At 36.4% G+C, this 57,671-nt stretch carries 58 protein-coding genes, 2 tRNA genes, 3 pseudogenes and 1 riboswitch (1 of these 64 running past the window's edge); of the genes and pseudogenes, 30 read left to right on the forward strand and 33 right to left on the reverse strand.

Features of this window, described 5'->3' with window-relative positions; genetic code table 11:
* Positions 1 to 112: 112 nt before the first annotated feature.
* A pseudogene (gene cas12k / locus H6G44_RS06230) lies at positions 113 to 733 on the forward strand (type V CRISPR-associated protein Cas12k); the annotation flags it as partial.
* A 720-nt stretch (positions 734 to 1,453) separates the two neighbouring features.
* Here the strand turns inward: cas12k and H6G44_RS06235 are convergent.
* A tRNA-Thr gene (locus H6G44_RS06235) sits at positions 1,454 to 1,525 on the reverse strand.
* A 32-nt stretch (positions 1,526 to 1,557) separates the two neighbouring features.
* Here H6G44_RS06235 and H6G44_RS06240 point away from each other — a divergent pair.
* Entirely contained in the window at positions 1,558 to 1,821 is a 264-nt protein-coding gene (locus tag H6G44_RS06240; RefSeq protein WP_190385478.1) for a DUF3493 domain-containing protein, read from the forward strand.
* A gap of 109 nt (positions 1,822 to 1,930) precedes the next feature.
* Here H6G44_RS06240 and H6G44_RS06245 read toward each other — a convergent pair whose 3' ends face one another.
* The 4 genes and pseudogenes from H6G44_RS06245 to H6G44_RS06260 form a co-directional block, all read right to left on the reverse strand.
* Positions 1,931 to 3,106, reverse strand: coding sequence for a DUF1565 domain-containing protein (locus H6G44_RS06245; RefSeq protein WP_190385477.1), 1,176 nt, complete (start codon positions 3,104 to 3,106; stop codon positions 1,931 to 1,933).
* Between the two features lie 219 nt (positions 3,107 to 3,325).
* Positions 3,326 to 3,970: a universal stress protein gene (locus H6G44_RS06250; RefSeq protein WP_190385485.1), complete on the reverse strand. Its 645-nt coding sequence runs from the start codon at positions 3,968 to 3,970 to the stop codon at positions 3,326 to 3,328.
* Between the two features lie 159 nt (positions 3,971 to 4,129).
* A riboswitch (cyclic di-AMP (ydaO/yuaA leader) is annotated at positions 4,130 to 4,242 on the reverse strand.
* A 352-nt stretch (positions 4,243 to 4,594) separates the two neighbouring features.
* Positions 4,595 to 5,017, reverse strand: coding sequence for a hypothetical protein (locus H6G44_RS06255; protein ID WP_190385476.1), 423 nt, complete (start codon positions 5,015 to 5,017; stop codon positions 4,595 to 4,597).
* Positions 5,018 to 5,200: 183 nt separating this feature from the next.
* Positions 5,201 to 6,301: pseudogene (locus H6G44_RS06260) on the reverse strand (nickel-dependent hydrogenase large subunit); the annotation flags it as partial.
* Between the two features lie 117 nt (positions 6,302 to 6,418).
* On the opposite strand from H6G44_RS06260, the gene H6G44_RS06265 reads away from it, so the two are divergent.
* The 6 genes from H6G44_RS06265 to H6G44_RS06290 all read left to right on the forward strand — a co-directional run bounded on the left by H6G44_RS06265 (position 6,419) and on the right by H6G44_RS06290 (position 11,003).
* On the forward strand, positions 6,419 to 7,915 hold the full coding sequence (locus H6G44_RS06265) for a site-specific integrase (RefSeq protein WP_190385475.1): 1,497 nt from the start codon (positions 6,419 to 6,421) through the stop codon (positions 7,913 to 7,915).
* A gap of 183 nt (positions 7,916 to 8,098) precedes the next feature.
* A complete protein-coding gene (locus tag H6G44_RS06270; RefSeq protein WP_242031648.1) occupies positions 8,099 to 8,779 on the forward strand; it encodes an acyl carrier protein in 681 nt (226 codons plus the stop codon).
* A gap of 520 nt (positions 8,780 to 9,299) precedes the next feature.
* Positions 9,300 to 9,851, forward strand: coding sequence for a DUF6036 family nucleotidyltransferase (locus tag H6G44_RS06275; RefSeq protein WP_190385474.1), 552 nt, complete (start codon positions 9,300 to 9,302; stop codon positions 9,849 to 9,851).
* On the forward strand, positions 9,848 to 10,153 hold the full coding sequence (locus H6G44_RS06280; protein WP_190385473.1) for a hypothetical protein: 306 nt from the start codon (positions 9,848 to 9,850) through the stop codon (positions 10,151 to 10,153). Before H6G44_RS06275 ends, H6G44_RS06280 begins: the two co-directional genes overlap by 4 nt.
* Before the next feature lie 198 nt (positions 10,154 to 10,351).
* The gene (locus H6G44_RS06285) at positions 10,352 to 10,591 is read left to right on the forward strand and encodes a hypothetical protein (protein WP_190385472.1); all 240 of its coding nucleotides are present in this window, start codon (positions 10,352 to 10,354) and stop codon (positions 10,589 to 10,591) included.
* Complete coding sequence (locus H6G44_RS06290) at positions 10,578 to 11,003, forward strand: type II toxin-antitoxin system VapC family toxin (RefSeq protein ID WP_190385471.1); 426 nt, start codon at positions 10,578 to 10,580, stop codon at positions 11,001 to 11,003. Before H6G44_RS06285 ends, H6G44_RS06290 begins: the two co-directional genes overlap by 14 nt.
* 438 nt (positions 11,004 to 11,441) lie before the next feature.
* Here H6G44_RS06290 and H6G44_RS06295 read toward each other — a convergent pair.
* From H6G44_RS06295 to H6G44_RS06310, 4 genes and pseudogenes are all read right to left on the reverse strand, one after another.
* Positions 11,442 to 11,954 (reverse strand): annotated as a pseudogene (locus H6G44_RS06295) (nickel-dependent hydrogenase large subunit); the annotation flags it as partial.
* A gap of 151 nt (positions 11,955 to 12,105) precedes the next feature.
* On the reverse strand, positions 12,106 to 13,068 hold the full coding sequence (locus H6G44_RS06300) for a hydrogenase small subunit (RefSeq protein ID WP_190385469.1): 963 nt from the start codon (positions 13,066 to 13,068) through the stop codon (positions 12,106 to 12,108).
* 232 nt (positions 13,069 to 13,300) lie between these two features.
* Positions 13,301 to 13,504, reverse strand: coding sequence for an RNA-binding S4 domain-containing protein (locus H6G44_RS06305; protein ID WP_190385468.1), 204 nt, complete (start codon positions 13,502 to 13,504; stop codon positions 13,301 to 13,303).
* A gap of 70 nt (positions 13,505 to 13,574) precedes the next feature.
* A complete protein-coding gene (locus tag H6G44_RS06310) occupies positions 13,575 to 14,036 on the reverse strand; it encodes a nitrate reductase associated protein (RefSeq protein ID WP_190385467.1) in 462 nt (153 codons plus the stop codon).
* Positions 14,037 to 14,137: 101 nt separating this feature from the next.
* On the opposite strand from H6G44_RS06310, the gene H6G44_RS06315 reads away from it, so the two are divergent.
* The 7 genes from H6G44_RS06315 to H6G44_RS06345 all read left to right on the forward strand — a co-directional run bounded on the left by H6G44_RS06315 (position 14,138) and on the right by H6G44_RS06345 (position 20,850).
* Positions 14,138 to 14,743 carry a molybdenum cofactor guanylyltransferase gene (locus H6G44_RS06315; protein WP_190385466.1) on the forward strand — a complete coding sequence of 202 codons (606 nt, stop codon included), beginning with the start codon at positions 14,138 to 14,140 and terminating at the stop codon, positions 14,741 to 14,743.
* A gap of 352 nt (positions 14,744 to 15,095) precedes the next feature.
* Entirely contained in the window at positions 15,096 to 16,064 is a 969-nt protein-coding gene (locus H6G44_RS06320; protein WP_190385465.1) for a hypothetical protein, read from the forward strand.
* A gap of 10 nt (positions 16,065 to 16,074) precedes the next feature.
* Positions 16,075 to 16,338, forward strand: coding sequence for a hypothetical protein (locus H6G44_RS06325; protein ID WP_190385464.1), 264 nt, complete (start codon positions 16,075 to 16,077; stop codon positions 16,336 to 16,338).
* Positions 16,339 to 16,346: 8 nt separating this feature from the next.
* Entirely contained in the window at positions 16,347 to 16,571 is a 225-nt protein-coding gene (locus tag H6G44_RS06330; protein ID WP_190385463.1) for a hypothetical protein, read from the forward strand.
* Positions 16,572 to 16,845: 274 nt separating this feature from the next.
* Positions 16,846 to 20,088, forward strand: a complete 3,243-nt coding sequence (locus tag H6G44_RS06335; protein ID WP_190385462.1) for a type ISP restriction/modification enzyme — start codon at positions 16,846 to 16,848, stop codon at positions 20,086 to 20,088.
* 83 nt (positions 20,089 to 20,171) lie between these two features.
* On the forward strand, positions 20,172 to 20,486 hold the full coding sequence (locus H6G44_RS06340; protein ID WP_168632511.1) for a hypothetical protein: 315 nt from the start codon (positions 20,172 to 20,174) through the stop codon (positions 20,484 to 20,486).
* Positions 20,461 to 20,850, forward strand: coding sequence for a toxin-antitoxin system TumE family protein (locus tag H6G44_RS06345; protein WP_190385461.1), 390 nt, complete (start codon positions 20,461 to 20,463; stop codon positions 20,848 to 20,850). The genes H6G44_RS06340 and H6G44_RS06345 overlap by 26 nt, the downstream gene beginning before the upstream one ends.
* Positions 20,851 to 21,028: 178 nt before the next feature.
* Here the strand turns inward: H6G44_RS06345 and cysK are convergent, their stop codons facing one another.
* Positions 21,029 to 21,970: a cysteine synthase A gene (gene cysK / locus H6G44_RS06350; RefSeq protein ID WP_190385460.1), complete on the reverse strand. Its 942-nt coding sequence runs from the start codon at positions 21,968 to 21,970 to the stop codon at positions 21,029 to 21,031.
* Between the two features lie 915 nt (positions 21,971 to 22,885).
* Between cysK and H6G44_RS06355 the strand changes: the two genes are divergently transcribed.
* From H6G44_RS06355 to H6G44_RS06385, 7 genes are all read left to right on the forward strand, one after another.
* Positions 22,886 to 23,314, forward strand: a complete 429-nt coding sequence (locus H6G44_RS06355) for a hypothetical protein (protein ID WP_190385459.1) — start codon at positions 22,886 to 22,888, stop codon at positions 23,312 to 23,314.
* A 37-nt stretch (positions 23,315 to 23,351) separates the two neighbouring features.
* A complete protein-coding gene (locus H6G44_RS06360; protein WP_028083565.1) occupies positions 23,352 to 23,615 on the forward strand; it encodes a hypothetical protein in 264 nt (87 codons plus the stop codon).
* Between the two features lie 2 nt (positions 23,616 to 23,617).
* Positions 23,618 to 23,929 carry a hypothetical protein gene (locus H6G44_RS06365; protein WP_190385458.1) on the forward strand — a complete coding sequence of 104 codons (312 nt, stop codon included), beginning with the start codon at positions 23,618 to 23,620 and terminating at the stop codon, positions 23,927 to 23,929.
* A gap of 124 nt (positions 23,930 to 24,053) precedes the next feature.
* Complete coding sequence (locus H6G44_RS06370; RefSeq protein WP_190385457.1) at positions 24,054 to 24,389, forward strand: hypothetical protein; 336 nt, start codon at positions 24,054 to 24,056, stop codon at positions 24,387 to 24,389.
* 18 nt (positions 24,390 to 24,407) lie between these two features.
* A complete protein-coding gene (locus H6G44_RS06375; protein ID WP_190385456.1) occupies positions 24,408 to 25,406 on the forward strand; it encodes an LLM class flavin-dependent oxidoreductase in 999 nt (332 codons plus the stop codon).
* On the forward strand, positions 25,399 to 25,770 hold the full coding sequence (locus tag H6G44_RS06380) for a hypothetical protein (protein WP_028083569.1): 372 nt from the start codon (positions 25,399 to 25,401) through the stop codon (positions 25,768 to 25,770). Before H6G44_RS06375 ends, H6G44_RS06380 begins: the two co-directional genes overlap by 8 nt.
* 108 nt (positions 25,771 to 25,878) lie before the next feature.
* On the forward strand, positions 25,879 to 26,487 hold the full coding sequence (locus H6G44_RS06385) for a class I SAM-dependent methyltransferase (RefSeq protein ID WP_190385455.1): 609 nt from the start codon (positions 25,879 to 25,881) through the stop codon (positions 26,485 to 26,487).
* Between the two features lie 78 nt (positions 26,488 to 26,565).
* On the opposite strand, the gene H6G44_RS06390 is transcribed toward H6G44_RS06385, so the two are convergent.
* Positions 26,566 to 27,024 carry a hypothetical protein gene (locus H6G44_RS06390; RefSeq protein ID WP_190385454.1) on the reverse strand — a complete coding sequence of 153 codons (459 nt, stop codon included), beginning with the start codon at positions 27,022 to 27,024 and terminating at the stop codon, positions 26,566 to 26,568.
* Positions 27,025 to 27,381: 357 nt separating this feature from the next.
* On the opposite strand from H6G44_RS06390, the gene H6G44_RS06395 reads away from it, so the two are divergent.
* The 3 genes from H6G44_RS06395 to H6G44_RS06405 all read left to right on the forward strand — a co-directional run bounded on the left by H6G44_RS06395 (position 27,382) and on the right by H6G44_RS06405 (position 28,780).
* The gene (locus tag H6G44_RS06395) at positions 27,382 to 27,939 is read left to right on the forward strand and encodes a hypothetical protein (protein WP_190385453.1); all 558 of its coding nucleotides are present in this window, start codon (positions 27,382 to 27,384) and stop codon (positions 27,937 to 27,939) included.
* A 164-nt stretch (positions 27,940 to 28,103) separates the two neighbouring features.
* Positions 28,104 to 28,340, forward strand: a complete 237-nt coding sequence (locus H6G44_RS06400) for a type II toxin-antitoxin system Phd/YefM family antitoxin (protein WP_028083571.1) — start codon at positions 28,104 to 28,106, stop codon at positions 28,338 to 28,340.
* Complete coding sequence (locus tag H6G44_RS06405) at positions 28,337 to 28,780, forward strand: type II toxin-antitoxin system VapC family toxin (protein ID WP_190385452.1); 444 nt, start codon at positions 28,337 to 28,339, stop codon at positions 28,778 to 28,780. Before H6G44_RS06400 ends, H6G44_RS06405 begins: the two co-directional genes overlap by 4 nt.
* Before the next feature lie 439 nt (positions 28,781 to 29,219).
* Here H6G44_RS06405 and hypB read toward each other — a convergent pair whose 3' ends face one another.
* The 10 genes from hypB to H6G44_RS06455 all read right to left on the reverse strand — a co-directional run bounded on the left by hypB (position 29,220) and on the right by H6G44_RS06455 (position 37,722).
* Complete coding sequence (gene hypB, locus H6G44_RS06410) at positions 29,220 to 30,023, reverse strand: hydrogenase nickel incorporation protein HypB (RefSeq protein WP_190385451.1); 804 nt, start codon at positions 30,021 to 30,023, stop codon at positions 29,220 to 29,222.
* A complete protein-coding gene (gene hypA / locus H6G44_RS06415) occupies positions 30,014 to 30,355 on the reverse strand; it encodes a hydrogenase maturation nickel metallochaperone HypA (RefSeq protein WP_190385483.1) in 342 nt (113 codons plus the stop codon). The genes hypB and hypA overlap by 10 nt, the downstream gene beginning before the upstream one ends.
* Before the next feature lie 110 nt (positions 30,356 to 30,465).
* Positions 30,466 to 30,813 (reverse strand): type II toxin-antitoxin system RelE family toxin, encoded by a 348-nt coding sequence (locus H6G44_RS06420; RefSeq protein ID WP_231395417.1) that lies wholly within the window; start codon positions 30,811 to 30,813, stop codon positions 30,466 to 30,468.
* Positions 30,785 to 31,048, reverse strand: coding sequence for a type II toxin-antitoxin system Phd/YefM family antitoxin (locus H6G44_RS06425; protein ID WP_137909070.1), 264 nt, complete (start codon positions 31,046 to 31,048; stop codon positions 30,785 to 30,787). Before H6G44_RS06425 ends, H6G44_RS06420 begins: the two co-directional genes overlap by 29 nt.
* 183 nt (positions 31,049 to 31,231) lie before the next feature.
* Positions 31,232 to 32,326: a hydrogenase expression/formation protein HypE gene (gene hypE, locus H6G44_RS06430; protein ID WP_190385450.1), complete on the reverse strand. Its 1,095-nt coding sequence runs from the start codon at positions 32,324 to 32,326 to the stop codon at positions 31,232 to 31,234.
* Positions 32,327 to 32,404: 78 nt separating this feature from the next.
* Positions 32,405 to 32,620, reverse strand: a complete 216-nt coding sequence (locus H6G44_RS06435; protein ID WP_028089727.1) for a tautomerase family protein — start codon at positions 32,618 to 32,620, stop codon at positions 32,405 to 32,407.
* A 24-nt stretch (positions 32,621 to 32,644) separates the two neighbouring features.
* Positions 32,645 to 33,796 (reverse strand): hydrogenase formation protein HypD, encoded by a 1,152-nt coding sequence (gene hypD, locus H6G44_RS06440; RefSeq protein WP_190385449.1) that lies wholly within the window; start codon positions 33,794 to 33,796, stop codon positions 32,645 to 32,647.
* Between the two features lie 57 nt (positions 33,797 to 33,853).
* A complete protein-coding gene (locus H6G44_RS06445; RefSeq protein WP_190385448.1) occupies positions 33,854 to 34,102 on the reverse strand; it encodes a HypC/HybG/HupF family hydrogenase formation chaperone in 249 nt (82 codons plus the stop codon).
* A 58-nt stretch (positions 34,103 to 34,160) separates the two neighbouring features.
* Positions 34,161 to 36,512 carry a carbamoyltransferase HypF gene (gene hypF / locus H6G44_RS06450; RefSeq protein WP_190385447.1) on the reverse strand — a complete coding sequence of 784 codons (2,352 nt, stop codon included), beginning with the start codon at positions 36,510 to 36,512 and terminating at the stop codon, positions 34,161 to 34,163.
* Between the two features lie 40 nt (positions 36,513 to 36,552).
* Positions 36,553 to 37,722, reverse strand: a complete 1,170-nt coding sequence (locus H6G44_RS06455; RefSeq protein ID WP_190385446.1) for a hypothetical protein — start codon at positions 37,720 to 37,722, stop codon at positions 36,553 to 36,555.
* A gap of 442 nt (positions 37,723 to 38,164) precedes the next feature.
* On the opposite strand from H6G44_RS06455, the gene H6G44_RS06460 reads away from it, so the two are divergent.
* Together H6G44_RS06460 and H6G44_RS06465 are read left to right on the forward strand one after the other, a co-directional pair.
* Complete coding sequence (locus H6G44_RS06460; protein ID WP_190385445.1) at positions 38,165 to 38,407, forward strand: helix-turn-helix domain-containing protein; 243 nt, start codon at positions 38,165 to 38,167, stop codon at positions 38,405 to 38,407.
* Between the two features lie 50 nt (positions 38,408 to 38,457).
* The gene (locus H6G44_RS06465; protein WP_190385444.1) at positions 38,458 to 39,444 is read left to right on the forward strand and encodes a DNA-methyltransferase; all 987 of its coding nucleotides are present in this window, start codon (positions 38,458 to 38,460) and stop codon (positions 39,442 to 39,444) included.
* A gap of 8 nt (positions 39,445 to 39,452) precedes the next feature.
* Here the strand turns inward: H6G44_RS06465 and H6G44_RS06470 are convergent, their stop codons facing one another.
* The gene (locus H6G44_RS06470; protein ID WP_190385443.1) at positions 39,453 to 40,046 is read right to left on the reverse strand and encodes a restriction endonuclease; all 594 of its coding nucleotides are present in this window, start codon (positions 40,044 to 40,046) and stop codon (positions 39,453 to 39,455) included.
* A 74-nt stretch (positions 40,047 to 40,120) separates the two neighbouring features.
* On the opposite strand from H6G44_RS06470, the gene H6G44_RS06475 reads away from it, so the two are divergent.
* Positions 40,121 to 41,581, forward strand: a complete 1,461-nt coding sequence (locus tag H6G44_RS06475) for an aminotransferase class I/II-fold pyridoxal phosphate-dependent enzyme (RefSeq protein WP_190385442.1) — start codon at positions 40,121 to 40,123, stop codon at positions 41,579 to 41,581.
* Between the two features lie 34 nt (positions 41,582 to 41,615).
* On the opposite strand, the gene dusB is transcribed toward H6G44_RS06475, so the two are convergent.
* From dusB to purL, 3 genes are all read right to left on the reverse strand, one after another.
* Positions 41,616 to 42,659 carry a tRNA dihydrouridine synthase DusB gene (gene dusB, locus H6G44_RS06480; RefSeq protein WP_190385441.1) on the reverse strand — a complete coding sequence of 348 codons (1,044 nt, stop codon included), beginning with the start codon at positions 42,657 to 42,659 and terminating at the stop codon, positions 41,616 to 41,618.
* A 160-nt stretch (positions 42,660 to 42,819) separates the two neighbouring features.
* A complete protein-coding gene (gene purF, locus H6G44_RS06485) occupies positions 42,820 to 44,319 on the reverse strand; it encodes an amidophosphoribosyltransferase (protein WP_190385440.1) in 1,500 nt (499 codons plus the stop codon).
* A gap of 207 nt (positions 44,320 to 44,526) precedes the next feature.
* Positions 44,527 to 46,890, reverse strand: coding sequence for a phosphoribosylformylglycinamidine synthase subunit PurL (gene purL / locus H6G44_RS06490; protein WP_190385439.1), 2,364 nt, complete (start codon positions 46,888 to 46,890; stop codon positions 44,527 to 44,529).
* A gap of 533 nt (positions 46,891 to 47,423) precedes the next feature.
* Here purL and cobN point away from each other — a divergent pair.
* Positions 47,424 to 51,203 carry a cobaltochelatase subunit CobN gene (gene cobN / locus H6G44_RS06495; RefSeq protein WP_190385438.1) on the forward strand — a complete coding sequence of 1,260 codons (3,780 nt, stop codon included), beginning with the start codon at positions 47,424 to 47,426 and terminating at the stop codon, positions 51,201 to 51,203.
* Between the two features lie 163 nt (positions 51,204 to 51,366).
* On the opposite strand, the gene H6G44_RS06500 is transcribed toward cobN, so the two are convergent.
* The 4 genes from H6G44_RS06500 to lipA all read right to left on the reverse strand — a co-directional run bounded on the left by H6G44_RS06500 (position 51,367) and on the right by lipA (position 55,606).
* Positions 51,367 to 51,822 carry a Fur family transcriptional regulator gene (locus H6G44_RS06500; RefSeq protein WP_190385437.1) on the reverse strand — a complete coding sequence of 152 codons (456 nt, stop codon included), beginning with the start codon at positions 51,820 to 51,822 and terminating at the stop codon, positions 51,367 to 51,369.
* 135 nt (positions 51,823 to 51,957) lie between these two features.
* Positions 51,958 to 53,190, reverse strand: coding sequence for an RNA polymerase sigma factor SigC (gene sigC, locus H6G44_RS06505; protein ID WP_190385482.1), 1,233 nt, complete (start codon positions 53,188 to 53,190; stop codon positions 51,958 to 51,960).
* A 539-nt stretch (positions 53,191 to 53,729) separates the two neighbouring features.
* Positions 53,730 to 54,695, reverse strand: a complete 966-nt coding sequence (locus H6G44_RS06510) for an NAD(P)H-dependent glycerol-3-phosphate dehydrogenase (RefSeq protein WP_311138952.1) — start codon at positions 54,693 to 54,695, stop codon at positions 53,730 to 53,732.
* Between the two features lie 41 nt (positions 54,696 to 54,736).
* Complete coding sequence (lipA, locus tag H6G44_RS06515; protein ID WP_190385436.1) at positions 54,737 to 55,606, reverse strand: lipoyl synthase; 870 nt, start codon at positions 55,604 to 55,606, stop codon at positions 54,737 to 54,739.
* Positions 55,607 to 55,731: 125 nt separating this feature from the next.
* On the opposite strand from lipA, the gene H6G44_RS06520 reads away from it, so the two are divergent.
* Positions 55,732 to 55,805, forward strand: a tRNA-Pro gene (locus H6G44_RS06520).
* 127 nt (positions 55,806 to 55,932) lie between these two features.
* Here the strand turns inward: H6G44_RS06520 and H6G44_RS06525 are convergent.
* From H6G44_RS06525 to H6G44_RS06540, 4 genes are all read right to left on the reverse strand, one after another.
* Positions 55,933 to 56,544 (reverse strand): PIN domain-containing protein, encoded by a 612-nt coding sequence (locus tag H6G44_RS06525; protein WP_190385435.1) that lies wholly within the window; start codon positions 56,542 to 56,544, stop codon positions 55,933 to 55,935.
* 15 nt (positions 56,545 to 56,559) lie between these two features.
* Entirely contained in the window at positions 56,560 to 57,012 is a 453-nt protein-coding gene (locus H6G44_RS06530; RefSeq protein WP_190385434.1) for a hypothetical protein, read from the reverse strand.
* A 145-nt stretch (positions 57,013 to 57,157) separates the two neighbouring features.
* Positions 57,158 to 57,457, reverse strand: coding sequence for a type II toxin-antitoxin system RelE/ParE family toxin (locus H6G44_RS06535; protein WP_190385433.1), 300 nt, complete (start codon positions 57,455 to 57,457; stop codon positions 57,158 to 57,160).
* On the reverse strand, positions 57,454 to 57,671 hold the 3' portion of the coding sequence (locus H6G44_RS06540; protein ID WP_190385432.1) for a ribbon-helix-helix domain-containing protein. The gene runs 49 nt beyond the window's last position; only the last 218 of its 267 coding nucleotides appear in the window; its start codon lies beyond the right edge, outside the window — the gene reads right to left on this strand; it ends in the stop codon at positions 57,454 to 57,456. Before H6G44_RS06540 ends, H6G44_RS06535 begins: the two co-directional genes overlap by 4 nt.

The raw sequence follows: 57,671 nt of genomic DNA on the forward strand, positions 1-57,671 counted from the left end.
GGTTAATGCTATTACTGATGAAAATGCTCTCAATTGGTTTAATCATTGTGGATTGTTTTTTGACCCTATTTAGATAGCTATTCTTGTACTGGACTTGATATCAAACTGCTGTAATAACCCCTTCCCTCGTCCAAGTCAACCTTTATATAAAGGACAATCTCATATTTTAGTTGGTGTCAGCTTGGGTTTAGAAAAACCTGTGACAGTTGCCATTGTAGACGGAACAACGGGCAAGGTTTTGACATATCGCAACATCAAACAACTACTTGGTGAAAATTACAAACTACTCAACAGACAGCGACAACAAAAACATCTGTTATCCCACGAACGCCATATCGCTCAAAGGATGTCAGCACCAAATCAATTTGGCGATTCAGAGTTAGGAGAGTATATAGATAGATTACTAGCAAAAGAAATTATTGCAGTTGCCCAAACATATAAAGCTGGCAGTATTGTTATCCCAAAATTGGGAGATATGCGAGAGCAAATTCAGACTGAAATTTAATCTAAAGCTGAACAAAAATCAGATATAATAGAAGTTCAAAAAAAATATGCCAAACAATACCGAGTTAGTGTCCATCAATGGAGCTACGGTAGATTAATAGCCAACATTCAAAGTCAGACAAATAAAGCAGGAATCGCTATAGAGGAGGGAGAACAACCAACTCGAGCGAGTCCACAGGAAAAAGCCAAAGAATTAGCGATAAACGCCTATCAATCCCGAAAAGCCTGATTGACAAAATACCGAACCTTGATAATAGAATAGGAAATAACAATAGCGCCGCAGTTCATGTTTTTTATAAACCTCTGTTCTGTGACAAATGCGGGTTAGGTTGACTGTTGTGAGACAGTCGTGCTTTCTGACCCTGGTATCTGCCCACCTTGATGCTGCTGTTCCCAGTGAACAGGAATAAGGTGCGCCCCCAGTAATAGAGGTGCGGGTTTACCGCAGTGGTGGCTACCGAATCACCTCCGAGCAAGGAGGAATCCACCTTAATTATTTATTTTTGGCGAACCAAAGCGAGGTCAAAAACCCTGGGGTTCTGCCAAAAGTCCAAATCCCTTGTCTAGTCTGTATTCCAGATGTTGAGATGCTTTGATAATCCTCCCTTTAAAGGGAAATTAAGAGCAAATTTAGGACATCCGCCAAAATTGCTTTTGGAAGTGTCACTAGATAAGGGTTTGGTCGGGTGGAGTTTCAACACCCCTCCCGGAGTCGGGCGGGTTGAAATGCGTTAGTGCAAAAATACAAGAAAATATTTAGGTGGGTTGAAAGATCAGTAGGTCGTGAGTTTAACTCTGAAAACACTATATAAATACAGTGTTGCTTGTGACAGTTAGGGACAATTAATTTGTTAACAGTGACACGAATTAGTTAAAAATGACATTAATCTGTTAACAGTGACAAATAAATTGTTAATGTACAAAAGACAACAACTGTTATATTACTTAAAGCCGATGATGAGATTTGAACTCACGACCTACTGATTACGAATCAGTTGCTCTACCCCTGAGCCACATCGGCCTACACCGCTAAACATTATAACATAATTATCGATGATAAAACCAAATTCTCAAAATAATCTCAAACCTCAACAATATAACCGTTTAAAAACAGAATTGGCCGCACCCTATCGGGGGTTAAGGCAATTTATATATATCAGCGTTGGTGCTTCGGGCTTTATTGGCGCATTTATTTTCTTTTTCCAACTCCTAGCCGGCCGCGATATTGAACAAGCCCTGCCTAATTTCGCCATTCAACTAGGAGTAATTGGGTTAATGGTTTTTCTCTGGAAATGGGAAAACAGAAAGCGTAAATAACGCAGGAGAGGCAAAAGAATGGATAATATTCTTCCCTATTTTCTATGCACTTAAATGGATTTGTGGACTATTCCAAACAATCCCTTTTAAGCAAATACCTGGCTGTTATTTAAAGACTATTTTTTAGTTTTCCAGTATTTACAGGCTTTTTCGTATTTACAGGCTTTTTTATATTTACTGTAGTACCAGTATTGCCAATTTTTGGGGTATTGCTAGTATTACCAGTATTACCAATTTTTCCTGTATGATTATCGGCAGGTGTAATCACTGCGAGAGGGGCAAAATCTATAGCGCCAGCAATCTTCTTCTCGTTAATATCGTTACCAATAGCCGTAATCCTACCCTTAGTCGAATTATTTACCTCATAACGGGCATTATCACGGATAATATTACCACCAGGATTGATGCTAGTACCGAGGTCAGGAGCAGCATTAACGGTAGCAACTATACCATCTTGCTTATTATTGCGAATTGTGTTTTTACGGAGTACGGGTTTTGCTGTTCCCGAAATATATAAACCACTTTTATTTTGAGTGATGTTATTAGCCTCTAATAAAGGTGTGGAACTACCGCCAATTGCTACACCAAAACCAGTATCTTGAAATAAGTTACCACGAATCAAACCTTGTGCTAATTTAGTTACGGAAATTCCCTGACCCCCGTTTTTGAGAAAGATGTTATTTTCAATTTGGGGATTAGCAGTACCAGTCAGAAAAACTCCCTCTCTGTTGTTGTTAATAAAAGTACTATTTTTGATCACAGGGTTACTAGATTCTACCCATATAGCTGTCCCCATTTTATTAGCATTGGTAAAAGTTAAACCTGTAATAAAAGTATTATCACGAGCTAATATTGTAATATTCTGTCTTGCCCAGGTGCGACTCATATAATAACCACCACCGATAATTAAAGTTCCCTCACCCTTGTTAGTTTCATTACCTTGAAGTGTTACACCTGAGTTGAGGACAAGGGGAAATTGTTCACCGCTATCTTTACTATAATTCCCAGGAGCAAGCTGAATTACTGTACCTGGTTGAGCTTGAGCAAGGGCAAAGGTAATTGTTTTATAGGGTGCTGCTGTAGTCCCAGTGCCAGACTTATCTTGTCCAGTGGTGGAATTAACGTAAATGATAGTGGTTGTAGCTGGGACTTGGGCTGTTAAAGTCGGGGTAGTGCCAGCTTGAAGTTGACTAGGTACAAAAGTATAACTACCGGCAGTTAGTGGTAAAGCTGTAAGACTAGCTTGCCAGGATAAACGAGAAATGTAAAAACTTTGATTTTTCATAGGAGTCTCTTTAGGACTAAGAGGGAAGCGACAACAACCGCGATTAAACTAGTTTTTTCAATGAGCAACAAATTTACATCTGTAAAACCCATGATGATTAACATTCAGTTAAAATTGTCTGGGAATTAATTCCCAGACCAGTTAAAAAGCTAACTTAAAGTATAAGTAACTTTCCATAATTAAAAATTAATTTCCCATTACCGATATTGAAAACGGAGATTATTTATCAATAGAATGGGGAATACCTAAAACTGGACAAGGGAAGTTTTTACCTAGGGTTTTAATGATCGGATGATTGGCAGATTGGCAGCCTAAAAAAAGAATATCAGCTACTTCTAATTTAACAACTTTCTTGAGTTCTTGAGCAAGGTTGCCAAACCGTAGATGAGATTTAAAATAACCTTGCCATTCTTCAGCTAAAGTTTTCGCTTGCCAAATAATTCTGTCTGCTTCCTGGATAGAGGTTCTAGATTTTGTTTCTAACTGTGGTAAAATTGCTGTTGCTTTTGGGGGATTTAATCGTAATAGAACTGGTTTTGATATATTGCTTAGTTGGTGTTCTAATTGAGTTTTATTATCAGCAAAGTTGGATCTATCATCAGGTTGATAATTGCAATTTTCTTCTACTACATAAACGGCTTGAACTGTAATTTGATAGTTAGTAGCTAAACTCGTTTGGTGAGCAATCCAACAAGCAATATCTAGGGCTGTATGACTTTCAGGTGAACCATTATAGCCGACAATAAAGTTAGCTGATTTGCTATGAGAAACTCTTTGAGAAAATGATTTTTGAGTTTCTGGTAGTAATAGCATTTGTTCGATTAGATCATCACACCCGATAGTGCTTTGTAACCGTGCTAATATTGGCTGAATTTTCACAGTTTTAACTTCTCTCTCTTAAAACAGTTAATCAATGAGAAGCGGGGACGACAATTCTAAATTTTAGATTTATCTGCAATCTAAAATCCAGAATTTATTAAGGAAGACCCAATCATAACTGTATATTACAGCCAAGATTTTGGGATTTCCTTCCATTGCTGACGGAGTTAGCTGACGGGCTAAGACTGGAAGGTGTCTCTCATAAGATTAGCCCCAAATACTTGGTTCCTCCGCTTCAAATTCAGTTTTGATGAATTTGAATTAAGCTACCCACTAAAAATATAGTGACAGTATGGCACTAAGGTTAAATAAAGTCAAGTTTAAGAATATTGAGGATATGCTTGTATTCAAGAGCTTAATTAATAATTTCCCTAATTTATCCTAATATTTAATGATTTAAAGTATTTTAATCTAGCGATAATTGGTGATTAAATATCAGTATTCAGCTAGAAAAGTAGTATCAAGCTGGGTATTCCCCTATTCCCTGGTCTCAACTTCTCGACAAGTACCTAAGAGTCATTTTTTGTGATTATTCCTTAAATTCTCTGACAAAGGTTATAATTTTTAACTTTCACATTTTTATAGGTGGGAATTGCCCACCCTATAAATCTATAAACTTACACCATGTTTTTTGGCAATTTCCACAAGTTGCTGATATTGATGTTGTGATGCTTTTGCTAAAATTGTATCTGCTTCTTCTGGATTAGTACCATCTTTAGGAATTAAATACTTAACATAAAGAGAAACAAAATCAACAACCGCAGCTAAACCTATTAATTCGTGTTTATCGGCTTGTTTTCCAGCAATTACAGCCACTAAACCGGCTCGAATTGGGTCGGGTCTGACTTTCATAAATTGATCAACTAATTGTTTAGAATAATCTGCTGGTGCTAGATTCTTTAACTTACTTTGATCAGGTTTAAACTCTAATCCTGCGGCTGTTGACTGCTCTAACATACACCATTCTATAAATTCTTGGAGTACGGCTTCAGGAAGTTGAGGAAGATATTGATGTAGTTCTAAATTAGACACAATTAGTTACCAATTTTAGTATTTTTTAATTCCTAATTGATAATTCTTCATCTGATAATTAGGAATTATCAATTATTCCTTAAAATTCAGACTAACTCACTGATTTGGGAACTTTTGTACGGTAAATAACAATTATATAGAACCCTGACTTATGGGAGAAGTCGGAGTTCTAGATTATATAAATTAAGCCGTTCTAAACCGTGCTAATTCTTCCCCAGTTTTCGCGTCATGGGCATGAACTGTACAGACCAAACATGAATCAAAAGAACGGGCTACATGACCGACTTCTACAGGGTCTTTTGGGTCTTGAATTGGCGTTCCAATTAATGCTTTTTCGATTGGTCCGAGTTGTCCTTTTCCGTCACGGGGTCCAATATTCCAAGTACCAGGAGCGATAACTTGATAATTTTTAATTTTGCCTTTTTCGATTTCTACCCAGTGACACAATGCACCTCTAGCAGCTTCCGTTGCACCCCAACCTTTACCATCTTTTTCTTCAGGTTTAATATACCAAGGATCGTTTAATTTGAACTCTCTTAAACAACGTTCAGCTTGACGATATAGTTTAACTATTTCGTGGACTCTTCCTAATTGACGAAGATGAACACTTGCACCTCCCATTTTCTTAAATGTATCCAGAATAAATGGGTCATAATGTTGCCAAGATTCTCCATGATTTCCTCCTGCAACTAATTGACGCGCTAGGGGTCCGGCTTCTAATCGTCCTAAGTCTTGGTGGAGGACTGCACTTGACCAAGAATATGCCCCATTAAAGTCTTTTTGATTGTGATTAATTGGCTTTGTTGTGCGATCGCTTGGATGCCAATTTTCTGTACCTTCATCATACCAAGAATGGGTTAAATTCTCACGAGCAAATGATTGATTCATTAAGCTATGAGTATCAGTAAAACTATCATAAACACCGCTTTTCATAATCACAGCAGCGTTACGTCCTTCAATGGTGGGTTTATTGTATTTATCCTCATGGGGAATATAACCCCAAGTCACATATTTACCCACACCAGCACCATATCTATCCAAACCGATATCTAACCCCATTCTCCAATATAAACCCAAGTCCGATTCTCGATGTTTAACATCTTCATTTAACCACTTTTGAAAGTCCTCATAAGATTGAATTTCTTCATATCTTTCTAAAGAACATCCTAACCAAATTGGTTCTAACCAATTGGTGCGGAAATATTCCAAAATTGCCCAGGCGCGGGTAATATCAGTTAAAGTTGGGGCGCACATTACTCCACCAGGCACCATATAACTGCTATGACAACAGGTGATATATTAAAAATGTTCCTGAGTAACTTATTTTTAAAGTAATTTTGCTCGGTAATAACATTTTATTTTCATGATTTTAGCTTTGATAAATAAGGGAATATTTAGGGAATGAGTGGACAATATCAGAGTAATTGCGAGGGTATATATTCCACATCTACACAGGAATATATAAATGCAGACTCAACCGACTTATTCGCCGATATATTTGCATATTTTGAACCGCAGAACACCACAGACAGCAGCTATAGAGGAACAATGACGAAAATAAAAGCAACAGAATTACAGTATCAAGCAGTTTTTGAACAGAAGTTAATTGCAGCTAATAGTAATTTAAAAAGAGAGAGAATAAAAGTTAGTATTAAACAAACTGGCAATTCTCTCCAATTACGAGCTACCTTACCCTTAAAACCAGGGGATAGTAGTATAGGTAAACAGAAAAAACAGTATGATATATCTTTAGGAATACCCGCAAATTTAGAGGGATTAAAAACAGCCATTGAAGAAAGTTATGAATTAGGTAAATTAATTGCTCGTCATACTTTCGAGTGGAATGAGAAGTATTTAGGAATTAAATCGAGAGAGAAACAAGAGATCAAAACAATTGGCGAATTATTAGATAAATTTAATGAAAAATATTATCAAACCCGTCAGAAAACTATCACCAGTGAAAATACTTTTGCTAACTATATATCTGTCATTAAAAGAAACTTGACTCTCACCAATTTAGCCACAAAAGAAAATTTTGAGGAAGTTATTAATTCATTTCAGGGTAATAAAAAAAATGAACTAATAGCGGTAACTTCGGTTTTGATTAAAACTTTTAATTTAGGATTTCAATTGGATGTAAAACGAGATCATGTCACTCCTGCTTATCGAGAAATACCCGATGATGATAAAATCATATCTGGTTTTTACCTCTTTGAAAAATTCGCCCTCAACCGCAAAAATACAAACATTACTGATGAAATAGATACTTGGGAAATGTGGCGTTGGGTATATGGAATGTTAGCCACTTATGGGTTAAGACCAAGGGAATTATTTGTCCAACCGGATATTAATTGGTGGATGTCTGCCCAAAATATAGACCATACTTGGAAAGTGAATAAAAATACTAAAACTGGATATAGAGAAGTTATTCCTTTTGTGACTGAATGGATAGAATTATTTGATTTAAAAAATCCTAAACCGTTAAATATTTTAGAAAGAAAAGTTGAAAAAATTGCCTCTGTACAAAATATTAATTGGATGCGAAGAGATATATCCAGATGGTTTAGAAAGGTGGGAATTGAGTTTCAACCCTATGATTTACGCCATGGTTGTGCAATTCGAGCGCATCTTCAGGGAATAGCGATAAAAGCCGCAGCAGATAATTTAGGTCATACTGTTGATGAACATACAAAAACCTATCAAAGATGGTTTGGGATTGAAAACCGGAAAAAAGCCTTTGGTGAGGTAATTAGTCAAAGGTCGTTAATTGAGTTGCAGAAGAATGAAATTTTGGCGTTAAGGATGGAGAATGAAAGGTTAAGGTTGGAGGTGGAAAGGTGGAAATTGTCGGAGAATAAAAATCCAGAGGATTGGGAACAGGTTTATCACCAAGGTTAAAATACCTACAATCCAGGATAATTTGTAATTATTTGAACTTGTTCTTGATATTTAGGACTTACACACAAGTCACGGAAGAATAAACCACGAAGGAACGAAGGACACGAAGCAAAGAGAGTTTCAAAGAGATTTTGCGTAAGTCCTGATATTATGGGTATGGATAAATCTACAGGAGATTAGCTGATGAGTGGATCTGATAAGAGTTACGAACTAGAAATACTGAAGATGATAGTCAACAAGCACTTAGACAAAAGCACATTATTTAATAAGGAAAATATTAATGAATCTGAGACTAAGCGTGACCAATTTGTGTGGGATACAGCAACAAAAATTTATCAACAAAGTGGACATAAAGTTGAACTGAGTTTAGTACGAGATATAGTTGATTCTCGAATTAGGGCTATAAAGAATCAAATTGCCGAAGAAGCCCGTCTTATTGCTGCTGCTGAAGCTGAAAAAGCTCAACAATTTCTTTCCAAAGTGACTGATGTACTAGGCAAGTTCGGAGGTGATGAGCGCAAAGCAAAAGTTTTTGTTAGAGTTCGGGAACTAATTAGTGAACAGTTATCTGTAGAAGAGAGAGAAGTAACTTTAGACAGCCATCTATCGAACCATCTTAATGCAGATGAATTCGATGTAGGGGAGATTATGATGGCATTAGAAGAAGAGTTTGACATCGAGATTCCTAACGAGGTTGCTGAAAAATCATTGGGCATAAGCATAAATATCTTTTCTGGTGGTTCATGGTCATGGTGGAGTTCATCAAGTTCATCTCCCTCTTCATTTATCTATCAGGCAGGTGAGCAATGTATAGTCAGAAATTTTGTAGAAGTAATATGTGAAGTATGTGAAGAACTCAAATAAGTGCGATCGCTGATCTTGTAGGGTGCGTTAACGGAGTGTAACGCACCTTATGTATGATTATTTACTGATTCTCCGTGCGTTAGGCTGTCGCTAACACACCCTACTGCTAATCGTCCCAATATTCTTAAGTGCGTAAGCGTTGCGCTCCGCAGGAATAACCAATCCTGTAGGGTGCGTTAATGAAATGTAACGCACCTTATTACATTTTCATCTTTGAGAAAAGCGATTACTAGATCGCGCTAGTGCGATAGCGAAGCGCTGCTGCAAGCAGTTCGCTCAAAATCCATTATCTTGTGCTTCCTTAACTGGGATTAACTGCGATCTCATCGGTAAGCGATTCCTAGGTCGCGCTAGTGCGATAGCGAAGCGCTGCTGCAAGCAGTTCGCTCAAAATCCATTATCTTGTGCTTCCTTAACTGTGATTAACTGCGATCATTAATATTGATAATATTGATTTGGTGCGATTCCTAGGTCGCGCTTCGCTATCGCTCAATATCCAAACAAATAAATCAATAAAAATATGCGTGCAAACATTGACACTCAAAAGTTAGAACGTCTGATGCAACTCTTAGGTAGAGAAGCCCAGGGTTCAGGCTGCATCTACTTTACAGGAGGAGCTAGTGCGCTACTAATTGGATGGCGTAACTCCACAGTTGATGTTGATATTCGTCTAGATCCTGAACCGCCAGGTATTTTTCAGGCTATTGCCAAACTCAAACAAGAATTAAACATTAATATCGAATTAGCATCTCCCCAGGATTTCTTACCACCTCTTCCAGGATGGCGTGATAGAAGCGTATTCATTGGCAAACGAGGCCAAATTTCGTTTTATCACTATGATTTTACTGCCCAAGCTCTTGCTAAACTATCCAGGGGATTTGACCGTGATATTAAAGATATTGAAGCCATGTACAAACAGAAATTATTCTCTTTGAATGATTTACGGAATAGTTTTGAAGCAATTACACCGGAAATAATCAGATTTCCCTCTCTAAACCCTGATATCCTTAGAAGTAGAATTGAAGAATTTATTGAACTTTGTGAAAATAACCTGGAGGAAAATCAATCATGAATCTTAATGAATTACCTGGTGCAGAAACAATATTACCTGGACTTAATGATCTTCACAATGGTGAGTCCAATACAATAGGAGCATTATTAATTGCAATTGCCTCAACACGGTTATCTCAAGCCGGTTTAGATATCCCTAAAGATCACCTAGCACCAGAACCAGAGTTAACTTTATATGCTAATCTCCAAGATAAACAAGAGGATGCTTACATTTACTATAATGCTTTGCTTAATCAACTAAATAGCTTTTGCAATGCTCTGGAACTAAGTTATAAATATAAACCGTCTAATTTCACTGTTTAACATCTTTGAGAAAAGCGATTCCTACGGAGTTCGCTATCGCTCAAAATCCATTGTCTTGTGCTTCGTTAACTACTATTTATTAATTGCGATAGCGTAAGCGCTGGTCAGTTCGCTAATATTGGGTTAGTGCGTAAGCGTTGCGCTCCGCAGGAATCGTTTTTTGCTAAACTATAATCAGAGAAACAGCAAAATTAGATTATGAACTTAGATACAATTCAACAAGATATTGCGTCTCTTCCTCCCGATGCACAACAAATCATAGTGAAACTCGTAGAAGTCCTGAAAAAACGCTACCTTCAGAATCAACAGGAATCCTCAGAAAATTCCTGGCAAGACTGGTCAGACTTTATCGGTTGCATAGAAGCTGAAACAGACCTCTCTAAAAACTATAAAAACTACTTAGACCGTGAACTTAATCAAAAATATGATCATAGTTGATACAGGCTTTTGGTTAGCTCTTGCCAATAAAAAAGATCCAGTTCATATAGCCGCCAAAAAACGATTTCAAGATTTAGCTAATCAGCAATTTATTACAACCTGGTGTGTCGTCACGGAAACTTGCTATCTATTACAAAAAAGAGTAGGAGTAGATGCTCCAAAAATCTTTATTAATAAAATTTCTACAGGAAAACTACAAATCTTTGATCTCAAACAACATCATTGCCAGCGTATTGAAGAACTAATGGAAAAATATAAAGATTTACCGATGGATTTAGCCGATGCTTTTCTCGTTATTCTGGCAGAAAAATTAGGTCATGGCCAAATTTTATCAGTTGATTATCGAGACTTCAACACCTATCGTTGGAAAAATACAGAACCGTTCGATAACCTCTTTAATAAATTTTTATGATTTAGTGCGATAGCGAAGCGCGACCTAGGAATCGCTCAATTTCCATTATCTTATGCTTCCTTAACTTAATATTGGGTTAATGCGATAGCGTAAGCGCTGACTTGTCAGTTCGCTCAATATCCAAATAAATCAATATTTCTATACTCAAGCAAATCTGTAAATATTTTAACTTTTAAATTACCTTTTACGTATTTATATTGAGAAAAAGCCGGGTTTATATTTCAACAGAAAGAAAAAATTATACTTGACTACTTGCCTTTAACTTCCTGAACAGCGATTAAGGGAAAAATTAGGTAACGTCTGAAAACACCAAATAACTACAATAAATGGACTTATGATATGGCTGGGGTGGATTTATGGCCTCATTTAAGGAAAAACCAGGGAATAATTAAATCTATTCTGAAAAATCCTGACTATATCAGCAATTCCCCAATTTATTACCATATAACTGCTGTGCGGCCATTGTCCACCTAATAAAGCGTAGATTTCTACAGGTTTTCCAGAAATTGTAATACCGATTTCATAGGATTTACCTGTGAAGGCAGCAAAACGCCGACAAGCTTCATCATAAAAGTGACTGCGGCGATAATTTTTATTAGTTAAATCAATGGCAAATAAGCCGTAAAAATAGCGAGGAATACTTTGGATTGTTTCGACAATTTGCCCTAAGTTTCTCGCTAAAATTGCATTTCTAGGAACTTCTGTTCCCCAAGCTGTATCTAACGCCCAAGAGGCAGAACTAAGGTGAGAACCGCCACAAATTCCACAAATTCTAGGAGTAACAATTAAGCCGGCTTGAGGGTCTTTTCCGCGTAAAATTATTTCAAAGCCGCGAAAAAGTTCAGCATGAGTCCAGGCGTTTGTGACATATCCATTTTCAATTTCAACGCGTACATCTAAATCACCCTCGACTCTACCAACGGGTGAAATATCTAAGGTTTGAATTGGCATATTTGTCCTTTGTTAGTTGTTAGTTGTCAATTGTCCGTTGTCCGTTGTCCGTTGTCCGTTGTTATAAGATTCATAATTGAAGGGTAGAGACAAAAAATAACTGTGAACAGTTACCTCTCTTAACTACTGACCACTGACAAAGGACAACTGACTAAACTGTAAAAAAGTCTTCCTCTGCCCATTTTGGGGCTGCGTCTTTAGCTACAACGGTAAGCACTGCGTAATCTTTATGGTTAACTCCGGGGGGTATTTCTTTGGGTACTCCCATGACGGTTTGAGTTTTAAAAACTGTTCCGGGTTCAAGGTCAAAAAAGGGAAATTCGGGTTCTGTACAGCCTAAACAGGGCATTCCAGCGCGGGTTTTGGAGGAGACGCGGTTCCAAAGAATACGGTTGCAGGAGGCATGAGTCATAGGACCACGACAACCTAAGTCGTAAAATAGACAACCTTTCCGTTGTCCAAATTCGGAGGTTGAAGCTTTGTATGCAAAGTGAATATTGCGGGTACAACCGGTTTCAGCGTAGGTATTAAAGAAGGTTTGGGGACGGTGCAGTTCATCAAGAACTATATCATCAATTCGTCCCGTGGCGATCGCTACTAATATCTGCGTTATCCAGTCGGGGTGTGCGGGACAACCGGGAATATTAATTATTGGTAAACCACCTTGACTGACAAAATCTTTACCTAAAAAACCGCCTTTTTCCCGTTTCAGAAATTGCAGTCCTTTGGAGTCGCTGGGGTTGGGTGACATTGCGGGAATTCCTCCCCAGGTCGCACAGTCTCCTACTGCGACAATGAATTTAGCGACTTTGGCTAAATCGTTTAACCAATCTTTAGTAGGACGGTCTGCAAATCGGTTCCATTCTCCTGTACCATTAGGGGCGTTAACTACACTACCTTCAAATACCAAAATATCCAAAGGTGTTTTTCCTAAAATACAGTCCCATAAAAGGGTTTGGACGTTATCACCTAATTCTACACCCAAGGAAGGATGCCAGAGTATTTTCATACCAAAATCAGCAATTAAATCACAAGCTGTTGGTTCTTCGGCATTAAGAAATGACATGGTGTCACCCGAACAAGCACCACCTTGTAACCAAAGTACATTAGTCATTAGCTATGTCTTTCTATATATGTTGAAAATGCACAATTAAGGAAGTTTTTGAGGGGTATAATTTACCCTTTTCAGAGGATTTACTTGTAGAGAAGACCTATTGATCAATATTCATTATTTTAAACTAAGGTGTTATTTTAATCAATTAACTTTTTTTAAATAAAACTTAAGAATTAGCCTAATTAGATGTTAGGGTAAACAGAAAATCAGGGTAGCATAATAGAGATCAGTATTAATCAATGGTATCTGATAGTATTTCCCCAACTTTTAAAGTTTTTCCTCCTACTGTTACTTCATCATCATCAACTAATTTCCGTCCTCTCCGTGTTTCAATTATTCCATTAACTTTCACTTCACCATCAATAATCATCCATTTAGCTTGACCACCGGTGGAGGATATTCCCGAAAACTTCAAAAACTGATCTAATTTAATCATTTGTTTTTACCAACTACTCAAAAAGTATCATCTATAGCAAAAAGTATCATCTATAGCAATATATCAGAATTTAGGATTTTGGCAACAATTTAAACTCTTGTAAAGCCGATAAAAAGTTTTTATTTTCATGACTAGGACGACTTAGTTTAATTAAGGCAAACCGCTGTAAAATGCTTAGGTCTTTCCATGCTTCAATTGTGATTATTACACCCATTTCTTGAGCTTTTTCGTGAATACTCTGAGGAATAGTGGTAATATTTACCCATGCTGGATCAGGTTCAATTGGTAATTCAGCTACAGGTTTACCAGTCAGTTGTAATACTAACTCTTGAATATAACACCTGTAGTTATCAATTTGCATATCTGTATCGCAAGGTAATGATACTAAATTTTGACGTGATTCTTGATTCATTTGATTCCATTCCGCTAATTTTAGCTTAATACCGCAAGTATCTAATTTATAGCGTACTTGCATAGGAATACAACGCCAAGAATCCACAAAATCCGCTTCAAATTCAAAAAAATCTGCCATAAAATTGATGTTATTTATTTATAAAAAGTAGATTTATGTAGTTATTGTAAATCATTTATGAGAAAATAAAGTTAAATTTTATTAACTAGAATCCAAATATTATGAATATTGATTTCCAGTATCATGTTACTACTATTATTTTAGCTGGTGGTAAAAGCACTCGCATGGGTAGAGATAAAGCCTTAATTTCGATTCAAGGTGTACCCATGTTACAATTAATTTGTACTATTGCAGAGGCTTGTACTGATCAAATTTATATTGTTACTCCTTGGCCAGAACGTTATCAAGAATTACTCACACCTAAAAGTCAATTTATTCGAGAAGTTCCTTTATCTGGGGAAACTGGAAATGAATCTCGCACCCATGGACCCCTTGTAGGTTTTATGCAAGGTTTAGCAGCAGTAGAAACAAATTGGGTACTTTTATTGGCTTGTGATTTACCAAATTTACGACTAGAAATTTTACAAAATTGGATTTGTCAATTAGATACAATTCCCGAAAATAAAATAGCAGCTTTGGTACAAAATAATCAAATTTGGCAACCTTTATGTGGTTTTTATCGTCGTCGTTGTTTACCGGAATTAAGGGAATATATTGAAGGGGGTGGACGTTCTTTTCAACAGTGGTTAATGTCTTATTCTGTGGAAATCTTGGTTTTGGAAGATCCGGAAATGCTATTTAATTTTAATAGTCCTGATTCTGTTTAAATTTAAACTCTGTAGATATGATGATTTTTTAAACTAACCACTCCAGTCACAGAGGACACGGAGGAAGTCATAACTGATTTAAAATTTCTATGAAGATAAGTAATTTTCCTCTAGGGTTTTTCTAGAGGTTGTTTTATAGTAAATAGTAATTAGTAATAAAAATTGACTCAATTATATTTCCGGTAGTAATACCTATTAATTGAAATGATTTTATCTAATTATCTAGAGATAGAATATTTCCAGATTGACAATTAAAATTTCTGTAATTTAGCTTGGTTTATGGTGTCACATTTATGGAATCTAGAGGCTGATAATTTAATTCTTTTGTTCAAGTGGTTAGAGTACAGAAATTATGACTTCTAGTATTACAGATTCATTTGTAAAAGCTGCTATTGCGGCTATATCTTCCGAGTCAGCAACAACAGCAGAAAAAATCCAAATGCTGATGGAAATTGCTACGGGTTTACAAAAAAAGCCGAAAACATCTCAAGATTTACGCCATGCAATTGGGCTATTTGACCGTGCATATCAAATGTGTGGGGAGGAATATGTTTTACTGAAAGCACGGGCTAAGGTGGGCAAGGCAGGGGCATTACAGATGATTCCTAATGGGGATTCCCAGATATTGCAAGAAGCGCGGGCAGATTATGAGGAAGCTTTACCCATTTTACAACAATTGGCAACAGCGGAAGAAGTGGCAGCAGCCCAAATGAATTTGGGTTTGGTTTTACAGTCTTTAGTTCCCGAAAATTTAGCGCGGATAAGTGAGAGTATTCATTTTTATCATGAGGCTTTGCGGGTGTTTACTTGGGAAAAGTATCCCCAAGAATATGCGATTTTATATAATAATATAGCGATCGCTTATCTGTCTATGCCTATGTCATCAGAACGGGAATCTTTATGTCAAGGTTTAGCAATTCAGTCTTTTGAAATCGCTCTCAAACATATTAACATAATTGATCATCCTAGAGAATATGCAATGTTGCAAAATAATTTAGGAAATGCTTTACAATATTTAGTAAGTTCCCATCCTATTGAAAATAATTTACGGGCTATTTTAGCTTATGATGAAGCTTTAAAAGTTCGTAATCTTCAATATACACCGTTAGAATATGCTAATACAATTTCTAACAAAGCTAATGTTCTTTTCAATTTACCCGACGACCTCGAAAAACCAGAATTAGGGAATCTAAAAAATCTCTTACAAGCGCGAGAATACTATCAAGAAGCTTGGCAAATATTTACAGAACATCAGCAATTGGAACAAGCGGAAATAGTAGGTAAAGCACTAGAAGATTTAACCGTAGAAATTCAAGTATAGGAGAATAATTATGTTTGATTTTGTCAATGATCCAGAATTTATCAAGTTTCTGTATAGTCTAAATACAGAATTAAATTTCACCACAGGATTTACCTGGTTAATCATTGCTGTAATTTTATCAATGATTGGTGGTGCAATTGGGGGAATTATCCTTGCTGGTAAAGATATCGGATACAAATTTGCAGCCATAATTGGTAGTTTATTCGCACCAGTGGGGGTAGTTCCTGCGGTAATTTTAGGGTTATTTATCCTGAATTTGTTAGCCAATTATTAGGAGTATTTATGTTAGAATTAAGCTGGTTTTCTGCTAAGTTATTTTTTAAGGGTAAACTATTTCGTGACCCCATATATTTTCTGCGTCAAATTATTATTGCTGGAGGTATTGGTACGGTTATATTAGTATTATTAGCACAAGCATCAATTCCCCTTTGTATTCCTATTAGTGTGGCTAGTTTAACTACAGGTGCAATTATGCCTTTTTTGTTGCAAGATTTTAGAATGAAATGATTTACAGTAGGTTGGGTTGACACTAGGAAACCCAACATAATCATAATGTAAATTCACATTTGGGTTTTCCGATAAACAAGTAGGTTTGGTTGACCCAGGAAACCCAACATGATCATAATATAAATTCACATTTGGGTTTTCCGATAAACAAGTAGGTTACAACATTTTTAGGACTTTGTTGGGTTTCGCTGTCGCTTAACCCAACCTACAAATATATTACGATTATATGCTATTATAAAAAGCAAGAAGTTTAATAAATAATTATCCAGGGATTATGTCTGATTTTAATAACTACATCCAAGATTTACAAGAAAATCTTAAAAGTGGTGGACAAAGTAGTCATTACCCCAGTCTAAAACGTCTCATTGAGGGTTTAATGATAGGGATTAATGCCAGAATTGAAGAAAAAGGTAATCAAGCAGGAATACCCGATTTAACTATCAGAAAAAATGAGCGGATTTTAGGATATATAGAAGCTAAAGATATTAATATTGATTTAACTAAAATCGAAAAAACACCACAACTCAAACGTTATTTAGAATCAAATATTGGTGACAATTTGATTTTAACTAATTATCTAGAATTTCGGTGGTATGTAAACGAAGAATGTGAAAAAACTGCTAAACTAGCTGATTTTAAATCAGGTAAAATTATTCTAATTAATGATTTACAACCAATTAGAGAATTACTACAATTATTCCTAAATCAAAAAGCCAAAGATATTAATAATTATTACGATTTGGCTAAAGAAATGGCAGCTTATACTAAAACCATTAGAAACGCCATTCAATCATCTTTAGAAATAGAAACAACCACAGAAGAATTAAATCGTCTAAAAGAGACATTTAAGAAATTACTACTTTTAGATATAAATAATGATAAATTTGCAGATATGTACGCTCAAACTATCGCTTATGGGTTATTTACTGCAAAAATTGGTCATGCACAAAACCCTGGAGAATTTGCATTTAATCGCACAACAGCCGGTATTTATATGACTGATAAAATTCCTTTTTTAAAAGGTTTATTTGATTTAGTTTTAGGAAATAATAGCGTTAGTAAAATTCACAAATCAATTGAGAATTTAATAGACTTATTTAACACAATAGACATGACCAATATTTTAGACAACTTTGGTCAAGAAACCCGCACAGAAGATCCAGTTATTCACTTTTACGAAACATTTTTAGCCGCTTATCAATCTTCATTAAGAAAAAGTAGAGGAGTTTATTATACTCCTGAACCTGTAGTTAATTTTATTGTCCGTTCTGTTAATGATATTTTAGTTAATGAAGAAATTTTTGATTTAGAATATGGTTTAGGAAATCGCAAAGTCACAATTCTTGACCCCGCAACCGGAACAGGAACATTTTTATATGCAGTTATTAAACAAATTCGTGATAATGTTGCTAAATATGGTGTTGATAAATGGAATAGTTTTTTAAGAGACGCAAAACTTTTAAAGCGTTTATTTGGGTTTGAATTATTGATGACTCCCTATACCATAGCGCATTTAAAATTAGGTTTATTATTAGCAGATTTGGGTTATAAATTTGCACCAGCAGAAAGATTAAAAATTTATTTAACTAATGCTTTGGAAGCAGGAATAAAATCCGGGGAATTAATTCCCGGAATTACCCAAATTATCGCGGAAGAATCAAGTCAAGCAGCAAAGGTAAAAACGGAAATTTCTGTAACTGTAGTATTAGGAAATCCTCCTTATTCTGTCAGTTCACAAAATGCGAGTAAACGCAAAAGGGTCTTAAATCAAGATGAAAGATATTTAGTAGATATTGAATATACTGGTTCAGTTTGGAATCGGATTTATAAAACTGGAACAGCGGGTAAAACTATCACCGAATTAACCCACATTGGGGAACTTTTAGAACTATATAAAGGTAGAGTCAGACTGGAAGGAGAAAAGAATATTCAACCTTTAGATGATGATTATATTAAATTTATTCGTTTTGCTCAATATCAAATTGAAAATAATGCTCAAAATGCGGGTATTATTGGTTTTATTACTAACCATTCCTATCTCAATGGTTTAATTCATCGAGGTATGAGGGAAGAATTGTTAAGGTATTTTGATACATTATATATCATGGATTTACATGGTAATTCCTTATTAAAAGAAACCACTCCAGAGGGAAATGTTGATCAAAATGTTTTTGATATTCAACAAGGTGTAGCGATTTTAATTGCTGTGCGAGAAAAAAGCGAACCTGATTATTTTTCTACGGCTTATAAATCCAGAGATGGTGTTAAGGAAATGGCAAAGGTATTATATTATGATGTTTGGGGAAGACGTGAGGATAAATATAAGTTTTTAGAATCTGCAAGTTTAGATAATATTAATTGGATAGAAGTAAAAACAACTGAACCTAATTACTTTTTTGCACCGAAAAATCTTGATTATGAAGATGAATATAACAAAGAGTTGAGTATTAATGATATCTTTCCCGTTTATGCTGCTGGTGTAAAAACTAGAAGGGATAATGTATGTGTTGACTATGATAGAGAAACTCTACTAAATCGTTTTTGTGATATTTCTATAAATACTAATTTAGAAGAATTAAAAGAAAAATACAATATCAAAGATACAGAATATTGGAATTTAGAAAAAGCTAAGTTAGATATTAAACAAGATGAAATTGAATCAAAATTACTACTATATGCTTATAGACCATTTGATAATCGTTGGGTTTATTATAATCATAAGATTATTGAAAGAGGAGATAGTCGTAAAGAATTAATGGGACATTTATTAAAAGGTAATAATATTGCATTACTTTCCTGTCGTCAACAAGTTGAACCAGGTTTTTATCATATATTTTGTTCAGAAATTCTCACAGAACATTGTACTGTATCCTTAAAAAGCAGGGAAGCAACTTATATTTTTCCTCTCTACACTTACCCAAATACAGAAAATGATCAAACAAATCTTTTCATAGAAAGAACTCCTAACTTATCCCCAACATTCTTAAAAACTATCAAAGAAAAACTCGGTAAAATACCAACTCCAGAACAAATCTTTTACTATGCTTATGCTATATTTCACAGTCCCACCTATCGTACTAGATACGCTGAATTTCTAAAAATAGATTTTCCGCGTCTTCCTTTAACTAGTAATCAAAAACTCTTTCATGAATTAGCTATCAAAGGAGAAGAATTAGTTAATTTACATTTAATGAAATCTGATAAACTCAATAATTTAATTACAACCTATCAAACAATAGGAGATAATCAAGTTACTGAAGTTACCTATAATTCCGAATTACAAAGAGTTTATATCAATAAACAGAGTTATTTTACCGATATTCCTCCACATATCTGGGAATTTAAAATCGGAGGATATCAAGTATTAGATAAATGGTTAAAAGACCGAAAAAATGCTAATAGAAAATTATCTGTTGAGGAAATTAACCATTATCAAAAAATTGTCATTGCTTTAACAGACACTTTACGATTAATGCAAGAAATTGATAAAATTATTCCAGGTTTCCCCATAGAGTAAAAAAATGTTATAATTAATATGTATTGTCTTGTAAAAACCCAAGCAGTAAAATTACTATAGTCCTTCTATTTGAGGTAAAACTTATGTTACAGCTACAAATTAAATCCGATTCTCCTGACGTTGAAATCGTACAAAACCTGGTTCAGTCAGCCATTGATTCCGAGATTAAAAACTTAAAACGTTCAATAGAAAAAACCAATAAATTACTAATGGAATTTGAAGCAAAATATCAAGTTTCATCAGAGTTTTTTTTCGCCAATTGGACAGCAGAAGACCTTACAGGTGGTGACGAAGAATATGTAAGTTGGGCTGGAGAGATAAAAATTAAACAAAAATTAACTAATTCTCTACAAAAGTTAGAAGCAATTGAATATGTTACTCAACAATTACCAAGCTAATATTGTTACTGTTATTCAAAAATATGTGAATGAAGGATGGATTTTATCATTTAGCTTTTCTGTTGATTCCAGATCCAATTATGTCGGTTTTATCCAAGGTAATTTAGAATTTTTGCAAGGTTTACGTCTATTTTTTAAAGAGTATATTGACCTACAAGAATCTATTGAAAAGCTTTCCTATTCATTCCATTATCAAGACCATGAAAATAACTTAATATTTCGTTATGACAACGCAAAGCATAAGCCTGACCTGGGTTATACAGATCATAAACATATCAAAGGTAAAATTATCCAATCTAAAATCCCAGATATTGAACAAGTAATTTTAGAAATTATTAGCGAATACTTAAATAATACAAAATGATTAATATAATTTAATATCAAAAAATAGAGAATTATAAGTTATTTTATCAAATAAATAAACATCCTATAAATCCTTAAATCCTGTAAATCCTGATATGGCTACGCCACGCTACGCTATCAGACAAAAATTATTAAGGATTTTGTTGGGTTTCCTTGTGTCAACCCAACCTACGAAATATTTAACTCATTAAATCTTGAAACATAGCGGTACTTAAATAGCGTTCACCAAAGGAAGGTTGAATCATTACTATTAATTTACCAGCATTTTCTGGACGTTTACCTACTTCAATAGCAGCAGCTAAAGCCGCACCAGAAGATATTCCTGATAATAACCCTTCTTCTCTGGCTAATCTCCGTCCATATTCCATTGCTTCTGCGTCGTCAATTTGCACTATTTCATCAATTAAATCTTGACGCAAAACATCAGGAATAAATCCCGCGCCAATACCTTGAATTTTGTGAGAACCTGCTTTACCACCAGATAGAATTGGACTATTACTAGGTTCAACCGCAATTACTTGAAAACTGGGTTTGCGTTGTTTAATTACTTCAGCAATACCAGTAATTGTACCGCCCGTTCCTACCCCAGCAATTAAAATATCAACTTCTCCGTCAGTATCCGCCCAAATTTCCTCAGCGGTGGTTTCTCTGTGTATTTTCGGATTCGCGGGGTTAGCAAATTGTTGTAACATAAAAGCGTTGGGAGTATTCGCCACAATTTCCTCTGCTTTGTTAATTGCTCCCCGCATTCCTTGAGTACCAGGTGTTAATTCCAAACTCGCACCGTAAGCCCGCAGCATGGCACGTCTTTCTTGACTCATGGTTTCGGGCATGGTTAAAATCAATTTGTAGCCCCGCGCGGCTGCTACCATGGCTAAAGCAATACCTGTATTACCGGAAGTTGGTTCGACTAAAACCGTTTTTCCTGGTGAAATTAAACCTTCAGCTTCAGCGGATAGAATCATACTTATGCCAATTCTATCTTTGACAGAGGCCGCAGGGTTCATACTTTCTAATTTGACAACTATCCTGGCTTTCACTCCTTCGGCTTGGGGAATTTTATTCAACTGAATTAATGGAGTTTTTCCAATAAGTTCTGTTACGTCTTTAGCAATTCGCATTTTTTAACTCCTAAAATCCTAAAGTTTATATATTAATCTATTCCGGTTACATATTTATCTGATTAGTTCTTTATATTAGCCATTTTACCATAATTTCCGTCTATTGCTACAAGAAAATATTCCTAATTGTTAATACCTTCACCAAATTAAAAAAAGTCTTGATTCGTAGGTTGGGTTGTTCGCGTGAGCGTTGCGGAGCAATAGCATGAAACCCAACATGACCGTTGGGTTGCGCTGTCACTTAACCCAACCTACAAAAATGGTGAAGGTATTGATTGTTGAAAATAATACTGTTCTACTTTCCTTAGAATATCTTAATTTTATTTTTGAGTTATTCAAGATATCTTAGTCCTAGCTTTGTCATGAGATTCTGTGATTTGAGTACAGTTTGTACTTGTGAATTTTCCCTTGAAAATATCTAAAACCAATAGCCCAAACTAGTTTAAGGTTGAGTACAAAATAACCCGTCCCCTTTTTTAAAAATGCTAGTCCCCCACTCAATAAATACTAGCACCCCTACACCAAAAAATATTTTAATTTCTTTTAAATGCTTACCAAGTCAGGATCACAGAATTTGAGTGCTGTGGTAATTATCTTAATAATATTAACTTGAGTTGCTGAAAGTTGGAACTAAAAAGGTAACTGATATAAACGATATAGGATTTACGCAGAGATTCCCCTCTACCCCCCGAAGTTCCTAAGATGAAAGTCTGACGAATTAGGGGGGACTTCTTACCTTTTATATCTCTCAAAACTCATCTTAATCTTGTCTGTATTACGGAGTACAAAAAGGATAGAATTTTGTTTTTGAGGAGATTTTAGTTAGCATATTTTGAATAAAAAAGGTGCAAAAAATAAACCTACTAATAGAAATTTTCTTTCTAGGTAATTAAGACCTAGTAAGGGAGAATAAACATGAAAGTCAAACTTTTAAATATGCTGACCGTAAGTTTGGTAACTTTAGCATTAATTTCTCCAGGGATAATAGTATTTACTATAGTTTGGGGACAACATAGAGAGTTCGTTAAAACACAGAATTTATCCTGTGAATTGTCGAAAATAAATATAGCATCTTCTCAATTAGTTCCCCAAACAAAAATTATCAATACTCAGTTATCTTTAGTCAAGGTCAAATTATCTGACAATAGTTTTCTTCATCAACTCAAAGTTACCGCAAAAAAATATAAATTAGCAACAATTTTGCAATGGATATTTTTAGTAACACCCATTTGTATTGGTATAGGAATTATCGCTTATGACAGATATCTTGTCTATCGTGCTGCTGTATTAAAAGAACATATTGCTATGTTAGAAAGAATGTGGGAACAAAGCATCGAACAGTAATTTTTCAACTTAATTATTCACCATAAACTAAATTATCATGACAGACGAACGCCAAACACAGTATTTTAATTTAATTGATGAACTTCTTCAATGTCCTAATGGTCAAGAACCAGAAGTTTTAGAAGCAAAACCCGAATTAATTGATTCTGGTTTAGTTCAATCAATGTTACAAGTAGCCACAATGTTTGCTCATCAAGGTAATCAAGATGGAGCGCAATTTCTATTTTTTGTTGCTAAACAATTAGCTAAAGAATTAGGTTTATATCCTGAAGTTTCTGATCAAGTTGTCACTCAGGAGTAATCATGTTATTGACCGCAACTGATGCTGGAAAAATATCATTAGAATTTCTCTTAGCAGATTGGAATATTGCTGATGATTTTAGAGATTGGTTTACAGTATTTAATTCTCGCTTAATGGGTGAGAGTTGGTATATTGTAGAATTGGGTGTAGAGGGATTACCTGATAGATGGTTTATGCAGGTTTATGACACAGGAGTTTGTGACCCTAATTATACTTTTATTTCCCCAATTTCTGGAGATGAAGGATATACCGATTTGAAAAGTCTACCAGATATTATTGCTGATGTTTTAGTAGCAGAACGTAATTCTCGATAAAAACTTGAAATCCTTAGATCCCCGACATCTTAAAACAGTCGAGGATCTTTATTTTTGTTATGCTTAAATGACAATTATATGTTATAATAAATAGAGTTATGGAAGCTACAGAAGAATCAGTCAAATGATTACTGAAGACATCCTAGCCCAAGAATTTATCAGAGTGGTAAATGACTATTATCCCTCCGTGGGAGAACTTTTAGAAGGCTGCCACGTGAAAGTTATCACTTGCTTTTGGGGACGACCTGCAAAACGGTTTCAATATATAGGAATTTATTGTCGAGAAGACATTATGCCCTATATTCAAGCCAAAAAAGAAATCCTCAGAGAATTAGCCGAAAATATGGGGTTAATTCAAGTAGTCTGTCTCAATGCTAAACGATTGCTACGTGACCCTATGTCGAAGTTAAAGCAGTCTGAACCTCGATTATGGTTGGAGTTGCAATTAGTGGCAGCCTAATCTAATATTTGGTTAACAATGAAAACAGGACTTTTCTGCAATTACGAAAATCATCACCATGATGCTAGACGCACTATCTTTGAACAAGTTTTATTGGTGAAAGAAGCTGAAAGTTTAGGTTTTGAAGAAGCTTGGGTAACGGAACATCATTTTAATGAGTTCAATCTCAGTCCTTCGATTCTACTTTTAATGGCACATTTGGCAGGTATAACTTCGCAAATTCGTCTAGGAACTGCGGCTGTATTATTGCCATTTTACCAACCAATTCGCGTTGCTGAAGATATTGCTACTTTGGATAATCTTTGTAATGGTAGGTTGGCTTTTGGGGTAGCTAAAGGTGGTCCATTTCCGCAGCAAAATAAACATTTTGGTGTAACAAACCAGGAATCCCGCGCCAAAATGTTAGAGTCAGTAGCATTGATTCAAAAGCTATTATATGAAACTAATGTATCATTTAATGGTGAATATTATCAATGTGAAAATCTAACGATACACCCCCAAACACTGCAAAAACCAATTCCTATATATGTTGCTAGTGGTGATGATGATGCAGTTAAATTTGCTGCTGAAAATTCCTTTGGTTTAATGGGGGGTCCGCCTTTTTCTTTAGCAAGACTAAAGAAGACGGTTAATAAATATCGGGAATTTAATCAAAGTGGTGCAGAAAAGTTCCTGTTAGCGCGGTTCTTTTTTGTGGGTAAAACTCATGATCAAGCGGTAAATGAAGCATTACCTTTTATTCGTCATTTTAGCAAAGAAATGACGGTTAATTCAACTCAAGTAATGGAAAAAAGTCCTCAACAACCAGCATTTGATCGGACAAATATTTGTTTTGATGAGGACTATTTGCTGGAAAATTCAATTATCGGTGATGTCAACGGTTGTCGTGACAAAATCAAGAAATTTCAGGACGAATTAGATCTCAGCACACTAGCGTTAAAACCTTCATCCTTTTCCTTACAAAAAAATCGAGAAAGTTTACAACGCTACAATCAAGAGGTGCGGAATTATGTCTAAACTTTCCCTACTTCCTCCCGATGATTTACCTCCTACCAAGGTAACAAAAGAGGATGGAATGCTACATTTAGAGTTGGAACAGTCTATTGGTAAATGCTTCTTTTATGCGTGCGATCGCATTACCCAAGTATTACTATCTAATTGTCAGTGGTACATGACCACAAATAAGACGACTTTGATGTTAATTGTAGACTGTCCTGATCTGGTTGCCTATTGGCATATAGTTAGTAATATTCCCCAATTAGGAAATAGGCTGGAAAGATTCACTAAAGATGCCAAAATTCGCGTTTATCCTCCTTTTGGCAAGGGATCACCCTTTGAAATTGGAGTGAATGAAATTTCAGCCTATCGAGATTGGTTGTAAGTCCTAAATTATATTTTAATCACTAAAATCACCCGATCCTCGACTTCTTGAAAAGTCGGGGATTTATCTTCTATCTTGTTATAATAAAATAAATACAATATAGCAGCCATGATTAACAACATGATTAATAACAAAAAAGAACTATTTGATCGTTGGGCAAATAGTTATGATTGGACATTTCCTTCCTTTATTTATCAAGCAATTCATAAAAGATTACTCACAAAAGTTGAATTATCAGCAAATGCCAATGTACTTGATTTAGGTTGTGGAACAGGTAGATTATTAAATAGATTAGCAAATCAGTTTCCAGAAATTACAGCCACTGGTTTAGATTTATCTCCGCAAATGTTGCGGGTAGCGAGGCAAAATAACCGCCACCGTCCTCGCTTAATTTACCTTGAAGGTAATGCCGAAAATCTCCCCTTTGTAGAGGGACAATTTAACGCCGTTTTTAATAGTATCAGTTTTTTGCATTATCCCCAACCAGACCAGGTTTTAAAAGAAGTAGCAAGGGTACTTTCTCCTGGTGGTAAATTTTATTTAGTGGACATTACTTTTAATAACTCATCATCATGTCAAATTACGCCCCATTCTCATACAGCAGTTAGATTTTATAGCCAAAAACAAAGAGAAGAAATGGGTAATAATGCAGGGTTAACTTGTGTAGGTCACTATCCCTTATTAGGGTTTGTATTATTAACTGTTTTTCAGAAATAATCTTTGTAGGGTGCGTTAGTGATAGCGTAACGCACCATTTTCTTATGTTAGATAGTTAGTAGATTTAATATTCCAAGTTTAAACTTCCACCTCTTGAACGACTTCTAAAGGTAATTCTAATATTTCTACAATTTCTTGATCATTTAAACCTAATTGCCGTAATTTTTTGATTTTCTCAAATCTCTTTTTATCTGATTTAGTTTTAGTATTTTTAGAACTTACATTTATACAGCCAATTAGATTACTATTAATAGTATTATCCCCCAAAGAAATATTCACATTTCCCTGTCGTTCAAGAACAGATTTAAGATTACCTTTATCAACTGGTTCATCAAAAATATCAGATAAAATTTGCAAAAGTTCGTAAGCTACATCCTTTGCATGACCGGCGCTACAACCACAAGTTTCAGCAATATCAGCATATTTTTGATGCTTGAGTGTTCCTTCAATAACGCCACGTTGTAAGTCGTTGAGATGCTTTCCTGTGTTGAGATAAAGAGCGTCATCCACAAGTTGTAGTAGTTGCTGAACCTGCATATCGATAAATGTAACGCGATATAGATAATTTTAGCAGACTTTATCCGTATTTTTCAGCTTTTTTCCGTCTGTTTTTTAATTTTTTTTACGATCCGCTTTTTTCCGCTTTTCAATGTTAGGTGTTTGGTGTAGTTTCGTATAGATATAAGTCCGCAATTTAACTTGCGGGAGTTCGCACATTTTTCTGCGGGGATACTCGTTGATTTTTTGGGTGGGTAAAAAGTAAAAATACTATCGGTAAAGGCTTAGGAAATTCCAAGCTGAATCAATACCTTAGCAATTCACAGTAATTTTTTTTGGAGTAACAAGCGTATGAAATTGTTAAAAACTCTTTTCTCGGTTGGAGTTGTTTCTGCAATGGCAACTACAGCAGTAGTGGCTTTACCGAATAGTAATAGTAGTTCTGCTTTAGAAGAAACCACGTTTGGAGTTGACATATCGCGTTCTAATCTTTCTAGTTTTCAACTCACAAATTCACGTAATGAAAAATTATTACTAGCGCAAAGTAAGCCTTTTCCACTCAGCGGCACTAGGTTCGATGAGCTTGGCGATCATCGTCGAATGGAGACTCAAATTACAATTTCCAATAACGGACGGATAGACGGTGTAACAAGAATTTGGACCGATAAAAAGTGGAAAGGATTTACTGGTTCTGTTGTTGTTGCCATCACTGATCGTGCTGGAAATCGTTTGTATATAACTAATCCTCAAAGCTGGGGTGTAGATTGTAAGCGTTGTCCTGGTCCAAGCAATCGAACTCAGGCATGGGCTGATACTGTTCCTTCTAATGTTCTTAAACAAGTAGGTGGTTACGCTATCATTCACACTACTAGTCCAAGAGATAGATGGAGGTCTTGGCTAAGTAATACCAAAGAAGCTGTAACAGAAATTAAAGGAATTTATAGTCAGTTCTAGAGGTTAGAGCTATCGCTCTTTCATAAGAGGATGATTTTGGGCGATCCTAATATTCAGATCCTCGACTTCTCAAAGAAGTTGGGGATCTAGTCTCCCAAATCTATTTACAAAACATCTATTTCTGTTATATAATTAAAGAAAATTTGTAAAATATTGAGAACCTTATGACTCAGATTACAATTGAAGAAGCTACTCAAAATTTATATAAACTTCTAGAACAAGTCGCCAAAGGTGAGCAATTTATTCTGATGAAAGAAGGCAAAGAAATTGCCCGTCTTCTTCCTCCCCAACAGGTAAAAAAAGTATTTCCTAGTTTAAACGATTTTAGAAAATCCATAGTTTTAAAAGGAAGTTCAATGAGTACCACGATATTAGAAGAAAGAGAGAACGAAAGATATTGATTTATTTAGATACTAGCGCCATTGTTCCTTATTATGTGCCTGAAAAATTAAGTGCTGTTGTTGAACAACTATTACAAAAACAAGAAGATAAACCGATCATTAGTCAATTAGTTGAGGTGGAATTATTTTCTGCCTTATCTCGTAGGGTAAGAATGGGTGAAGTTTCCCAAAATGACGCTAGACGGATTACAGAATTGTTTGAAAATCATCTTAATGAAGGTTTGTATGGTCTTGTTTTATTGGAAAATCAACATTACCGTTTAGCTAGAGACTGGATATCCAGGTTTGATCTGCCTTTAAGAACTTTAGATGCTTTGCATTTAGCTGTGTGTAGTATTAATAATTTGTCTCTGGTGACAGCAGATGAAAAATTAGCTCAATCTGCTACTATTTTGGGGATAGACATTCTTTTATTAACTTCCAATATGAATTTTATTTAGAGATGCGATTACTTGGTCGAACTTAGCGATCGCACTTCCCACTATATTCAGATCCCCGGTGATACAGCACTTTCCGGTGTTATGAGGTACATATCTAGCGGGCAAGACTTGTACTGAGTTTGCCGTTCGCGTAGCGTGGCTTTAGCCATAGTATGCCCGCACCACAAGAGTTTCATGATTCAACTTTGTACCTCATCAGATCAGAAAACGCTGTATATAGGGGGTATGCACTTGAGTGAGATACATCCTAAGCCCCTTCCTCGCTTGCGGGGAGGAGGTTGGGGGTGGGGTTTTTGTATCTCACTCAACCGATAACCTCTATAAAGAGTGTAAACTATATTATAATTTCTAGTAAAAGTTGCTTTTCTGTTAAACCACTTACCTTGAGGACTTTATATGAAATTATCATGATTATTTTTGTAAATAGTTTTTTCTAGTTTCATATAACTTCCTCTTGACTTAACCACCCATACCAATCTTCCAAACCTTCCCCAGTAGTAGCAGAAACTTGGAAAACTTGGATTTTGGGATTTACCTGTTTAGCATATTCAACACAACGCTGAACATCAAAATTGATATAAGGTAATAAATCAATTTTCGTTAAAATCATAATATCACTACTGCGAAACATATAAGGGTATTTAATAGGTTTATCTTCTCCTTCCGTCACCGATAAAATTACCACCTTAGCCGCTTCTCCTAAGTCAAACAAAGCCGGACAAACCAAATTTCCGACATTTTCAATCATCACCACAGAATTAAGGGGCGGATTCAATTCTTGCAGCCCTTTTTCTATCATGGAAGCATCTAAATGACAGCCTGTACCCGTGTTAATTTGTACCACTTGACAACCAGTGGATTTAATTTTTTCCGCATCATTTGTAGTTTCTTGATCACCTTCAATAACGCTGATAGTTAGTGTATTTTTTAAATCATTAATAGTGCGAGTTAATAAAGTAGTTTTACCTGCACCGGGAGAACTCATTAAATTTAAAGCCAGAATATTTCGACCTTTAAACCAGCCGCGATTTTGGGCAGCTAATAGGTTATTTTTACCTAATATTTCTTGTTCTAAAGATATGGTTGTATTATGGATTTGAGCATGAATTTGGGTTGTTTCCTCATGATGATGAGAATGAGTAATTACAGTTCCATCTGCTAAAGTATGAGTATGATGGTGTTCATTTTCCATATTTGTAATTGTTGTTTGATTATCACCAGAACATCCGCAATTTACACACATAATTCCTCTACTTCAATTTCTTTAATTTTTAGTTCTTCACCAGCTATTATATCTAATTTAATACTACCACATTCACAAATACCAAAAGGTTTTTCGACATAAAAATTTGTACCACATTCACGACATTTAGCCATTCCTGGTATTTCTAAAATTTCTAATCTTGCCCCTTCAACTATTGTACCTTGGGCGCAAATATCAAAACAAAATTTAATGGCATCTGGCATAATAGCCGATAATTTACCAACTTCTAATAATACTCTTTGGACTTTTTTACCTTGGGCATTTTCGGTGACTATGGCAATGATATTTTGAGTTATTCCGAGTTCGTGCATATTAGGTGACAGTTGAGCCGTTACAGACAAGGAGTATAATGAAGTACACATCAATTTATTTCCTGTTCCCTAAAACTAAAAAACTTTGTATCTCACGAGCATGGGAACTGCTATAATAATTTTTGTAAGAGATTATAAATATCTTCCTTATTACCTTCCTTTCTTAAACCTATGCCAACTACTAAAACAACTACCTTATCATTTTCCACTTGATAAACTATACGGTAGCGTTGCCCTACAGCCCTAAGACTACGATAATTTATTAGTTGTCCAGTTAAAGGTTTTCCCTGCTTTTCAGGTTCTATTTTTAGTTTATCAATTCGTGAAATTAGAGCTTTTTGGTGACGTTTATCTTTAATATTTGTTAACATCTCCAATGCTAAAGGCGTTAACTGAATTTCAAATTCAATATTATCAGTTTGTGGTTTTTCAAAGTCCGAGTTTGAGTTTTGCATCATGCCAACTAATAGTTTCTCCCCTGTGTGCTTGAGCTATACTTTCTTGTAATTGTTGGTTAAATTCTTGATCAAATAAAATTGCTAAAGTTTCTAATAAAGATTCATATTGCTCAAAACTAATAGCCGCCATAACTGGTTTACCATGTTTGGTAATAATTATTGGCTCTTGTTGTACATCATCTGGCAAATGTAAAATTTGCTGTTGTGCTTCTGTAATTGTGAGGTGTTTTAACATATTCTGGTAAAAAATAAGTATTGTATATGATTATATCACTAATTCATGCACAAGATACCCGACTTCTGTGTTGATGATAGAATTTGTAGGTTGGGTTAAGCGACAGCGCAACCCAACAAAACCGCAAAAATGTCAGAAGTGTTGGGTAACATAGGTCAACCAAACCTACATAATTTATAGATTTTAACATATTCTGGGCAGTTGATCACCTACTAGCATATCTATGATTCTTTCTGCACCAAAGGCGGTTTTTAAAAGGACTATTCCTGGTGGGTGGGGAATGATTTCACCTATAATAGAGGCTTGTTTTCCCGTGGGGTGGTTTTTCATTGTTGCTAAAATCAAATCGGCTTTTTCTGGAGGTGCAACTATGACTAATTTTCCTTCGTTGGCTAAATATAAGGGTTCTAAACCTAAGATTTCACATACTCCATTTACTTCTTCTTTAATGGGAATTGCATTTTCATGAATGCGTATTCCTAAGTTAGAAGTGAGGGCAAATTCATTTAATACTGTGGCTAAACCGCCTCTGGTTGCGTCTCGCATGGCGTGAATTTGGGGACAAATTTTAATAATTTCGGCGACTAATTCATGCAGTGGTTGACAGTCACTTTCTATATCTGTTTCTAATGCTAATTCTCCTCTGGCAATTAATATTGCTGTGCCATGATTTCCTATTTCTCCATTAATAATTACCACGTCTCCCGGTTGAATGTTGCGAGGAGAAATGTCAATGTTTGGGGGAATTATCCCAATGCCGGCAGTATTTATAAATAATTTATCGGCACAACCTCTATTAACAACTTTGGTGTCTCCTGTGACTATTTGCACTCCAGCTTTTTCGGCTGCTTTCTGCATACTAGCCACAACTTTTCTTAATGTTTCTATGGGTAAACCTTCTTCTAAAATCATGCTACAAGTGAGATATAAAGGTTTTGCCCCACTCACGGCTAAATCATTAATTGTACCATTAATTGCTAATTCTCCTATGTCTGAACCAGGAAAAAATAAAGGATCTACTACATAGGAATCTGTAGTAAATGCTAATCGTTTTCCATGTTGAGAAAGACTCAGTAAATCAAATGTGGCTTGGTCTTCTAATTGGGATAAAATGGGATTATCAAAACTTTTCACAAAGATATCATCTATTAGGTCTCTCATGGCTTTACCACCGCTACCATGGGATAAGTTAATGTGAGTATCTCTTATCTTTCCTTGACGACGACGGACTTGCTCAATTTTTTGGAAAAGTGGATTCTGATGAGAGTTAATTGTCATTTTGAAAATTGCTTTGTAATTATTTGTAATTATATTTTTTGTTGTGGGACAGGCATCTTGCCTGTCATTATTAGTTAATTATCTGCCAGTTTCTTCATGTCTACCAGCGTGTTTATCAGAGTGTAAAACCCCTCCAACCGCCCAATTATCTCGTTCAAATTCATCAATATGAATAGTTATCCATTCGGGTTTTGTTCCTAGTGCAGAAACTAAAGCTTCAGTGACAGCTTGGGCTAGTTTACGCTTTTTTTCTATGGAGTGACCCTTACCAATTTGAACAGTGACAAAAGGCATATAATTTTCCTCAAATTGTGCAATTTAGACTGATATAGGTTCGGACGATACACCTGATTTATCTCTTTTTGCCATGGTTGACAGTCGCCCATATTTGTAATATGCTGCACAAGCACCTTCAGAAGAAACCATACAAGTTCCTATGGGTGTTTCCGGTGTACAAGCTGTTCCAAATACTTTACATTGCCAAGGTTTTAAAACTCCTTTCAGAATTTCTCCACATTGACAAGCTTTATGATCTGCTATTTTTAAATTCGGAATTGTAAATTTAACTTCAGCATCAAATTGGGCATATTCTGGGCGAATTTTGAAACCGGAATTGGGTATTTCTCCTAAACCTCGCCATGCAAATTTTTCTCTCACTGTAAAAACTTCATTTATGGCTTTTAAAGCATTTTTATTGCCACTATTTTCTACTAACCGATTATATTGATTTTCAACTTGACAACGATTTTCTACTATTTGTTTTAATAACATCCAAATTGATTGGAAGATATCTAATGGTTCAAAACCAGAAATAACAATTGGTTTATGATATTGTTGGGTAATAAATTCATAAGGTTCTATTCCTATTACCATACTTACATGACCAGGACCAATAAAACCATCAAGTTGTAAATCGGGATTTTCTAATAATGCTTGTAAGGCGGGAATTACTAATACATGATTAGAAAACATACTAAAATTAGTGATATTTTCTGCGGCTGCTTGAAGTATAGTAAATGCAGTGCTAGGGGCGGTGGTTTCAAAGCCTAAACCAAAAAATACTATTTCTTTATGGGGGTTTTCTTTGGCTATTTTTAGGCTATCTAAAGGTGAGTAAACCATACGAATATCTGCACCTTGGGCTTTAGCTTGCAAAAGGCTGGTTTTTGCACCAGGTACGCGCATTGCGTCGCCAAATGTGGTGAAGATGATGTTGGGTAGTTGACAAAGTGCGATCGCATCTTCTATCCTACCTTTAGGCATAACACAAACTGGACAACCAGGACCATGAATTAATTCTATATTATCGGGTAATATTTCTTCGATTCCATATTTAAAAATAGCATGGGTATGTCCTCCACATACTTCCATGATTTTTAAATGTCTATTTATTTGTTGGCTGAGTTTGGTTATTTCTTGTTGTAAAGCGAGGGCTTTTTCAGGGTTGCGAAATTCGTTTATATATTTCATAATTTTGTTTCGCGCAAAGGCGCAAATGTGCAAAAACACAAAGAAATAAAGGAGATTTTAAGTATAAGATTGGGCTATTTCTTCTAATAATTTTAATGTTTCTGCTGCTTCTTTTTCGTTAATTCTGTTCATGGCAAAACCAACATGAACTAATACCCAATCTCCTATACAAGCTTCTGGTGGGTGTTGTTGGTCAACTATACAGGCTATGTTTATTTCTCTTTTCACTCCTCCAATATTAACTGTAGCTAGTTTGTGTTCTCTGTTGGTTATTTCTGTTATTTGTCCGGGTATTCCTAAACACATTTTAGTTTTCCTTTTTTAAGATTTATCTCACGCAGAGGCGCGGAGACAACGGAGGTTTTTATAGCCTTTCTTTTAAGTATTTAGCGGCTGCAATTACGCTTTGTCCTAGTGATAATCCTCCATCATTTGTTGGTACTATACTATGAGTTAATACGTTAATTTCTAATTTTTCTAGTCGCATTTTTACCTGTTGTAATAAAATTTGATTCTGGAATACTCCTCCTGTTAATACTACTTGATTAAATTGATTTTCTTGTTTCAATTGTTTAACTATTTTGACGGTGGTTATGGCTAAACTTTGATGGAATTTTGCAGCTATTTCTGATGATGAAATATGCTGTTTTATATCATCCAAAATTTCTCGCCATGTCGAGGATGTATCTATATAATATATATTAGCTGATTTTTCCAATTTAAAGGAATAATTTAGAGTTTCTTTATCATTGTTTAAAATATTGGTATCAGCTATTGCTTCCATTTCTATGGCTGCTTGTCCTTCATAACTACATTGTTCTGGACAAATACCTATTGCGGCTGCAACTGCATCAAATAATCTACCTACTGATGATGTTAAGGGTGAATTAATACCTTTTTTTATGATTTGGTTGAGTAGTTTAGGGTTTTTATTTTCTAAAAATTTGATTATTGCTAAATCCCTGTATTTTTCTTGTATTTCTTCCCAACTAAAAGCATTAATTAATTGAGAATAGGTATTTCTCCAAGGTTGATAAATTGCCTGTTTTCCTCCTATCATGGGCATAGGTTTAAATGTTGCTAATCTTTGAAAACTTTGATAATCTGCTAATAAAAATTCTCCTCCCCATAATGTACCGTCTTCTCCATATCCTAAACCATCAAAGGCTATTCCTAAAATCGGTTTTGTATCTAAAGAAATTTGATTTTCTGCCATACAAGCGGCTATATGGGCGTGATGATGTTGAATTTCTGCTAATTTAATATGATTAACCGTTGCTAGTTGTTTACCAAGTTTAGATGATAAGTATTCTGGATGTTTATCAATAGCAATTATTTCTGGTTGATGTTCAAACAAATTTAGATATAAATTCAATGTTTCTTGATAAGCATTAAACGCGGAAGCATTTTCTAAATCTCCTAAATGTTGTGATAAAATTGCCTCACCTTCTCTTAATAAACAAAAGGTATTTTTTAACTCGCTACCCATGGCTAAAATAGGCGGTATTTTTTCAAATCCCGGTGGTAAAATAATTGGTGCTGGTGCATATCCTCTAGCACGTCTGAGGGTTTGAATTTTATTATCAATAACTCTAACTACGGAATCATCTACTCTATTAACAATATCTCGATTATGTAATAGAAAATAATCGGCTATTTTCGATAATTTATCTTTAGCATCTTCATTATTTATACATTGTGGTTCATTAGAAATATTAGCACTAGTTAAAACTATTGGTACTTTCATTCTTCTGAGAATTAAATGATGTAAGGGCGTATAAGGTAGCATGAAACCCAGGGTATTTTGTCCTGGGGCTAGGTCAGATGCTAATTTACTATTATCTTTAATTTTTAATAAAACAATAGGTGCAGCCGAACTTGTTAATAATTGTTTTTCTAAATCATTAATATAGCAATATTCAGAAATAATATTTATATCTCTAGCCATTAAAGCCAAAGGTTTATGATATCTATATTTACGATTTCTGAGTTTTTGAACTGCATTTTGTAAAGTAGCATCACAAGCCAAATTAAAACCACCTAAACCTTTAATAGCAATAATTTCACCCTTTTGTAATAAAGTACAAACAGCATCCAAATCATCCAACATGGAGAACATATCAGATATCATAGGTTTACCGTCAGCCCTTTCTAACCATGCACGAGGTCCGCATACAAAACAAGCCACAGGTTGAGCATGAAAACGACGATTTTCCACATCTTCATATTCCCTTTCACATTCCTTACACATTGGAAAATTCGCCATACTCGTATTATCCCTATCGTAAGGAATAGCGCGAATAATAGTTAACCTTGGACCACAATGAGTACAATTAGTAAAAGGATAACGAAAATAACGACTAAAAGGATCAAAAATTTCCCTTTGACATTGGGGACAACTTGCAGCGTCAGGAGAAACTTGAGTTTTTATCACACCATTAATACTTGGAGAAATCACAAAATTATCAAAATTAAATTCTCCCCAATACAGACCTCTAACCACCTGATTAATCCTTGCCAAAGGCGGACATTCTTGATATAATTTATTCACAAAATCCGTGATTATTTCCTCACTACCAGAAACACGAATTAACACCCCTTTTCCATCATTATAAACCTCACCTTTCAAACCAAAAACCTTCGCCAAACGATACACAGTAGGACGAAAACCCACACCTTGTACAATCCCACAAACCCTAATTTCCTCTATTCTCATTCTTCCTTCCTTTGCGTCTTTGCGCCTTTGCGTGAGATAATCAAAACTTCCAAATCAAAACGCGATTATTGCCAGAATCAGCAACTACCGCATTCTCACCACAAACCTTAACTCCATAACACCAATTTAAACTTTGTCGCGTTGGTAGTCCAAAATTGCGATTTTCACTTTTATTTGTAAAGTTATCTTGTCCAATGACAAAATCAGCATCTCCACCCTGTAATAATAGAATAGATTCTGGTTTTTTCCATCCTACTAAACGCGAATTAGCTGTATCAGCAACTATTAAATAATCTCCCCAAATATCTACCCCATAGGGCATACTTAAACTACTAGCATTAGGTAAATAAAAACCTTGATTTAATTCTACAAAATTAAAGTTTTTTTGTCCTAAAATCACCGCACAAGGAGTATTATTTTCTGTTGGTATTCCTGGCCAAATCATGACCCTGTTATTACCTGCATCAGTCACAACTAAATTATCATCCCACATCGTGATATCATGACACCAACGCATACTAGCAGCAGTGGGAGAATCACCTCCATTTTCATTGCGTGATATCATATCTGGTTGTCCCAAAACTATATCCGCAGGTTGACCATTTTCTGTGGGTAATTGATTCCAAATTAATAACCGACGATTTCCGGTATCAGCTACAAATAGCTGACCTTGATAATAGAAAATACCGTAAGGCCAATGTAGAGTATTAGCTGTCGGTTGTTGATTTCCTCGATTTGGTTCATTATCAAGAAAGTTATTTTGTCCTAATACTAAATCTGCGGGAATATGACTATCTTTTGGAATATTATACCAGATTAAAATGCGATGATTCCAAGCATCTGCAACCGCTAAACCATTACCACATTTACAAATACCCGTAGGCACACTAAATGTAGATTTTCCCGGTGTACTTTTGGCGTTTTGTCCTTCATGAAAAAAGTCAGGTTGTCCTATTACCCAGTCAGCAGGTTGATAATCTTTGGTGGGTAAATTTTGCCAACCTAATAAACGATGATGTCCTGTATCTGCTACCCATAATGGTCCTGTTGATGATAATAAACAAGCTGCACGTGGTCCAAACATTGTTGTGGAAGTGGGTACAAGAGGAATTACTAATTGTTCAGGTGTAATATTATTTCCTAATATTATTTTTGCACCTTCAGAAGATATAGATAAATTAGAAATGTTTTGAATGAGGTGATTTAACATTTATTAATTCAAAGGTTAATCATACAGATTTGATGTTATCCTAAAAACCTATAATATTGATATTAATTTATTTTATTTTTATATAAATTTATGTTCGATAAATTACAATTTATTTGTGTCATAGTCGGCTTTGTGCTGTAGTGTACGTTCGCAAATTATATGATCATACTAAATTAGATGCGTTTCCCCTGTGGTGATGAGTGCGGTGGAGAGGATTTTGATGATGGGGAATAGTTTTTGTTTGATATCTTTTAAGTTCATGTTGTTTATCATTGTTTTGTTGCTATTTTTCCCAGATTCACTATAGACAAGAAGAAAATCCGGGTCACGCTCTGAAAATTTACACTTAATTAGCAATTCTCATATCATAATAGTTACACATTGGGATGAAATATTGAGAAATCTAAACTGTGGAATTAAAGCATTATTCTAAATAATACCTATGACAGACTCTGCTTCTGACAACACTCCTGAATTACTCTCTGTCGCTGAAACTGCCAAATTACTGGCTGTAACTCGTCAACGAGTACACGACTTAATTAAGAATGGTCAGATTATAGCTCATAAACTTGGACGTTATTACTACATAGAACCGACTGAAATAGAGAGATACAAGAATCAGCCTAATGGAAAACCTTATCAACCTCGACGGACAAATTCTCAAGCCAACTCTATTGACAGATGACAATAGAGTATGTAGACTTAAGCTAGATTAATATAGTCAAGGTAAAATTAATGCTTCCTTTCCAATTGATTACTACTGATTTTGCAACTCAACAAAAATTGCAGCAGGTTTACAAGAGTGAGTATGGAATTCTCTATCAGGGAGACTGTCTGAAACTTCTATCAGCATTACCTAATGAGTCTGTAGATATGGTATTTGCAGACCCACCTTTTAATCTTGGTAAAGAATATGGTGAAGGTGTCAACGATAATTTAGCAGCAGATAAATATTTAATATGGTCCCAACAGTGGCTTAATGAAAGTATTCGAGTCCTGAAAAATGGTGGTAGTTTATTTATATTTAACTTGCCTAAATGGTGTATAGAATATGGTGCATATTTGAATCAACAAGGAATGTGTTTTCGACATTGGATTGCTTGCAGAATGCCGAAAGCTTTTCCCAGAGGTAAAAAAATGTCTCCTGCTCACTATGGACTACTCTATTATACTAAAGGGGAACCAGCAGTTTTCAACAAAGTTTACACACCTATTCAAGTATGTCGGCATTGCGGTGGAGAAATTCGTGATTATGGTGGACATCGCAAAAAACTTAATGAAAAAGGTATTAACTTAATGGATGTTTGGGAAGCACCAGAAGATGTTTGGGAAGATACTTCTGATGCTGATTCTAGTGAAACTTTATGGACATTAATAGAAGAAATCTGGACTGATATTCCACCAGTTCGTCATCGTCAGCATAAAAAAAGAGTTGCAAATGAACTTGCTCCTATTATGTTAGAGAGAATTATTGCAATGGCATCTAATCCAGGACAAATTGTAGTTGATCCATTTGGAGGTTCTGGTACTACATTTTATGCAGCGGAAAAACTAAAACGTTATTGGATTGGTTCGGAAATTGGGGATATAGATTCAGCAATAGAAAGATTAACTGATTTGGATAAAGGGATTATTGAAGAATGGGAATCAGCGAGGGGAAAAAAGAAATTTAAGCAACGCAAAACAACTACTGCACAACTTTCAATTCCTTTTTTAACATAAGAGTAATTTTATACTAATGCACGTCCATCTGTGCCTTTAGTAAGTGTTGGTACGTTGCTATCTAGATAATCATGTTCAATTACAAAGATTGCCAAAAATCCTTCTTGAATTTGAACTGCTTTCCAAACATCAAAATATGGTTCTAATTCTTCATAGTTACCAATTCTATCTGTTAGGTAAGGGTAAATTTTTCTGCTGGGGAGTACCAAAGCAGCACCTAGAAAAACACCACGTAGTAATCCAAGAACCATTTTATTAACTGCTCGATGACTTGAGGAAATATTACCAGTTTCCCACTCAAGAGCGAAAAGATAATTGTCAATCATTTTTGTTGCGTCTATCTTTCCTGGTGATTTAGTTGCATAGTTAATTGAAGTTTCCAATTTCCAGCCAAACTGATTTTTCAATGCAATCATGCAAGCTTGTTTAATTGGCTTGACACCATTACCATGTTTTGTGGGATTAATTGTAAAGCTGGATGTACCAGGAGGATGGACTATAAGAGAGATAGCATCACGAATTTCAGTGCGAATAATTGACCAATCAGTTGATTCCTCAAAACTCCCAACACTAATTAAAGTAACTTCTTGAACAATTTTCATGCTAACTACTCACAATATATTTGACCACCTTACAGCAAAATTAGATAATTTAGAAAAGCTTCTTTTCCATAAAAATGCTAAATCAAAACCAAACCCCCCTCATAGATGCCTTAAAAGCCTGTACAACCCGTTCTCATGCACCATTTTACACCCCAGGACATAAACACGGTGCGGGCATTTCCCCACTTTTAACCGATTTAATCGGAAAAGATGTCTTTCGTGCTGACTTAACAGAATTAGCAGAATTAGATAATTTATTTACACCCCAAAGCGTAATTCTCGCAGCGCAAGAACTAGCAGCGGAGGCTTTTGGTGCAGAGAAAACATGGTTTTTAGTTAATGGTTCTACCTGCGGAATTGAAGCCGCAATTCTCGCTACTTGTAGAATGGGAGAAAAAATTATTCTCCCGCGCAATGTCCATTCTTCAGTTATTTCTGGTTTAATTCTTTCCGGTGCAATTCCTATTTTTATAAATCCTGCATACAACTCAGATTTAGATATTGCATATAGCGTTACACCAGAAGCATTAAAAGCAGCATTAGTACAACATCCAGATACAAAAGCAGTCCTGATAGTTTATCCTACTTATAATGGTATTTGTGGAAATTTGCCAGCATTTGTACATCTTACTCATCAATATAATATTCCCCTAATTGTAGATGAAGCACATGGCGCTCATTTTCATTTTCATTCACAATTACCAATTTCTGCTTTAACCGCAGGTGCAGATTTAACAGTACAATCAATTCATAAAACATTAGGGGCAATGACACAAGCATCAATGTTACATTTTCAAGGTAAAAGAATTGATATTGATAGAGTTAATAAAGCTTTGCAATTAGTTCAATCTACAAGCCCTAGTTTTATCCTTTTAGCCTCTCTAGATGCTGCGCGTCAACAAATGGCAATACATGGAGAAAAATTGATGTCTCAAACCTTGGATTTAGCTGAGGAAGCGAGAATTAAAATTAATCAAATTCCCGGTTTATCTACTCGTTTAATTAATAGCAAAAAATCACCAGGATTTATGGACTTAGATCAAACTAGATTAACTGTAAATGTTAGTAAAATAAAATTTACAGGCTTTGCGTCTGAAGAAATTCTAGATAAAAGATTTCATGTCACTCCAGAATTTTCATCTTGGCAAAATCTTACTTTTATTATTAGTTTAGGAAACACAAAAGCAGATATTCAAAAACTAATTCAAGGATTAAATAATCTTACCCATGTCATCCCCTTGACATCTGAGTGTCAACCGTGTAATAATATAAACGATGCTATAATTGCCAGTATTATGTCCATTTCTCCCCGTGAGGCCTTTTTTGCTAATAGCGAGGTAATACCTATAGCGGAAACCCAAGAAAGGATTTGTGCGGAAATTATTTGTCCTTATCCTCCAGGAATTCCTGTATTAATGCCAGGAGAAATAATTACAAAATCAGCCTTAGAATATTTACAGGAAATTCAAAATATGGGTGGTTTTATTAGCGGTTGTGCTGATGAAACTTTACAAACTGTCAAAGTTGTGAAATAATATAACATAGAGTTTACTAATCATATAATATATATCATAGCTCTACTGTTTCTTGCTCAATTTCATAACCATGACCTAATTTTTCTATTGCACCATCAATTAAATCTAAACCTTGTTGGACAGTTTCCATTAAACTTAATTTACCTCGTAAATCAGCAGCACCAGCAAAACCTTTAGCATACCAAGTCATGTGTTTACGGGCTTGACGAACTCCCCTATCTCCCTTGTATTCCCATAAAGCAAAAAGATGTTCTCGCGCACATTCTAAACGTTGAATTGGGTTAGGTGGTGGTAATAATTCTCCCGTTTTTAAAAAATGATCAACTTCACCAACTAAAAAGGGATAACCTAAAGTTCCCCGAGAACACATTACCCCGTCTGCACCAGTTTGTTCTAGACATTTTACCGCAGCTTCCACAGAGAAAATATCCCCATTACCAATTACCGGAATTGATAAAATTTCTTTGACTTTAGCTATCCATTCCCACCGTGCATTACCATTATAACCTTGAGCGCGAGTCCGTCCATGGACAGTAATCATTTTTGCTCCCGCGTCTTCCATTCTTTTAGCAAAATCAAGAATAGTAATTTCATGTTCATTCCAACCAATGCGGGTTTTCACGGTCACAGGAACATCTACCGCTTTTACCACTTCTCGCACAATTGCTTCTGCAATTTCTGGTTGACGTAATAAAGAAGAACCACCACCATTTTTAGTAATTTTATTAACCGGACACCCCATATTAATATCAACAGTATCCGCACCTTCCGCAACTGCTTTTATCGCTGCTTCCGCGAGAAAATCAGGACGACAATCAAATAATTGAATACTAATAGGACGTTCGTTCGGGTCTACTTCCATAATTATTGGTAGCTGTTTAACATAATGCAAACCTGTAGCATTTACCATTTCTGTATACAGCATAGATTCTGGTGCATAACGACGTACTAAACGACGAAATACCAAATCAGTCACTCCCGACAAAGGAGACTGTAAAACACGGCTTTTAACCTCAAATGAGCCAATTTTTAAAGGAGTGGAAAGTCTAGTTTTAAGTTCAGGAGAAAGGTAAATCATGGTTAGAATTAAAAATAAGTAAGACTGGCAAAATTTGTCTATTTGCTAATTGATAAATTTATTATAGTTGATGTTTACAGTGATATTGATATCCATTGACAATTGACAATTATAAATTATCAATTATCAATTTAATTACCTCTCGAATATTCCCAGGTTTCTAAACTACAACTTTTTCCAAAATCAATTTAGAACGCTTTACTTGTTCAGGAATAGCAACAGGATAATTACCAGTAAAACAAGCAGAACAGAAACTATTAGTATCTTCTCTGGTTGTTTCTAACATTCCTTCCCAACTTAAATAAGCTAGACTATCAACTTGTAATTGTTTGGCTATTTCCGCTACTGATTTTGTCGCAGCAATTAATTGATCTTGGGTATCAGTATCAATACCGTAAAAACAAGGGTGCGTCACAGGAGGAGAAGAAATTCTCATGTGTACTTCTGCTACACCAGCATCACGCAAGGACTGTACAAGTTTACGGCTAGTAGTTCCTCGGACAATGGAATCATCAATAATTACAACTCGCTTACCGAATAAAACATCTTTAAGGGGGTTAAGTTTCATTTTAATCCCTGATTCGCGCATAGCTTGGGTAGGCTGAATAAAGGTGCGGCCGACGTAGCGATTTTTAATCAGCCCCTCACCATAAGCTATACCAGAAGTTTGGGAAAAGCCAATGGCCGCAGGTATACCAGAATCAGGAACACCAAAAACTAGATCGGCTTCTACTGGTGCTTCTGCTGCCATTTTCCGTCCTAACCGCATTCGATAACTGTATAAAGTTTCATTGTGCATGAGGCTATCGGGACGGGCAAAATAGATCATTTCAAAGATACAAAGTTTACGTTCTGACTGTTGATGCCACTGAAATGATTCTAAACCAGTTTCGGTAATCCAAACTAATTCCCCAGGTCCCACATCACGCAGATATTCCGCACCGATAATATCTAAACCGCAAGTTTCGGACGCGAGAACGTAACGCACAGGTTCACTATCTAATGTGCCAATTACTAAGGGACGAATCCCGTTAGGATCACGGACTCCCATTATACCTGCGGGTGTAGCAATAGTTAAACTAAATGCGCCTTGACAACGTTTAAGAGCACTTATTGCACCTGTAATCCAATCTGCACCAGCATTGACTTCTTGAGCGATCGCATAAGCAATCATTTCTGAGTCTGTTGTCGTGACTAAGTTAAACTTATCTTTGATTAACTCAGAACGCAATTGTACAGTATTGACTAAATTCCCATTGTGTGCTAAAGCTAATAAACCCAACCGAGTTTCCACCACAGCGGGTTGGGCGTTAACTTTGCGACTAGAACCAGTAGTAGAATAACGGGTATGACCAACTGCCAAATTTCCGGGTAATTGCTCTAAAATAGTTTCATTAAATACCTGAGATACCAAACCCATATCTTTATGCTGGTAGACGCGTGAACCTTCAAAGGTAGCAATACCAGCAGATTCTTGACCCCGATGCTGGAGAGCATATAATCCAAAGTAGGTTAATTTAGCAACATCTTGTTCTGGAGCATAAATGCCAAAAACACCACAAGCTTCTTCGGGTTTGTCACTGGTATTTTCATAACTGTTGATCAAGTTGTTAGCAATTTCGGGATATTCACCTAAGGTGACGGAATTAATGGGAATCATGCTGGTATTGCTCCTGGTGGGGATTTTGTTCAAAAGTCAAAAGTCAAAAGTCAAAAGTAAAGAAATCCTACCTGTCACCTTACTTTATGGATAGTTCAAACCTTCTTAATAAATCGTTAACCATCCATTAAAACAGTACCTTAAATTGGTGAATTATCAAGTATGAATTGTAAATTTTTATGTTCAAAGCTTGATTTTTGATCTGGTTCAGATGTTACTATGAACTGCTAGACGTTTAGAGATTGCTAAAGAATAGCGATCGCGCATATCTTCAATACTAACCTGAACTAATTTATGGTTGTCTGCGGTTAAAATCTGCAAATTTCCAGAATTAGCTACAGTACCTATTTTTTGCCAATATTCCCCCAAATGCTCTTGTAAATAAGATTCCCAAATTTCCTGATTTTCCCCACTAACAGAAACTAAAATTCTTGCTCCACCTTCACCAAAAAGCACTTCATCAAATCGTAAATCATGATTTGTCGTGATTGGGAAATTAATTTCTGCCCCCAAATTTCCAGAAAGACAAGATTCTGCTATAGCAACAGTCAAGCCACCTTCAGCGGAATCATGGGCAGATTTTACCCAACCAGCGCGAATACCATGACGACAGGCATTTTGTACACACCGTTCTAAATCAAAATTAACTCTAGGGGGTCTGCCAGCAATTGTATGATGAATTGTTGCCAAATATTCAGAAGCTCCTAATTCAATTGTAGATTGAATTGACAAACCTAAAAGGTAAATTACATCCCCGGCATTTTGCCAACCTTGTCCGCAAATTTTCGTCAAGTCTTCAATTAAACCCACCATACCCACAACCGGAGTCGGATAAATTGGCTGAGGATTTCCCTCTGTGTCAAAAGTTTCATTATAGAGAGACACATTCCCCCCAGTGACCGGTGTTCCCAACTCCCGACAACCTTCGCTCAACCCCCGACAAGCGGACGCTAATTGCCAATAACCAATGGGGTTTTCTGGACTACCAAAATTGAGGTTATCTGTTACAGCCAGGGGTTCAGCGCCCACACAGCTAAGATTCCGGGCAGCTTCTGCTACTACTGCCTTAGCCCCTTCATAAGGATCAAGATAGACATAGCGAGAGTTACAATCTACGGTGGCCGCAACAGCGGAGTTGCGATTTTGGCTTTGAGATTTGGGATTTTTGATTTCTACTAAGGGACGAAGACGAACTACAGCAGCATCAGCCCCTCCTGGTAATAATACTGTGTTATTTTGAACTTGATGATCATATTGACGATAAACCCAGCTTTTAGAAGCAATGGTGGGAGTATCTAACAAAGTCAATAAAATTTGATTCCAATTTTGCCAATTTCTGCCAATTTCAATCCCTGTAGCATCACAAGCGGGTAAATTATCTTTTGTCCATTGCCAAGCTTTGATAGCATATTCTGGTGCTTCTGTCAATAATTCTCTTTCATACAGGGGCGTATTTTCCGCTAAAGCATCTGCGGGAATTTCAGCGGCAATTTTTCCCTCAAACCAAATCCTGACAATGGGTTCAGCAATTACTGTACCTGCAACTACCGCTTGTAGTCCCCAACGGTGAAAAATAGCAATTAATTCCTGTTCTCGCCCTTTTTCGGCAACAAATAACATTCTTTCTTGAGATTCCGACAGCAGATATTCATAGGGTATCATTCCCGACTCCCGCACCGGAATTTTATCTAAATTGAAGTCAATTCCGACACTACCTTTAGCGGCCATTTCTGATGTTGAACAGGTGATACCCGCCGCACCCATATCCTGTGCTGCCACTACAGCCCCGGTTTTAAATGCTTCTAAACAAGCTTCGATTAAGGACTTTTCTAAAAATGGATCTCCCACTTGTACAGCGGGACGGTTATCCATAGACTCCTCGGTTAATTCCGCACTGGCAAAACTTGCTCCACCCATACCATCTCGTCCGGTGGTTGAACCTACATACAGCACGGGATTTCCCACGCCTGAAGCCCCTGATTTAACAATTTCCGAAGTTTCCATCAAACCGAGAGCCATGACGTTAACTAGGGGATTTCCAGAGTAAGCGGGGTCAAAATACACTTCACCACCCACTGTGGGAACGCCCACACAATTACCATAATGACTTATACCTGCAACTACGCCTGTAAACAGTCTTTGGGTTTTTGGGTCATTCAAATCACCAAACCGCAAAGAATTTAATAAAGCAATAGGACGGGCTCCCATGGTAAATATATCTCTTAGTATTCCACCTACTCCAGTTGCAGCGCCTTGAAATGGTTCAACAGCGGAGGGGTGGTTATGGGATTCTATTTTAAACGCTAATTGTAGTCCGTCACCGATATCCACAACTCCGGCATTTTCCCCAGGTCCGACGAGAATCCGCGGTCCGGTGGTGGGAAACTGTTTAAGTAAGGGGCGGGAATTTTTATAACAGCAATGTTCTGACCACATGACCCCAAACATACCTAGTTCGGCTTTGTTGGGGTGACGACCTAAGCGGCGAACGATTTCTGCATATTCTTCTGGTTTTATGCCTTCTGAGGCTATTTCTTGCGGAGAAAAGGGATTTTCACCAAATGTGGTCATGGGAGTTATGGGTCAAGAGGATAGAGAAATATTCTACCTGTTTACGCATCAATTGAAGTACAATATTCATTCTGCTAGAATTATAGCTCTTCGGTACTTGTTATGCTAAACTCCTAAGTAAAATGCCCATATAATTTATGGCTGTGAAGTATGATATAACTTTTACACCGCTTAAATCCAGAATCTATGTGAGAATTTTATTTAAGTTTATTTAAAAATGATTGGGATTGTATTTATAGTTAATAATAAATGCGTATTGTACGTCAATACTTGCAATACTTTTATTTATTTGTTAATACATTTTTTCATATTTTTTAATAAAAATAGAGTTTAGCACAAGAAGTGCCGAAGAGCCTTAATTTTTTAGTGCTGATATCGGCTTTTTTGACCATCAGGGATTACTATAAATTACTGGGTATGGTTTTAAATTCATCTGATAAATTCGCAATCAATGTTAAACTAATATAATATTTACTGATGAATTTATTTATTGCCTTATTTAAACTCAAAATTCCCCTCATTAATTACTAATTATGCACCGAATCAGCGCCACACCGGGTGGATTAAATCAATCAGAAGGTTTATTTTTTCTCCCACAAACACCCGCCCCTTTTGTATTGATTACAGCAGCAGATACTGATATTCAAACCCTAGCGGCCGTAGTTCCTAAATTACCTAGTCAATTTCCTGAACTGCGAGTAGCCAACCTCTTACAACTACAACAACAAATAAGTATAGATGATTATAGTGAACAAGTTTTAGAATCTGCCCAAGTAATTGTTATGCGTCTTATCGGTGGAAGTTCTTACTGGTCTTATGGTCTGGAGGTAGTACAGGAAATTGGAGAACGTAATGGTACAACCCTAATTATAATGCCCGGAGATGACGGACTTGATTTTGATTTAATCTCTAAATCTACCGTTTCTGGGGAAATTGTCCAGAAAATCTGGCAATATTTTCAAGAAGGTGGTACAGAAAATTTCCTCAACGCGTTGCAATTTATCGCTGATACGGCTTTATTAACAGAATTTAATCCTCCACCTCCACAACCTGTTCCCCGTGTGGGTTTGTATGAGAGGTTAGAAACTGAGAATAATACTCAATTACCAATTACTAATTACCCATTTCCAAAAGTTGGGATTTTATTTTATCGCGCTCATTATTTATCAGGAAATACTCAAGTTATTGATGCTTTATGTAATGCTTTAATAGAGAAAAAATTACAACCTGTACCAGTTTTTGTTTCTTCATTACGTGAACCTGGTATAAGTGATAAATTATGTGAATGGTTTACAAATAAAGATGGAGTAAATATTAGTTTATTGATGAATACTACCAGTTTTTCCCTAGCAAGTTTAGAAACAGAAACACCACAAACTGAACTTTGGGAAAAATTAGATATACCCGTTTTACAAGTAATTCTCTGCGCTAGTTCCATTGAACAATGGCAAGCACAACCACAAGGTTTAACACCCCGTGATATTGCCATAAATGTAGCATTACCAGAAGTAGACGGACGGATTATTAGTAGGGCTGTATCCTTCAAAACTTTACAAACTCGAAATCATAAATTAGAAACCGATATTGTAGTTTATGAACCCGTGAGCGATCGCATTCAATTTGTCACCCAACTAGCTGCAAATTGGGTACGATTGCGGGTAAAAATACCCCAAGAACGGCGCGTAGCCATAATTTTGGCAAATTACCCCAACACGAATGGAAGGCTTGCCAATGGCGTAGGATTGGATACTCCTGCTAGTTGTATAGAAATTCTCAAAGCCTTAAAATTAGCTGGTTATGAAGTAGGAAATATTCCCGAAACTGGAGACGAATTAATTCAAATTCTCACATCTAGCATCACCAATGATCCCGAAGGAAAAGACTGGAAACCAATAAATCAAAGTTTATCAGCAACAGAATATAAAAACTATTTTTCCACCCTACCTATAAACATTCAAAAACAAATTATCGAACGTTGGGGATTAGACTTCGACTTCGCTGAGTCTAAAGTTGGCGAAGAAAATTTTTCCCAATCACCAATCACCAATCATCAATCACCATTTCCCATTTCGGGAATTAAATTTGGTAATATTTTTGTAGGTATTCAACCATCAAGAGGTTACGATCTTGATCCGAGTTTAAATTATCATGCACCAGATTTAGAACCAACACATAATTATTTAGCCTTTTATCATTGGCTGCGAGAATACTTTGCCGCTGATGCTATAATTCATCTAGGAAAACATGGAAACTTAGAATGGCTACCCGGAAAAAGTGTCGCCTTATCTAATACTTGTTATCCAGAAATTGCCTTGGGACCAATGCCCCATTTATATCCATTTATTGTCAATGATCCCGGTGAAGGTTCACAGGCCAAAAGACGCGCCCAAGCAGTAATAATTGATCATCTAACACCACCCATGACACGGGCCCAATTATATGGACCATTGCAACAACTAGAAAACCTCATTGACGAATATTACGAAGCAGAAAATTTAGATCCTTCCAGACTAACAAAAATACGCGATCGCATTCAAGAACTCGTCATCAAAGAAAACCTATATAAAGACTTAGGAATTACCAACCCCAAAGACATAGAAAACTTTGAAACCCTCATCTTAAACTCCCTAGACGGTTACTTATGCGAACTCAAAGAAGCCCAAATCCGTGACGGCCTACACATATTCGGTCAATGTCCCCAAGGAACACAACTAAGAGACTTAATAATAGCGATCGGTCGCATCCCCAACCGTTATTCTATAGGCATTACCCGCGCCATAGCCAAACAATGGAACATAGACATAGACCCCCTAACCGACAACCTCTCAACCCCCCTCACCGCGCCTCTGCGCCTCTGCGAGAGACTTAAATCCTGCCAGATCATCGGTGATGTCGTCGAACTCCTAGAAATAGAAGCCGCCCATTTAGTAGAACAAATCATAGCCGGAACAACCACCGAAAACTGGATTAGCGACAAACTCCTCCCGTCCCTGCAAAAAACCAGCGAAGAAATCACCAACCTATTACGGGGACTTGACGGAAAATACGTTCCCAGCGGTGCTTCTGGCGCACCCACACGCGGCCGACCCGAAGTTTTGCCCACAGGTAAAAACTTTTACGCCGTTGATATTCGTGCCATTCCCACAGAAACCGCCTGGGATATTGGGAGAAAAGCCGCTGAAACCCTGATTGAAACCTACACCCAAGAACATGGAGAATATCCTAAAACTCTCGCTTTATCCGTGTGGGGTACGGCTACCATGCGAACCGGTGGTGATGATTTAGCGGAGGCCTTAGCTTTACTCGGTGTTAAACCTCTGTGGGACGGTGTAGCGCGACGGGTGATAGATTTTGAAATATTACCTTTGGCGGTTGTGGGTCGTCCCCGTGTAGATGTTACGCTGAGAATATCGGGTTTTTTCCGGGATGCTTTTCCCAATTTAATCACTTTATTTGACCAAGCGGTAAAAGCAGTTTCGGCTTTAGATGAACCAGCAGATCAAAATCCCCTCGCAGATACAGTTCGTCAAGAAACTGAACAATGGACTCAACAGGGTTTATCTTTAGAAATAGCACAAGAGCGATCGCAATATCGCATTTTTGGTTCTCAACCAGGCGCTTATGGCGCGGGACTCCAAGGTTTAATAGCTTCCCAAAATTGGCAAAATGACCAGGATTTAGCCCAAGCCTACACAAATTGGAGCGCTTACGCCTATTCTTCTAGTCAGGAAACAGGGAATAAGAATGTGGAAGCTTTTGAACAACGTTTAAAGCAAATGCAAATCGTCCTCCACAATCAAGATAACCGCGAACATGATTTACTTGATTCCGATGATTATTATCAATTTCAGGGGGGTTTAACAGCCGCCGTGCGTTCTCTTCAGGGTAAAAACCCCCAAACCTATTTTGGCGATAATTCTAATACACTCCAGCCCAAAATTCGCCAACTTAGTTCAGAAATTGCCAGGGTATATCGTTCCCGTGTGGTTAATCCTAAATGGATAGCTGGAGTTATGCGTCATGGTTATAAGGGTGCATTTGAAATGGCCGCAACGGTAGATTTTCTCTTTGCTTACGATGCTACGGCCCAATGTGTAGAAGATTATATGTATCAAGGTGTAGTTGAAGCATATTTAGAAAATACCACAGTTTGTGAATTTATTCAAGACAAAAATCCTTGGGCATTACGTGATATTGCGGAAAGACTGCTAGAAGCAAATCAGCGCGGATTATGGCAGAATGTAAGTATACAAACCCTAGAAGATATCCGCAATTTATTACATCAAGCTGAAGCCTCTATCGAAGAGAAATAATGGTTAAAAGCGGAAATTTTTATTAATTCCCGCTTGGACAATGCACTGAGATTCCCCACTACTAGATTAACCCTCCAAAATTGCAGATATCTATCCCTGTAATACCAAGTTCCTAGCTATCTAAATTGAGGTTGGTAATTGCTAACTATCAATATCTTAGGTTTTAAATTGGCATCAATGCCCTTTGGCACTTAGGACACACAGCATGAATTGTCATTTGACAATCTAATAAATGGAAACCTTCTTTTTGGGCTATTTTTCCGCCAATCTTTAAAATTGATTCGTTTTTAAACTCAATAGTCAAGTTACAGCGGACACAAATAAGGTGATGGTGGTGATGGGGATAAGGCTGATTAATTTCATAATGTTTATGCCCTTCACCTAATTCCAACTCCCGCAAAATTCCCATTCTTGCCATCAACTTTAAAGTACGATAGATAGTTGACAAACTAATGCCTTCACCATCAGTTTCTAAGCGATGATATAGATCCTCGGCACTTAAATGTTCACCTTGGGGGAGTTCCTGAAAAATATGCAGAATTGTTTCTCGTTGTGGAGTTAAACGCCAGCCACGGTCGTTTAATTCTGCCTTAAGTGAACCAGTTGTGTAGACAGTCATACTAAATTTTCTCAACAAAGCTCATTAATTGAGAATATAACAAATACTTGCCTGAATTTGCAATAATCAATCCTTATTGAGAATATTTATTAGTTGTCAATGGTCTTGTGTCTGTTGTCTGTTGCCTTTTTCCTTCTAACTCAAAGACTCTAGATAGTCCCGGACAAGGTTGCGGCGTTTGGGTTGGCGGAGTTTTTGCAAAGCCTTCGATTCAATTTGTCTGACTCTTTCCCGTGATAGGTCAAGGGCTCGGCCAATTTCTGCTAAAGAGTAAGCATGACCATCGGACAAACCAAAGCGCATGAGAATAACATCACGTTCCCGACTAGTTAAATCATCTAGAAGATGATGCAGATCTTTATGTAAAGATTCCCGCATTAACATCTCCTCAGGAGTAATAGTATCAGTCTCCAGTAATTCTCCTAATTCAGTATCTTTATCTTTGCCAACCTTAGTTTCCAAAGACACAGAACGAGGAACTCTTAATAGCACTTCCCGGACTTGGATAGCTGTCATATCTAACTCCAGCGCCAGGTCTTCTAAAGTCGGTGTACGCCCTTTTTCTTGGGCAATTTTTCGTTGCGCCTTTTTAATTTTGTTGAGTTTTTCGGTGATATGAACGGGAAGACGAATAGTGCGGCTAGAAGTAGCAATTGACCTAGTAATACCTTGACGAATCCACCAATAAGCATAGGTACTAAAACGATAACCCTTGGTGGGATCAAATTTCTCAACTGCTCGTTCTAAACCTAAAGTCCCTTCTTGAATCAAATCCAACAATTCTAAACCACGATTTTGGTATTTCTTAGCGACAGATACCACCAAACGCAAATTCGCCTTAATCATGTGTGATTTGGCTTGCAGTCCTTGAGTTTGAACTTGGTCTAGTTCTTCCACTGTTAAATTAACAATTTCTGCCCAGCGTCTTTTACCATTAGCTAAAGTTGGCTTTAGATCAGGTAAATTTATTCCCGCAGTAGCCGCCCAGCGTTCCAATGAAGGGCGGTGTCCCAGTTCTGCTGTTAATCGCTCCTGTACCTCTACTAACCGGGAATAGGGGATAATTACAGTATCTCCCTCGGTGGCAGCAGCACTAAGTAACAACCGCATCCGTAAGTAACGCTGTACTTTTTGGGCTTCGGCAACTTCTTCATCTCTTCCTAACAAACGGACTCGGCCAATTTCTTGCAGATAGAGACGTACTAGGTCTGTACTGTGTCGGTTAGTTTGCGCGGCTAAAGCTAAATCGGATTCAGCAGTAGTTAGGGCTAAATCTGGAACCCCATCATCATTGATGTCAATATCCAGAGGTAGACTGGAATTTTGCTCGTTGTGGGCGGCATTTTTATAAAAAGATGTTGCTGACATCATGTCTCAAATTTCTCCAGGTAACAATAGATTATGGTTATCTCAAATTACGGTTATCTAATTAACTTCTGCTATTCCGTAATTCGTCATCAATTAACACAGTTTAGGTTTCAATGTACAATTCTTTGGAAAACTTTGTACTAGTTCAAGCAAGGAGCAAAGGAAAAAACTCAATTTATCAGTTTTTGGACTGTTTTAACTAGACAGTTATTTTTGCTACAGGTTACTAGTTTAAAAGAATACATTTTTAATGGGTTATTCGTTACTAATATCTGTGTGGTTGAACAAATAGCTAAGTAAATCTTTAGTCAGATTTTCACTTATGATTTAACTGGTTAATATTACCATGCTTAAGAATATTAACGGTTATTTTTTAACTGATTATAAACATATTTCTAATTATGATGATGCTTATAAACTACATGGTTATATTTACATCTCTGAAAAAGTAATTTCCTGACAATTTGACAAATTCTTTCTAGAGATTTTGCGGTCATGATTTAATTGCTCTTGGACACATGAGGGTAGTTCTCCTTGACTTACCACATTTGTTCACGGGGAAAATCATCAAATTCAGGTTTGATATTTCGTAACATGAGTTTATCTAGTGCAACTCTTGGTGTAACTTGTCCTGCCAGCAGTTGATAAACCTGCTCGGTAATGGGAATAGGAATACTTCGTTGTTTGGCAATTTCCATTAGTACCCGACAGGTGTTGACACCTTCGGCTGTGCCTGGAAGACTTGCTAGAACCTCTTCCAGCATTTTTCCATTGGCTAATTGATAGCCAACTTGATAATTGCGACTTAAGGGGCTATTACAGGTCGCTAGTAAATCTCCTAGACCAGATAAACCATAAAATGTTTCCGTTATCGCGCCTAAATTCTTACCAATTCGCACCATTTCGGTTAAACCACGGGTGACTAAAGCGGCTTTGGCATTTGTTCCTAAGTGTAATCCATCACATATACCGGCAGCAATGGCTATGACATTTTTAAGTGTTCCTCCTAATTCTACACCCACAGGGTCAGGGTTAGTGTAGACACGAAAGCGATGGGAAGAAAATACCAGTTGGACGCTTTGGGCAGCATTGGCATTTTTACTAGCTACGACTGTTGCAGATGGTAAATCCTGGGCAATTTCTTGGGATAAATTCGGACCTGATAAGACCACAACCGGATGATTAGGAAAAGCTGCTTGCCAAATTTGCGAAGGTGTGTATGTAGTGTGTGGTTCTAGTCCTTTGGTTGCGGTGACAAAGATTGTTTGTGGAGCTAGGGGAAAAGACTGTACTATGGAGGCCACGTCTCTTACTCCTTTCATAGAAATAGCGGACAAGATTATTTGAGGGTTATTATTTTCTAATATTTTTTCTAGAGGTTCTTGACGTGACCATAGATGTACCTGATTACCATTAATTGCTGCTAATTTGGCCAGGGTTGTACCCCAAGCACCTGCACCAAGAATGACAACAGATTTTGAGTTGGGAATTTGGGAATTAGTCACGGGGAATAGGGAACAGGAAACAACTGACAACCAAGAATAAACTATCTAGGATAACGTTTCATTAATTCTCTGACTTGCTCTGCATGATATGAGCTTCTTGTCAATGGGGAAGAAACAACTTGTAAAAATCCCAAGTTTTCACCAAAGGTTTGCCAGGCTGCAAATTGCTCAGGTGTGACAAAGTTTGAGACCTGTAAGTGTTTTCGACTGGGTTGGAGATACTGGCCAATGGTGAGAATATCACAATCTGCTGCTCGCAAGTCTTCCATAACTTGGCGAATTTCTGTATCTGTTTCACCTAGTCCGACCATAATACCAGATTTTGTGTAAATGCTGGGAGAAATTTGGCGCGAGCGTTGTAATAATTCCATTGTTCGCTTATAATTACCTTGGGGACGTACACGGCTATACAGGCGCGAAATGGTTTCTGTGTTGTGGTTAAGTACCTCTGGTTGGCTTTGGAGGATTATTTCTAAAGCTTGCCAATTACCGCACAAGTCGGGAATTAATACTTCAATTGTGGTATGAGGTGAAGTTTCATGAATAGCATTAATACAGTGAACAAATTGAGATGCACCACCGTCTGGTAAGTCATCTCTGTTGACGGAGGTAATCACAACGTGATTAAGCTGCATTCGTCGAACTGCTTCCGCTAGTCGTGTGGGTTCGGTGGGATCTAATGGTTGGGGTTTTTTTTCAAAGTCAATATCACAGTAAGGACAAGCTCTGGTACAAGCTGGACCCATAATCAAAAATGTGGCGGTACCGGCATTGAAGCATTCACCAATGTTAGGACAGGAAGCTTCTTCGCAAACGGTATTCAGGGCTAAATCCCGCAAAATTTCTTTAACGTTACCAACACGCTCCCATTGAGGCGCTTTTACCCGTAACCAGTCTGGTTTTACAGTCACAGTCTATTTTTACCATTTTAGTTATACAAGTCTTATCCTAGCAAGCAAAGACATCTATGGCGGCAGAAAAATTTGTTATTTTTTACTAATTGTGGTATCATTACTTCAAATTGCCATTTTTATGGCGGGATGTGGCGCAGCTTGGTAGCGCACTTCGTTCGGGACGAAGGGGCCGCTGGTTCGAATCCAGTCATCCCGATTGGTGTAGGTTCGCAAGTTAATGTGGTAGTTTGCTGATAATGGCATTTTTTGGTGAGTTGAAACGCTTGGTTATGAGTTGTATTTTGTGTTTTTTCGAGCAGGGGAAATGCGATATTACCCAATAATTAAGGCTGTGACCGCGACCAACCTAAAAAATCTCCCGTCTTTATAAAATATCTTATACCTGCTTCTCGTAATATTTGTTTAATTTCTGGTGTACCAAAGTCTGTATGATTTCCACTTAAAAAAACTTTTTGCTCATTTGCAGATGTTTTGGCATGATCAAGAATACAATGTAAAATTAAGTTATCTGTAGGATCAGCAATAAATTCGTTTTCCAGACTTGTATTGAGTATATCTGGTTTTAATTGTGTTAATTCTACATTATTAGTAGCCCATTCTAAAACATCAAAAAGACGAGTGTTAATCTCATTAATTCTCTCATTATTCTTAATTAGGGCTTGTTCTAGACATTGTTTAATTTCTCTAGAGTATTGAGAGTTAACATCTCCTTTAAGTTTTTTTACTTCATTCTTTAAGTTATCCCCAAACCGATTACTTCTGTTTCGCTCACTTTCTAGTACAGAAAGAGATTCCATACAACAAATTGCAGGAGTTGCTATATTAAGTATTGCTATTGCTTCCGGATCTTGGGGATAAACTAACTTCTCAGTTTTTTGATCTTGATTTTTGGCAAAATCAATAAAAAAATTAGTTTCTATATAAAGCGTAATCATTAAATTTTCTAACCTTTATTGTGCTGCATCAGCAATTTTATCTACAAAGCCTATCTGAGTTAGTTCTTCTGATTTTGGTGGATTATCTGTTTTCCAATTATCAGCCAAATCTCTCAACCATCCTTCAACTAATGTTTCCAGATAGTATTCAAAAATCCTCTTCTTATGACTAAATTCTGGATCATATTCAGACAAAACTTCATGAGTTAGGAAGGTGTAGACATTTTCTAACTTTTCACCATCCCATTTAAAAATCTTAATTTCTTCACGGGTAGCTGTCATAGCATAAGGAATTATAACTTTATTATGTTCATACTCAAACTTGAGGATATCTTCAACTTTGGCAGTAATATCTTCTACAATATTTCTAGCTCTAACTTTTGATACTAAAAGTTTATTTCCGTTTTTATCCCAAGCTGTAATGTCAGATAGTTCTATTGTTTTGTTACTAAGTTTTGTAACGTCCATTTTTTTTTAATCCTCGTGACATTGACGGTTGCAATATTTTTATTATAAATGCGATTCCTAGGTCGCGCTTCGCTATCGCTCTTAACTCTACATCAATAAATGCGTTAGTGTAGCTCACAGTCTGGTAAAATTCATCCTATTTATTTTATTGAGAATCATCAAAAACAGAGGGAAGATTACGACGACCACTTACTACCCGCAAAATTTCAATTCCATCATCCAAGACTCTATAAAAAATTATATAGCCTTCAAGGAGTAATCCTCGCAAATCAGCACGTATTTCTGAGTAGCTTTTACCACTATTTGGAAAGGAAACTAATTGTTGACATTTACGATTAAATTCCTGGAAAAATTTTTCACCTGCTTCTAGGTTGTTTTGTGAGAAGTATTCAGCAATTTCGCTCAGGTCACGACTAGCGAGAATATTAATAACGTAACGATTCATTTTTGTACCTGTCGCTGTTGCTGAAAACGATCCAAAATTTGATTTACAAATGTTTCACCGTCAATAGGTGCTGTGTGTTCTGAAATTGTGATCGCAGCATCAATTTTTTCGCGCACTTCCTTAACCCATGCTGTCTCAGAACGATCATACTCATCTAGCAACTTGAGAGCGATTTCTAGAACTTCTTCTACAGAATGGTATTTTCCGGTTTGCA

Origin of the sequence: Aphanizomenon flos-aquae FACHB-1287 (assembly GCF_014698755.1) — a bacterium.
In the GTDB taxonomy this organism is placed as follows: Bacteria; Cyanobacteriota; Cyanobacteriia; order Cyanobacteriales; family Nostocaceae; genus Dolichospermum; species Dolichospermum flosaquae.

Bases quoted from the DNA above. Each gene is read 5' to 3' on its own strand.
- H6G44_RS06240 (WP_190385478.1), top strand. From the start codon at position 1,558: ATGATAAAACCAAATTCTCAAAATAATCTCAAACCTCAACAATATAAC.
- H6G44_RS06245 (WP_190385477.1), bottom strand. From the start codon at position 3,106: ATGAAAAATCAAAGTTTTTACATTTCTCGTTTATCCTGGCAAGCTAGT.
- H6G44_RS06265 (WP_190385475.1), top strand. From the start codon at position 6,419: ATGAGTGGACAATATCAGAGTAATTGCGAGGGTATATATTCCACATCT.
- H6G44_RS06270 (WP_242031648.1), top strand. From the start codon at position 8,099: ATGAGTGGATCTGATAAGAGTTACGAACTAGAAATACTGAAGATGATA.
- H6G44_RS06275 (WP_190385474.1), top strand. From the start codon at position 9,300: ATGCGTGCAAACATTGACACTCAAAAGTTAGAACGTCTGATGCAACTC.
- H6G44_RS06280 (WP_190385473.1), top strand. From the start codon at position 9,848: ATGAATCTTAATGAATTACCTGGTGCAGAAACAATATTACCTGGACTT.
- H6G44_RS06285 (WP_190385472.1), top strand. From the start codon at position 10,352: ATGAACTTAGATACAATTCAACAAGATATTGCGTCTCTTCCTCCCGAT.
- H6G44_RS06290 (WP_190385471.1), top strand. From the start codon at position 10,578: ATGATCATAGTTGATACAGGCTTTTGGTTAGCTCTTGCCAATAAAAAA.
- H6G44_RS06300 (WP_190385469.1), bottom strand. From the start codon at position 13,068: ATGACTAATGTACTTTGGTTACAAGGTGGTGCTTGTTCGGGTGACACC.
- H6G44_RS06305 (WP_190385468.1), bottom strand. From the start codon at position 13,504: ATGATTAAATTAGATCAGTTTTTGAAGTTTTCGGGAATATCCTCCACC.
- H6G44_RS06310 (WP_190385467.1), bottom strand. From the start codon at position 14,036: ATGGCAGATTTTTTTGAATTTGAAGCGGATTTTGTGGATTCTTGGCGT.
- H6G44_RS06315 (WP_190385466.1), top strand. From the start codon at position 14,138: ATGAATATTGATTTCCAGTATCATGTTACTACTATTATTTTAGCTGGT.
- H6G44_RS06320 (WP_190385465.1), top strand. From the start codon at position 15,096: ATGACTTCTAGTATTACAGATTCATTTGTAAAAGCTGCTATTGCGGCT.
- H6G44_RS06325 (WP_190385464.1), top strand. From the start codon at position 16,075: ATGTTTGATTTTGTCAATGATCCAGAATTTATCAAGTTTCTGTATAGT.
- H6G44_RS06330 (WP_190385463.1), top strand. From the start codon at position 16,347: ATGTTAGAATTAAGCTGGTTTTCTGCTAAGTTATTTTTTAAGGGTAAA.
- H6G44_RS06335 (WP_190385462.1), top strand. From the start codon at position 16,846: ATGTCTGATTTTAATAACTACATCCAAGATTTACAAGAAAATCTTAAA.
- H6G44_RS06340 (WP_168632511.1), top strand. From the start codon at position 20,172: ATGTTACAGCTACAAATTAAATCCGATTCTCCTGACGTTGAAATCGTA.
- H6G44_RS06345 (WP_190385461.1), top strand. From the start codon at position 20,461: ATGTTACTCAACAATTACCAAGCTAATATTGTTACTGTTATTCAAAAA.
- cysK (WP_190385460.1), bottom strand. From the start codon at position 21,970: ATGCGAATTGCTAAAGACGTAACAGAACTTATTGGAAAAACTCCATTA.
- H6G44_RS06355 (WP_190385459.1), top strand. From the start codon at position 22,886: ATGAAAGTCAAACTTTTAAATATGCTGACCGTAAGTTTGGTAACTTTA.
- H6G44_RS06360 (WP_028083565.1), top strand. From the start codon at position 23,352: ATGACAGACGAACGCCAAACACAGTATTTTAATTTAATTGATGAACTT.
- H6G44_RS06365 (WP_190385458.1), top strand. From the start codon at position 23,618: ATGTTATTGACCGCAACTGATGCTGGAAAAATATCATTAGAATTTCTC.
- H6G44_RS06370 (WP_190385457.1), top strand. From the start codon at position 24,054: ATGATTACTGAAGACATCCTAGCCCAAGAATTTATCAGAGTGGTAAAT.
- H6G44_RS06375 (WP_190385456.1), top strand. From the start codon at position 24,408: ATGAAAACAGGACTTTTCTGCAATTACGAAAATCATCACCATGATGCT.
- H6G44_RS06380 (WP_028083569.1), top strand. From the start codon at position 25,399: ATGTCTAAACTTTCCCTACTTCCTCCCGATGATTTACCTCCTACCAAG.
- H6G44_RS06385 (WP_190385455.1), top strand. From the start codon at position 25,879: ATGATTAACAACATGATTAATAACAAAAAAGAACTATTTGATCGTTGG.
- H6G44_RS06390 (WP_190385454.1), bottom strand. From the start codon at position 27,024: ATGCAGGTTCAGCAACTACTACAACTTGTGGATGACGCTCTTTATCTC.
- H6G44_RS06395 (WP_190385453.1), top strand. From the start codon at position 27,382: ATGGCAACTACAGCAGTAGTGGCTTTACCGAATAGTAATAGTAGTTCT.
- H6G44_RS06400 (WP_028083571.1), top strand. From the start codon at position 28,104: ATGACTCAGATTACAATTGAAGAAGCTACTCAAAATTTATATAAACTT.
- hypB (WP_190385451.1), bottom strand. From the start codon at position 30,023: ATGTGTGTAAATTGCGGATGTTCTGGTGATAATCAAACAACAATTACA.
- hypA (WP_190385483.1), bottom strand. From the start codon at position 30,355: ATGCACGAACTCGGAATAACTCAAAATATCATTGCCATAGTCACCGAA.
- H6G44_RS06420 (WP_231395417.1), bottom strand. From the start codon at position 30,813: ATGATGCAAAACTCAAACTCGGACTTTGAAAAACCACAAACTGATAAT.
- H6G44_RS06425 (WP_137909070.1), bottom strand. From the start codon at position 31,048: ATGTTAAAACACCTCACAATTACAGAAGCACAACAGCAAATTTTACAT.
- hypE (WP_190385450.1), bottom strand. From the start codon at position 32,326: ATGACAATTAACTCTCATCAGAATCCACTTTTCCAAAAAATTGAGCAA.
- H6G44_RS06435 (WP_028089727.1), bottom strand. From the start codon at position 32,620: ATGCCTTTTGTCACTGTTCAAATTGGTAAGGGTCACTCCATAGAAAAA.
- hypD (WP_190385449.1), bottom strand. From the start codon at position 33,796: ATGAAATATATAAACGAATTTCGCAACCCTGAAAAAGCCCTCGCTTTA.
- H6G44_RS06445 (WP_190385448.1), bottom strand. From the start codon at position 34,102: ATGTGTTTAGGAATACCCGGACAAATAACAGAAATAACCAACAGAGAA.
- hypF (WP_190385447.1), bottom strand. From the start codon at position 36,512: ATGAGAATAGAGGAAATTAGGGTTTGTGGGATTGTACAAGGTGTGGGT.
- H6G44_RS06455 (WP_190385446.1), bottom strand. From the start codon at position 37,722: ATGTTAAATCACCTCATTCAAAACATTTCTAATTTATCTATATCTTCT.
- H6G44_RS06460 (WP_190385445.1), top strand. From the start codon at position 38,165: ATGACAGACTCTGCTTCTGACAACACTCCTGAATTACTCTCTGTCGCT.
- H6G44_RS06465 (WP_190385444.1), top strand. From the start codon at position 38,458: ATGCTTCCTTTCCAATTGATTACTACTGATTTTGCAACTCAACAAAAA.
- H6G44_RS06470 (WP_190385443.1), bottom strand. From the start codon at position 40,046: ATGAAAATTGTTCAAGAAGTTACTTTAATTAGTGTTGGGAGTTTTGAG.
- H6G44_RS06475 (WP_190385442.1), top strand. From the start codon at position 40,121: ATGCTAAATCAAAACCAAACCCCCCTCATAGATGCCTTAAAAGCCTGT.
- dusB (WP_190385441.1), bottom strand. From the start codon at position 42,659: ATGATTTACCTTTCTCCTGAACTTAAAACTAGACTTTCCACTCCTTTA.
- purF (WP_190385440.1), bottom strand. From the start codon at position 44,319: ATGATTCCCATTAATTCCGTCACCTTAGGTGAATATCCCGAAATTGCT.
- purL (WP_190385439.1), bottom strand. From the start codon at position 46,890: ATGACCACATTTGGTGAAAATCCCTTTTCTCCGCAAGAAATAGCCTCA.
- cobN (WP_190385438.1), top strand. From the start codon at position 47,424: ATGCACCGAATCAGCGCCACACCGGGTGGATTAAATCAATCAGAAGGT.
- H6G44_RS06500 (WP_190385437.1), bottom strand. From the start codon at position 51,822: ATGACTGTCTACACAACTGGTTCACTTAAGGCAGAATTAAACGACCGT.
- sigC (WP_190385482.1), bottom strand. From the start codon at position 53,190: ATGTCAGCAACATCTTTTTATAAAAATGCCGCCCACAACGAGCAAAAT.
- H6G44_RS06525 (WP_190385435.1), bottom strand. From the start codon at position 56,544: ATGATTACGCTTTATATAGAAACTAATTTTTTTATTGATTTTGCCAAA.
- H6G44_RS06530 (WP_190385434.1), bottom strand. From the start codon at position 57,012: ATGGACGTTACAAAACTTAGTAACAAAACAATAGAACTATCTGACATT.
- H6G44_RS06535 (WP_190385433.1), bottom strand. From the start codon at position 57,457: ATGAATCGTTACGTTATTAATATTCTCGCTAGTCGTGACCTGAGCGAA.